General features: G+C 72.6%; 32 protein-coding genes, 1 tRNA gene and 2 pseudogenes (1 of these 35 cut by a window edge). 20 read left to right on the top strand and 15 right to left on the bottom strand.

Annotation, left to right across the window (positions count from 1 at the left end; translation table 11 throughout):
• Positions 1–452 precede the first annotated feature (452 nt).
• Positions 453–1,616, bottom strand: a complete 1,164-nt coding sequence (locus ACMA1D_RS16565; protein WP_414724739.1) for a hypothetical protein — start codon at positions 1,614–1,616, stop codon at positions 453–455.
• Between the two features lie 165 nt (positions 1,617–1,781).
• Here ACMA1D_RS16565 and ACMA1D_RS16560 point away from each other — a divergent pair, with 165 nt between their 5' ends.
• Together ACMA1D_RS16560 and ACMA1D_RS16555 are read left to right on the top strand one after the other, a co-directional pair.
• Positions 1,782–5,021, top strand: a complete 3,240-nt coding sequence (locus ACMA1D_RS16560) for a CRISPR-associated endonuclease Cas3'' (protein ID WP_414724738.1) — start codon at positions 1,782–1,784, stop codon at positions 5,019–5,021.
• Between the two features lie 1,345 nt (positions 5,022–6,366).
• The gene (locus ACMA1D_RS16555) at positions 6,367–7,509 is read left to right on the top strand and encodes a protein-L-isoaspartate O-methyltransferase family protein (protein ID WP_414724737.1); all 1,143 of its coding nucleotides are present in this window, start codon (positions 6,367–6,369) and stop codon (positions 7,507–7,509) included.
• A 723-nt stretch (positions 7,510–8,232) separates the two neighbouring features.
• Here ACMA1D_RS16555 and ACMA1D_RS16550 read toward each other — a convergent pair.
• Positions 8,233–9,576, bottom strand: a complete 1,344-nt coding sequence (locus ACMA1D_RS16550) for a tetratricopeptide repeat protein (RefSeq protein ID WP_414724736.1) — start codon at positions 9,574–9,576, stop codon at positions 8,233–8,235.
• 193 nt (positions 9,577–9,769) lie between these two features.
• Here ACMA1D_RS16550 and ACMA1D_RS16545 point away from each other — a divergent pair, with 193 nt between their 5' ends.
• Together ACMA1D_RS16545 and ACMA1D_RS16540 are read left to right on the top strand one after the other, a co-directional pair.
• A complete protein-coding gene (locus tag ACMA1D_RS16545; RefSeq protein ID WP_414724735.1) occupies positions 9,770–9,922 on the top strand; it encodes a DUF6879 family protein in 153 nt (50 codons plus the stop codon).
• 14 nt (positions 9,923–9,936) lie between these two features.
• Positions 9,937–10,470, top strand: coding sequence for a DUF6879 family protein (locus ACMA1D_RS16540; protein ID WP_414724734.1), 534 nt, complete (start codon positions 9,937–9,939; stop codon positions 10,468–10,470).
• Positions 10,471–10,767: 297 nt separating this feature from the next.
• Here the strand turns inward: ACMA1D_RS16540 and ACMA1D_RS16535 are convergent, their stop codons facing one another.
• Together ACMA1D_RS16535 and ACMA1D_RS16530 are read right to left on the bottom strand one after the other, a co-directional pair.
• Positions 10,768–11,343 (bottom strand): TerD family protein, encoded by a 576-nt coding sequence (locus tag ACMA1D_RS16535; RefSeq protein WP_414724733.1) that lies wholly within the window; start codon positions 11,341–11,343, stop codon positions 10,768–10,770.
• 492 nt (positions 11,344–11,835) lie between these two features.
• Positions 11,836–12,912, bottom strand: a complete 1,077-nt coding sequence (locus ACMA1D_RS16530; protein ID WP_414724732.1) for a PucR family transcriptional regulator — start codon at positions 12,910–12,912, stop codon at positions 11,836–11,838.
• A 310-nt stretch (positions 12,913–13,222) separates the two neighbouring features.
• On the opposite strand from ACMA1D_RS16530, the gene ACMA1D_RS16525 reads away from it, so the two are divergent.
• The 3 genes from ACMA1D_RS16525 (at position 13,223) to ACMA1D_RS16515 (ending at position 22,466) form a co-directional block, all read left to right on the top strand.
• Positions 13,223–13,828, top strand: a complete 606-nt coding sequence (locus ACMA1D_RS16525) for a hypothetical protein (RefSeq protein ID WP_414724731.1) — start codon at positions 13,223–13,225, stop codon at positions 13,826–13,828.
• A 350-nt stretch (positions 13,829–14,178) separates the two neighbouring features.
• Positions 14,179–16,287: an SPFH domain-containing protein gene (locus ACMA1D_RS16520; protein WP_414724730.1), complete on the top strand. Its 2,109-nt coding sequence runs from the start codon at positions 14,179–14,181 to the stop codon at positions 16,285–16,287.
• A 572-nt stretch (positions 16,288–16,859) separates the two neighbouring features.
• Positions 16,860–22,466: a DNA repair ATPase gene (locus tag ACMA1D_RS16515; protein ID WP_414724729.1), complete on the top strand. Its 5,607-nt coding sequence runs from the start codon at positions 16,860–16,862 to the stop codon at positions 22,464–22,466.
• Between the two features lie 176 nt (positions 22,467–22,642).
• On the opposite strand, the gene ACMA1D_RS16510 is transcribed toward ACMA1D_RS16515, so the two are convergent.
• The 3 genes from ACMA1D_RS16510 to ACMA1D_RS16500 form a co-directional block, all read right to left on the bottom strand.
• Complete coding sequence (locus ACMA1D_RS16510; RefSeq protein WP_414724728.1) at positions 22,643–23,437, bottom strand: phosphotransferase family protein; 795 nt, start codon at positions 23,435–23,437, stop codon at positions 22,643–22,645.
• Between the two features lie 1,020 nt (positions 23,438–24,457).
• On the bottom strand, positions 24,458–24,985 hold the full coding sequence (locus tag ACMA1D_RS16505) for a hypothetical protein (protein ID WP_414724727.1): 528 nt from the start codon (positions 24,983–24,985) through the stop codon (positions 24,458–24,460).
• Positions 24,982–25,377 (bottom strand): hypothetical protein, encoded by a 396-nt coding sequence (locus tag ACMA1D_RS16500; protein WP_414724726.1) that lies wholly within the window; start codon positions 25,375–25,377, stop codon positions 24,982–24,984. The genes ACMA1D_RS16505 and ACMA1D_RS16500 overlap by 4 nt, the downstream gene beginning before the upstream one ends.
• An 831-nt stretch (positions 25,378–26,208) precedes the next feature.
• Between ACMA1D_RS16500 and ACMA1D_RS16495 the strand changes: the two genes are divergently transcribed.
• The 5 genes from ACMA1D_RS16495 (at position 26,209) to ACMA1D_RS16475 (ending at position 30,664) form a co-directional block, all read left to right on the top strand.
• Positions 26,209–27,162: a hypothetical protein gene (locus tag ACMA1D_RS16495; RefSeq protein WP_414724725.1), complete on the top strand. Its 954-nt coding sequence runs from the start codon at positions 26,209–26,211 to the stop codon at positions 27,160–27,162.
• 29 nt (positions 27,163–27,191) lie between these two features.
• Entirely contained in the window at positions 27,192–27,797 is a 606-nt protein-coding gene (locus ACMA1D_RS16490) for a YdcF family protein (protein ID WP_414724724.1), read from the top strand.
• On the top strand, positions 27,794–28,471 hold the full coding sequence (locus tag ACMA1D_RS16485; RefSeq protein ID WP_414724723.1) for a hypothetical protein: 678 nt from the start codon (positions 27,794–27,796) through the stop codon (positions 28,469–28,471). Before ACMA1D_RS16490 ends, ACMA1D_RS16485 begins: the two co-directional genes overlap by 4 nt.
• Before the next feature lie 138 nt (positions 28,472–28,609).
• Positions 28,610–30,013, top strand: coding sequence for an MFS transporter (locus ACMA1D_RS16480; protein WP_414724722.1), 1,404 nt, complete (start codon positions 28,610–28,612; stop codon positions 30,011–30,013).
• Between the two features lie 138 nt (positions 30,014–30,151).
• Entirely contained in the window at positions 30,152–30,664 is a 513-nt protein-coding gene (locus ACMA1D_RS16475; protein WP_414724721.1) for a DUF2004 domain-containing protein, read from the top strand.
• A gap of 301 nt (positions 30,665–30,965) precedes the next feature.
• Here the strand turns inward: ACMA1D_RS16475 and ACMA1D_RS16470 are convergent, their stop codons facing one another.
• Positions 30,966–31,526 (bottom strand): PIN domain-containing protein, encoded by a 561-nt coding sequence (locus ACMA1D_RS16470; protein ID WP_414724720.1) that lies wholly within the window; start codon positions 31,524–31,526, stop codon positions 30,966–30,968.
• A gap of 3 nt (positions 31,527–31,529) precedes the next feature.
• Positions 31,530–31,991, bottom strand: coding sequence for a helix-turn-helix domain-containing protein (locus tag ACMA1D_RS16465; RefSeq protein ID WP_414724719.1), 462 nt, complete (start codon positions 31,989–31,991; stop codon positions 31,530–31,532).
• Between the two features lie 507 nt (positions 31,992–32,498).
• Here ACMA1D_RS16465 and ACMA1D_RS16460 point away from each other — a divergent pair.
• The gene (locus ACMA1D_RS16460; protein ID WP_414724718.1) at positions 32,499–33,119 is read left to right on the top strand and encodes a YdcF family protein; all 621 of its coding nucleotides are present in this window, start codon (positions 32,499–32,501) and stop codon (positions 33,117–33,119) included.
• Between the two features lie 118 nt (positions 33,120–33,237).
• Here ACMA1D_RS16460 and ACMA1D_RS16455 read toward each other — a convergent pair whose 3' ends face one another.
• Positions 33,238–33,792, bottom strand: coding sequence for a hypothetical protein (locus ACMA1D_RS16455; RefSeq protein WP_414724717.1), 555 nt, complete (start codon positions 33,790–33,792; stop codon positions 33,238–33,240).
• 475 nt (positions 33,793–34,267) lie between these two features.
• On the opposite strand from ACMA1D_RS16455, the pseudogene ACMA1D_RS16450 reads away from it, so the two are divergent.
• The 5 genes and pseudogenes from ACMA1D_RS16450 to ACMA1D_RS16430 form a co-directional block, all read left to right on the top strand.
• Positions 34,268–34,762, top strand: a pseudogene (locus tag ACMA1D_RS16450) (SigE family RNA polymerase sigma factor); the annotation flags it as partial.
• Positions 34,763–35,100: 338 nt separating this feature from the next.
• Positions 35,101–35,808 carry a hypothetical protein gene (locus ACMA1D_RS16445; RefSeq protein ID WP_414724716.1) on the top strand — a complete coding sequence of 236 codons (708 nt, stop codon included), beginning with the start codon at positions 35,101–35,103 and terminating at the stop codon, positions 35,806–35,808.
• Between the two features lie 184 nt (positions 35,809–35,992).
• Positions 35,993–39,484: an AAA family ATPase gene (locus ACMA1D_RS16440; RefSeq protein WP_414724715.1), complete on the top strand. Its 3,492-nt coding sequence runs from the start codon at positions 35,993–35,995 to the stop codon at positions 39,482–39,484.
• Between the two features lie 1,142 nt (positions 39,485–40,626).
• A complete protein-coding gene (locus ACMA1D_RS16435; protein WP_414724714.1) occupies positions 40,627–41,355 on the top strand; it encodes a papain-like cysteine protease family protein in 729 nt (242 codons plus the stop codon).
• Positions 41,356–41,360: 5 nt separating this feature from the next.
• On the top strand, positions 41,361–42,359 hold the full coding sequence (locus tag ACMA1D_RS16430; RefSeq protein ID WP_414724713.1) for a hypothetical protein: 999 nt from the start codon (positions 41,361–41,363) through the stop codon (positions 42,357–42,359).
• A gap of 364 nt (positions 42,360–42,723) precedes the next feature.
• Here the strand turns inward: ACMA1D_RS16430 and ACMA1D_RS16425 are convergent.
• The 3 genes from ACMA1D_RS16425 to ACMA1D_RS16415 all read right to left on the bottom strand — a co-directional run bounded on the left by ACMA1D_RS16425 (position 42,724) and on the right by ACMA1D_RS16415 (position 44,987).
• Positions 42,724–42,796, bottom strand: a tRNA-OTHER gene (locus ACMA1D_RS16425).
• 82 nt (positions 42,797–42,878) lie between these two features.
• Positions 42,879–44,264 carry a hypothetical protein gene (locus tag ACMA1D_RS16420; RefSeq protein WP_414724712.1) on the bottom strand — a complete coding sequence of 462 codons (1,386 nt, stop codon included), beginning with the start codon at positions 44,262–44,264 and terminating at the stop codon, positions 42,879–42,881.
• Positions 44,265–44,390: 126 nt separating this feature from the next.
• Positions 44,391–44,987 carry a helix-turn-helix domain-containing protein gene (locus ACMA1D_RS16415; RefSeq protein ID WP_414724711.1) on the bottom strand — a complete coding sequence of 199 codons (597 nt, stop codon included), beginning with the start codon at positions 44,985–44,987 and terminating at the stop codon, positions 44,391–44,393.
• 272 nt (positions 44,988–45,259) lie between these two features.
• On the opposite strand from ACMA1D_RS16415, the gene ACMA1D_RS16410 reads away from it, so the two are divergent.
• Positions 45,260–45,835, top strand: coding sequence for a hypothetical protein (locus ACMA1D_RS16410; RefSeq protein ID WP_414724710.1), 576 nt, complete (start codon positions 45,260–45,262; stop codon positions 45,833–45,835).
• Between the two features lie 250 nt (positions 45,836–46,085).
• Here ACMA1D_RS16410 and ACMA1D_RS16405 read toward each other — a convergent pair whose 3' ends face one another.
• Together ACMA1D_RS16405 and ACMA1D_RS16400 are read right to left on the bottom strand one after the other, a co-directional pair.
• The gene (locus ACMA1D_RS16405) at positions 46,086–47,108 is read right to left on the bottom strand and encodes a virginiamycin B lyase (protein ID WP_414724745.1); all 1,023 of its coding nucleotides are present in this window, start codon (positions 47,106–47,108) and stop codon (positions 46,086–46,088) included.
• A gap of 33 nt (positions 47,109–47,141) precedes the next feature.
• A pseudogene (locus ACMA1D_RS16400) lies at positions 47,142–47,849 on the bottom strand (alpha/beta hydrolase); the annotation flags it as partial.
• Between the two features lie 477 nt (positions 47,850–48,326).
• Here ACMA1D_RS16400 and ACMA1D_RS16395 point away from each other — a divergent pair.
• Positions 48,327–48,753: the 5' portion of a TetR/AcrR family transcriptional regulator gene (locus ACMA1D_RS16395; protein WP_414724709.1), read on the top strand. The gene runs 233 nt beyond the window's last position; only the first 427 of its 660 coding nucleotides appear in the window; the start codon lies at positions 48,327–48,329; its stop codon lies off the right edge, out of view.

Here is a 48,753-nt window from a genome sequence, read left to right as displayed (position 1 = left end):
GGCTCGACCTGCCGCGCGGCCCGACCGGGCGCGGGGCGCGGGGCGCCGGCCCGGCGGGGTGCCTGGCCCCGGCCGCGGTCGTCCGCCGTCACCCGTCCCACGTCGGTGCTGCGCACGGCGCCCCCTTCGTACGGTTCTGGCCCGCCCGGTTCGCATCGGTTCCGGCCCGGCCGGGCGACCTTCCGGTGCCCACCCCTGCGTACCGCGTACGCCTCCACCAGCGGTAGAAGCCGACAGGCAGCGCGAACTGCCCTTTCGGGGCAGCGGCCGGGGGCCCTGACCGGCGGGCTCGGGCTCGTCTGCAGGTCAGGGGGCGGGGGACGTACGTGCGGGGTACGAGGATGTACGCGCCGGATGCGGGCCCGTACGCGTGGGGCACGGTGACGCGCGCGCGGGGTACGGGGACGTACGAGTTACGCGCGGGGCACGGGCCTGATTACTCGGGCTGCCACTTACCCGGCCTGCCACTCCCACGCGGTGGGCGACCAGATGTGCCGTACGGGCGCGTCGTCGCCGTCTGCGCCGGACGCGCGAGCGGGCCCGTACGGCGCCGCGGCCCTCTCCGCCCCGTACGGCGCGGCCCCCTCCGCCTCGTACGGCGCCACCGGCGCCGCAAGCACCGGCCCCCAGAACCGCTCCACGCGCGCCACCGCCTCCGGCAGCCGGCCGAACGGCCAGCCGTGCTGGAAGGTGGCTGTGTCCCAGAAGTCCAGCCACTCCGCCGGCGGTGGGGGGAGTTCGGCCGGCCACGGGCGGTCCAGGGCGGCGCACTCGGCCGCGACGTCCTGGCGCAGCCGGACCAGTTCGAGGAGCGGGGCGCGCGGGCTGGCCGCGGCGATCAGGAAGTCCGCCACGTCTGACCAGCGCGTATTGATCTTCCCTCCGTCGCGCAGGCGCGCGTACCGCAGCAGTTTCTGCGCCAGGCAGCGGCCGAAGGTGGCCGCGGGTACGACGCAGGGGCCGGGCGCGCCGGGGAAGGCGAGGGGCGCGGTGCGGGCGTCCCGGGCCGCGATGTCGTCCGGGACGAGGACGATGTTCAGGAGGACGTCGGTCAGGGCGCCCACCTGCATCCCAGGCGCGGCACCGGCACCACCCATGCCATCCACCCTGCCCATGCCGCCGACTCCCCTTACGCCCCCCGCGGCCCGAACGTTACCCACCCCACTCATCACCCGTACCAACGCCCGGTGCACCGCCACCCGCCCCGGCCTGCTGAACACCACCGGCTCGGTGCGGAGCAGCCGCAGCCGTTCGCCGTCCGGGCCCGGCGGGAGTTCCGCGGTCCGTAGCAGCGCGCCGCCGGGCCCCGCCGGCAGGGCGAGGTCCACATCGGCCGGCGGGCGGGCGGTCGGGCCGATCCAGCCGAGCAGCGCGCTCGAACCCTTCAGGTGCCAGGGCGCGCCGGGCAACGCCCGGTCGATACCGGCCAACACCGCGGCCACAGCGGCTAGTTCATGCCGAAGGCCCGTATCGAGCCCGGTGAAGTCCGCCGCCCGCCAGGCCCCGCCCGCCGCGGTCGCCCGGCCGCCCCGGGCCACCGCTGCCGGCGCCCCCCGCCCCTCGTCCCGCGCCCCCGCCGTACCCGTCACGCACACCCCTCCGGTCCGGTCCGCCATGATGCCAGCGGACGCCGCCGGGGCGCCGCCGGGATGCCAGCGGTACGGGCCCCGGGGCCGGGCGCGGTCCTGCCCCGGCGCTGGCGCCGGGGCAGCGGTGGGCGTGCCGCGGGGAGACGTGACACACCTGGCGAACTGACGAACCTGCCGGACCTGGAGGGAAAGATGGCGGACGGCCCGTACGGCGAGAACGCGTGGGACGGGGATGCGTACGCGGCGCTGCGGGTGTGTGTCGGCAAGACACCCGAGTACGCGGGTGGCAACACGATGAGCCTGGTCATCACGCACCTGTTGGACACCGGGGCGGTCGCCGAGCGGCTGTGGGACGGGTTTCTCGCCCCCACCCTGCGGCGGCAGTTGGACGCGGCGGCCGGCGGGCCGGGACGCGGGCGCACGCTGCTCGCCTGGATCTGCGCGCTGCACGACATCGGCAAGGTCACACCCGCCTTCCAGTGCCGGTTCGCCGCGTACGAGCAGTCGCTGCGGGCGGCCGGGCTCGGCTGGTCGAAGATCGTGCCGAAGTTCCCCTGGCACCACGGCGCGGCCGGCGGCTACCTGCTGGGCTCGCTGCTGCGGAGGGAGGGTTGGCCGGCCGAACACATCGCCTGGGTGGTGCCGCTGGTCGCCGGCCACCACGGTTTCGTACACGCCGCCGACGTACTCGAACCGCCGAGCAAGGGGCTCGGCCAACTCCAGGGCGGCACGCGCTGGGACGAGGCGCGGCGGGCCCACGTCCGGTACGTCACCTCCGAACTCGGCCTGCCCTCCATCGCCGCCGCCGTACCCGCCGCCGTACCGTCGCGGCCCCTACAACTCCTGGTCAGCGGGCTGGTGGTGATGGCCGACTGGATCGCCAGCAGCAAGGCGCACTTCACCGGCATCGACGACTTTGCGCGGGTGAACATGGCGGGCGCGCGGCGGCGGGCCGCGGGCGCCTGGGAGCGGATCGGGTTGCGCGGCGGCTGGGGCGCGCTGCCGATGCCGCCCGCCGACGTGTTCCGGCGCCGCTTCGACCATCCGCCGCGCCCCGTACAGCAGGCGGCGCTGGACGCGGCCCGGGCGATGCCCGCCCCCGGACTGCTGCTCGTGGAGGCGCCCACCGGCGAGGGCAAGCTCTGGGCGGGCCTTGCCGCGGCCGAGGTGCTGGCCGCGAAGTTCGGGCAGGACGGGGTGTTCGTCGGCATGCCGCAGTGGTCGGCCAACGATCCGACGTTCGCCCGGGTACGGGAGTGGGTCGGGCGCATCGATCCTCAACTTGCTCCGCAGGTTGCTCTGTTGCACGGTCAGCGCAACCTGTCGCCCGTGTGGAGCGCGCTCCTCGCCGCCCCCGTCGAGGAACGCCGCGCCGCGGTCGGCACCTGCGACGAGGACGGCCCGCCCGAACCGCGCCCCGGGGAGCGGCTGACGCCCACGGAGTGGTTCTTCGGGTACGGGCGCGGGCTGCTGTGCCCGTTCGCGGTGGGCCCGACCAGCACGCTGTTGCAGGCGGTGACCCGTACGAAGTTCGCGGCGCTGCGGATGGCCGGGCTGCTCGGCAAGGTCGTCGTACTGGACGAGGTGCACGCCTCCGACGTACACGGCTCGCGCTTCCTCGCGGAGGGGCTGCGCTGGTTCGGCGAGGCGGGGGTGCCGGTGGTGCTGCTCTCGGCGACGCTGCCGGCCGCCGAACGGCAGACGCTGGCCGACGCGTACCTGTCCGGCGCGGCCCGCCGGGAGGAGTACGGCCACCCGGCGCTGGCCCATCCGCCGCGGCAGCCCGCGGTGACGGCCGTGTGGTGGACGCCGACCGGTCCGGCGAGCGCGACCCGGACGTGCGGGGCGCACCGGGGCTCGGTGCGGGTGGGGGTGGAGTTGTTGCCGGAGTGGGGGGTGGGGGTGGGGCCTGGGTCTGGGGTGGGGTCGGGGGTGGGTGTGGTTGCGGCCTGCGCGGCCGGGGCGGCGGGGACGGCCGACGCGCCCGCGCCCTCACCCGAGCACGTCACGGAACGGGCCGCGGCCGACGGGACCGGAATGGGCACGGCCGTGGACTCTGCGGTGCCTGTGGCGTCCGCGGCCGACGCAGCCACAGCCGCGGGGGATGCCGACGCAATCGCCGAGCCACCCCCCGACGACGCCGCAGCGCGGGCCGCGGCCGACGCGGCCGTCGCCGACCGGCTCGCCGCGGAACTGGTCGACGGCGGCTGCGCGCTGGTCATCCGTACCACGGCCGACCAGGCACAGACCCTCTCCGCCCAGGTCCGCAGCCGCATCCCCGGCACACGCGTCATCCTCCTGCACGAACAACTCACCGCCCGCGAACTCGCCACGCGGATGGGGGAGTGCCTGCGGTTGTTGCGCCCGGTGGGGCGCAGGGCGCAGGGCGCGGCGGGGGATGGGGCGGAGGGTGTGCCGGGCAGTCCGGCGGAAGGTGAGGCGGGGAGTGTGTCGGGCAGTCCGGCGGAGGGTGAAGTGGGCGGTGAGGTGGCGGAATCCCCGCCCCGCCCCCACCGCCTCATCGTCATCGCATCGACCGTCGCCGAACAGTCCTGCGACCTCGACGCGGACCTACTGATCACCGACCTGGCACCCCTGGACCACCTGCTGCAACGCATCGGCAGACTGCACCGCGGCACCGCCACGTACCGGCCCGCGCGGCTGCGGGCGCCGCGCGTGATCGTCACCGGGTACGCGGAAGGGCCCGGCGGGTCGCCGGCGGCCGGCCCGCTGGCGGTGCCGCCCCGCTTCCCCGCAGTGGCGGAGGAACGGTACGGGCGTCACGCGCTGCTGCTAGCCGCCCACGAGGTGGGCCGGGCCGCCACCGGCGCGCGGGTGTGGTCCTACCCGGCGGACGTGCCGGACCTGGTGGCGACCGGATATGCGGCCGGCGCCGCCGCGGTCCCCGCCGCCTGGCGTGCGGAGGTGGCCGCGGCCCGCGCGACGGCCGACGCCCAGCGCCGACAGCGCGCGGCCGACGCCGGCGACCGCCTCCTGACCCGGGCCGGCCAGCGGGTCTCCGCCACCCTGACGGGCCTGCACTACCTGGCCGAACGCCAGGACGCCGGCCCGGAGGCGCTCGACGCCCTGACCACCGACCACGTCACCGTGCGCGCCGCACTCCTCACCGAGGACGGCACCGGCGGCTACCACACGCTCTCCGGCACCCCCCTCCCGGCCGGCACCACCCCCGACACGGCCCAGTGCGAAGCGGTAACCGCGGACACGACGGCCCTGCCCCCGACGTGCTTCCTGGACGGCCCAACCGAACTGATGGTGATGCGCGGTTGGCGCTACACCCCCATCGAGTACACCCGCGTCCTCATCCTCACCGCCGCCGGCACGGCAACGCTGGGCGGGCGGCGGTTGCGGTACGAGCGGGGGGTGGGGTTGGTGGATGAGGGGGTGGTGGGGGAGGAGTCGGTGCGGTAGGCAGGGGTGAGGTGTCGGGTGGTTGGTTGCTAGCCCTTCAGGGGCTATAGGTGGCTCCAGCTCGGCGGACGTGGCACAGGCAAAACGTTGCGAACCCTCCAGGGCTGATGACGACCCTGAAGCAACGCATGGCGGGCCCGGGGATTTGGCTGTTGCGAACCTTCCAGGGCTAATGACGACCGGTGGTGAGCCGTCACTACTGGAGGCCCCTCGCCTGTTGCGAACCCTCCAGGGCTAATGACGACGGGCGATCTCGGCGCGGACCTCGGCGTGGGCGTCGGGTTGCGAACCCTCCAGGGCTGATGACGACCACGCGGACCAGGGCACGGGCGGCGTACGGCCACTGGTTGCGAACCATACAGGGCTCATGACGACCGGCGTTGACCTGCAACTTGTCGCTGTGGAGCGTCTGTTGCGAACCCTCCGGGGCTCATGACGACGGTGGATGGCGTGCTCGCGGTCTTCGCGGTGGCGGTGTTGCGAACCCTCCGGGGCTCATGACGACGCGCAGGCCGGGCACTTGGAGGAGCTGGGCGGCTCGTTGCGAACCCTCCAGGGCTCATGACGACACTGTTCCGCGTGCGGGCCCGCCCGCACCTCACCATGTTGCGAACCCTCCAGGGTTCATGACGACCGTGATGGTCATCGGGTACGCCGCCGCCTACCGCACGTTGCGAACCCTCCAGGGTTCATGACGACGCGGCAACTGGACCACGGAAGGCAGCGCCCCCACCGCGTTGCGAACCCTCCAGGGTTCATGACGACCCGGGTCCTGCCGCTGGTTGACCAGGTGAACCCTCTGTTGCGAACCCTCCAGGGTTCATGACGACCGCCCAAGCCCTGCAAGGCGGCGCGATGACGCCGGCGTTGCGAACCCTCCAGGGTTCATGACGACCCGAGGGTAAAATCCCAGGTCACACGCATATTGCCACCCCGTCCCGCAAGCATTTTTGCAGCGATCAGCCGGTAATGCATCACCCCAGGTCACAGCGTCAGCGACAGCCGGGGCGCCCAGGCTGTGCCGCATGCGCGGCGGGCCCGTCGAACGACGTTAGCCGACTCTCGCAGTCACGAAGCCACCCGCGTCAGCTCTCCACCGCAGCAAAAAGCCAGAATCCCCCACCAATCCAGCGACCACACCGCATCGCACCGCTCCTGCGCCCGGGCGGCTGCCACGCTGCGTACGAGACGTCGATGTTCGAGACGTCGATCGGAGTGGATGCGTGGGCGATCACCGCAAGCCGGACCCGACCCGAGCCAGGGCAAGCCGCCGCCAGGCAACGCGGACGGCAAGGTGCCCGATCCGCCGCCGCCCACGGGGAACCGGCGCAAGTAGCCGATGCACATGTCTCGACATACGCGACTGGCGACGGCCATGACGGACGCGGACCTATGGCCGGCGGACTCACCCTGGGTCCGCCCGGCCATGGTGGACGCGGCCCCGCGGCACCTCTTCGCTCCGGACCGCCTATGGACGTGGGACGGGCACGCGTACGTACCCGTCGACCGCGCCGCCGCCCCGGATCCCTGGACGGAACTCGTCTACGGCGGCCCGTACGACTCGACCGTTACCCAGGTGACGGACGGCCTCCCCACCTCCAGCCTGAGCTGTGAGGCAGTCGTCGCCGACATGCTCGACTCCGCGATGCTGGAGCCGGGGCACGCCGTGTTGGAACTCGGCGCGGCCACCGGGCGCAATGCTGCCCTCATGGCAGCCAGGACGGGGCCCGGGGGGCGGGTTGTCACGGTCGAAGTGGACCCGCAGTTGGCTGACGGTGCGCGCCAGAACCTGGCCGCGGCACATGCCGATGTGGTCGTCGTGACTGGCGACGGGGCGAGGGGCGCCGAGTCGTACGCACCCTTCGACCGGGTCATGGCCACGTACGCGGTGGACCTCATCCCGTGGAACTGGGTGCAGCAAACTCGGCCTGGTGGACGGATCGTCACCCCGTGGGGGCGGCTCGGCCACGTGGCACTCACGGTCGCCGCCGACGGGCGGTCGGCCCGCGGTTGGGTTCAGGGCCTCGCCACGTTCATGCCCGCAAAGGGCACCGTCGCAGGTCGCCTCTGGGAGGACGTACGAGGGGCGGGTGAGCCGGAGGAGGAAACGGTGATGGAACGAACGGACTTGCTCCGCCTCCACAAGGACGCGAACCTCCTCTTCGCCCTGCGGGCCGTCCTACCGGAGGTGCAGATCCGTACGGAGGCGGCCGAGGGCCGCATCGTTGCGTGGGTACACGACGACCGCGATTCCTGGACGACCCTGGTGGCGAACGACGACTGTCCCACCCTCGCCTACCAGGGCGGCCCACGCCGCCTGGCCGCCGAACTGCAAGCCGCCTGGCAGGACTGGGAACGCTCCGACGCCCCTTCGATCTACGACTTCGGCATGACGCGCACCGCGGATCACCAGGTGGTGTGGAGCGGCGACCCGAACACGGGGCGCAGGTGGAGTCAGACGTCGGTGCATGAGGTCTCGGGGGCGTAGGCGGGGGGTACGGGTGCCGGGGACGCGGGCGCGGGTGGGCGGGTCCGTTCTTGGCTTTGAGCGCTGGGTGACTTGTCCCGGGTGGGGTTGGCTTTGCCGGTGCCCGGATGAGTGCGGGAGCTTGCTCGCTCTCCGGGGTTGATGACGACCGCGGGAGGCTGCGCGCACCGCTGCGACGGCATCACGTTGCGAACCCTCCAGGGCTAATGACGACCCGTCGCGCACTGGGTGCCGATAACCGGGCAAGCTGCGTTGCGAGCCCTCTTCAGAGCTGATGACGACCCGCCGACCCAGATGTTGCCGTTGCCGATGGTCATGTTGCGAACCCTCCTCAGGGCCGATGACGACTGGAAGTCCTCGGGGAGTCCGAGTCCGGTGTGCGGGTATTGCGAACCCTCTTCAGGGCTGATGACGACCAGCCTGAAGACTGAGAGCTTCACGCAGGACCGTCGATTGCGAACCCTCTTCAGGGCTGATGACGACGACCGGATGACCTCCGCACCTTGCTCGGCCGACCGCTGACATTGCGAACCCTCTTCAGGGCCTATGACGACCCGAGGGTAAAGCCCCAGGTCACACACATGTTGCCACCCCGTCCCGCCAGCATTTTTGCAGCGATCCGCCGGTAATGCATCACCCCAGGTCACAGCATCAGCAACAACCCGCGATCGAATGTGCCGCCTCCCAGGTTAGAGACGGCGGAAGTGTCTCCCGCCTTGCGAGCTAGACGCCCCGCTGCGCAAGCAGCACCCGTGCTCGGTCGCGGGTGTGACGGGCCGTGTTGTTGGCTTGATAGGGGGCCAGGCATTTGACGGCGGAGCGGACTCGGTCGTCCACGCGGCCCGAATGCATCGCCGGGTAGTCATCGAGTACGCGATTCCACGTAGCGCACGCCGCGTCCAGGTGGTCCACTTCGAGCTGTCGCTCGGCCAGGAGGCTGCCGAACATCATGGCGCTTCGATTGCTGTCCGAACTGTTCCGCAGCTTGAAGTGTTCGTGGAGTGCAGACACGCTGCCCTTCACATCGCCCAGTTCGTAGCGAACCTGCGCAGTGTGGTACGCGAGTGTCGACGCGCTGTACCCGCCCGAAGCCTGACCGGACGGGCTCGTAACGCGCGACACCGCGCGCTCTGTTACGCGCAGGCTTTCCAACGCATCGGACTTCGCACCCGTAAGCGCGTACCCGTGCGCCTGCTGGCCTGCGAGGAACGCACGCATGCGGTGCGTGGAGACCGGAGCCGTATCAGCGGCAGCATTCGCGTAGCGGGCCGCGGGGCGCCCGTGGCCCAGATTGGCCGCTTGTACGCTGATGCCGCGGAGGATATGGCAATACGTCATGCGATCGTCAGCGGCGCCAGCCAACTCCAACCCTTTGTTGTAGTAGCGCTGGGCCAACCCGTTCAGCCCCTCATCCACGGCCATCCAACCCGTGAGATAGCAAGCCATCGCGCCCGCGGACAACATGGCTTTGCGAACGGACTCGGTGGCTGTCGCGCGGAGGTACGGCACAACAGTGTTGGTGAGGAAAGCGCTAGCCATTGGCCGTGCGTATTGACCGCCGAACTCGCCGTCGAGAACCTTCAGTCGATTGATCATTGCGCCCACCGAGTCCACCTCGGCCTGCCCGATCCGAGCGCGAGGATTGACCTGAACCGCGTGTGCTCGACCGGCGACCTCTGACCATCCCGGAATCGTGAGGGCGACCGAGAAGAGCCCTACTCCTAATGCGCGCCGTCGTGTTGCATCCACCTGCACCCTCCCCAGGTCAATCAACTCGTCCACCACATCAGTACCCGTACGCGCGTGCGAGCTATCCTCAGGCTCCGGGAAGCCGGCGTCCGTGCAGGTGAGGGAGCGGCCCAGACCTCGGGCCAGCGCTTCTACTACGAGTGATCGCGATGCTTGATCGCGCGGCACCACGCCTTTCTTCACCCACAGCCACGCCGCCTGCGAGCTGTAAGACCGCTTGGTCCCCCGCTCGGTGGCCACCTGGTTGACCTTTCGGGCCAGTTGCTCGTACGTCCACTCGGCCTGACGGACCAGCCGTTGCAGCTTCTCGTTAGGCACCCGATTACCCATGGATCTCCCCTGGAATTGACAGGAGTTGAGAGGGGTTGACGTCGACACGGTACCGCTGTCTGTAGCTGTGCGGTTGCCTAGAGCGAGAAGAGGGGGGGGGAACCTCATCGCGAGGAAGAGGGAGGCGGCGGAAGTCATCATGGCTCCCCTGGTCCCATCGAGAAGGCGATCGGTGATCGGCTTGGCCAAGGATCTGAGCACGCTCTTCGACGGTTTCGCCGCCGAGGCGTTCCGGCTGGAAACCCTGGACGGCTACGGCAAGTCGGGCAGCGTGGAGGCGTACGGCCTGTTTCGCGAAGGTCGGGAGAAGCCGGCTGACTACAACGCCGACTGATAAGGAGGCCGTACGTGCTCTTAGACGGTGAGGACTGGACCGCCAAGGTTCAGGGGTTCAAGCGGGAGGCGTGGCGGTTGGAGACGCTGCCCTGGTATCGGGTGCCGAGTGAGGATGGGGATATTCGGGAGTTCCTGGCCGGGCAGCGGCTGGATGCGCAGAATTACTCGTCCGGATATACCGAGAGCCTGAAGAGGATCAGGGCAGAGGGGCGTTCCAAAGGGCGCGTCCACATCGTCACGCGGCCCCTGACGGAGTACCTTCGGTTCGAGTTCATGTACTACGACGTGCATGAGGCCGCCGGCGACGCGATCCGCATCCTCGACGTAACGGACCGGCCCAACCCCCTGGAAGGCGTGCAGGACTTCTGGCTTTTTGATCAGTCCGAGGTGGTCCTCATGAATTACGCCGAGGACGGGACGCAGATCAGCCGGGAGCTGTACGAGGGGGACGTCGAACCGTACGTCGCGTATCAGCGCATTGCGCTCGCGGAATCGGTGCCGTTCAGGGAGTTCGTACGCCGTTGGCCAGCGAGTCTGGTGGGTTAGTTCGGCAGGCCGTGAGCGATGGTCATCGCCACGTCGTCATGCGACTGCGCCGGCGCGTCGGGCGCGGAGGGGCAGGCTTACCCGAGCCCCCATTTCCCCCAGCCCCCCGCCAGGGGGAAAGGGCTGCCCGGCCAGGGGGCGGGTCCGGGCAGCCCCGTATGGGGTGGGCTGGGTGCTCCGGGAGGGGAGGCGGCAGCCCGGGGCGGGGTGGTGGCCCGCCGGGGTTGAGGGCCTGGGGGTGTGGGGTGGGGAGCCGAAGTCCCCGTTCCGCCGGCCCCGGGGCCCCACCCGCTTCCGTCAGACGTTGACGCCGAAGTCCGCCGCGATGCCGGCCAGGCCCGACGCGTAACCCTGGCCCACCGCGCGGAACTTCCACTCCGCGCCGTTGCGGTACAGCTCGCCGAAGACCATGGCGGTCTCCGTGGAAGCGTCCTCGGAGAGGTCGTAGCGGGCGAGTTCGACGCCGTCGGCCTGGTTGACCACGCGGATGAACGCGTTGCGGACCTGGCCGAAGCTCTGGGCGCGGGCCTCGGCGTCGTGGATGGAGACCGGGAAGACGATCTTCGTGATGTCGGCGGGGACCGCGGCGAGGTTCACCTTGACCGCCTCGTCGTCGCCGTCGCCCTCACCGGTCAGGTTGTCGCCGGTGTGCTCGACCGAACCGTCGGGGCTGGTCAGGTTGTTGTAGAAGATGAAGTGCCGGTCGGAGGCGACCTTGCCGCTGTCGTTGCACAGCAGCGCGCTGGCGTCGAGGTCGTAGTCCGTCCCGGTGGTCGTCCGCACGTCCCAGCCGAGGCCCACCACCACGGCCGTCAGGCCCGGGGCCTCCTTGCTCAGCGAGACGTTGCCACCCTTGGCCAGCGAAACACCCACGACGTGTCCTTCCCCTGATGCCCTGCGTCGACTGTCGGGTTAAATCTACAGCAGTGTAGAAGTTTGGTGCGTGTCAGATTCGAACCTGGTCCCGGCTTCGGCCCTGGTCCCTCCCGGCCCCGGCCCCGGCCCTGGTCGTCGCGGCCTCGCTGCCGCCGCGCCCTGCCCCGGCACGTCGCTTCCCGCTCGACTCTCGACGCCCGCAGCCGTAACCCAGAACCGCAACCCACTCCCCGAACCACGAATCCCGAGCTCCCGAGCCCGTTCCCCGTACCCAACCCACCGCGTGCGCCGCACAGTACGGGAAAATCGGCCGCCCGCACCCCCTCCGGCGGGGAACCGGCGGACACACACCCAACCCGGCGCGCCGGCCACCCACCACCGGACCTCGACCCAACCCCAGCCCCACTCACCCCAACCCCACTCACCCCAACCCCAACCCCACTCACCCCAACCCCAACGCCACCCCATGCCCAGGCCGCGCGCCAGCGCCTACCCCGTCTCCCCCCACGCCTCCTCCTCCGGCCACCCCATCAACCGGGCGCCGATCACGGCCGTTTGGAGGGTGTAGCGGTGGACCGGGTCGCTGGGGTCGGCGCCGGTGAGTTTGTGGATGCGGTCCAGGCGGTACGTCATGGCGCGCACGCTCAGCGACAGGCGGCGCGCCGCTACCGCGGCCACGCACCCCGTGTCGAAGTAGGCGACCAGGGTTTCCAGGAGCGGTCCGGCGCCCCCGCGGGCGTGTTGGAGGGGGCCGAGCACGGTCCGTACGAGGTCGGTCATGGCCTGTCGGTCGCGGCTGAGGACCGGGTAGACGAGCAGGTCGGCGGCGTGCAGTACGGGGTCGTCGAGGTTGACCCGGGCGGCGAGGTCGAGCGCGTTCAGGGCCTCCTCGTAGGAGTGCACGACGCCGCCGACGCCGGGGTGGGCCCGGCCGATCGCCACCCGCCCGCCGTCGGTCGCCGCGTACGCCTGCTTCGCGAAGTACTTGAGCACGTCGGGCTCGTCGCTGGGCGCGATGCAGATCAGCCGGCCGTCCTTGGTGGTGAGCAGGATGCGCCGGTCGCCGAACCGCGCCAGCAGTGAGGATTCGATTCTGCGGGTCACCGGATAGCCGTCGTCGTACGGTTCCGGGCCCTGTGCCACGGCGACCGCGTGCGCGTGCGCGAGGAGCAGGCCGAAGCGTTCGGCGCGTTCGGCGAGCCGGCCGAGGTCGCTGCGTCCGTACAGCAGGTCGTCGATGAACTCCCGGCGCGCCGCCTCCTCGCGCCGTACCGCGAGCCGCTGGGCCCGCTCGTGGCCCTCGGCGAACGCGTCGACGGCCTGGGTGAGGGCGGCCAACAGGTGGCCGGCGTCCGCCTGCGGCACCTGCGGGTGGACGGCCTGCGCGGTGGTCAGATGGGCGTGGACCAGGGTCCGCAGTCCGATGCCCGCTTCCGCGGCGCGTTCGCCCCGCTCCCGCAGGGCCTCCAGCTCGTCCCTGACCAGCCGCCGGCCGGTCGTGCACGCGCTGGTCAGGATCTCCGCGCAGCCCGCCAGGTAGTCCTCGGGTATGTCGCGCTCGGCCATCGTTCCTCCGCTCCTCGCGCGGCCTCGTTCCCTGGTGGCGCGCGGAATCCAAGGGTGACACGGGGCAGGGCGGCGGCACGCGACCGGCATTAAGAACCCGTAAAGACTGCCGGTCGCCGGCAATGCGGCTTCGCGCGCGCGGCTGTCACGATGGGGTGGCCGGCGCGACCGAGATCAACGGATGCCGGCGTACGGAAAGGAACGCTCCGCGGCCCTTGGGTCGCGCTCCGACGTGGAGCGCGGCCCTGCGGCCCGCGGGGCACGACACTGCCGCGGGCGTCGGGGGGCGCCGCGACGGAGGGGGCTGACCATGGGCGAATTCCTGAGCGTGGCCGCCGGTCTGCCGACCGTGGTGTTCAGCGCGGCCCTGATGGTGGTCGTCGGCTTCTGGCTCTTGGTCCTGGTCGGCGGCGCCGAACACGACTCCTTCGACACGGACGTCAACGCCGACGCGCTCCACCTCGGCGGGGTGCCGGTGGCCGTCTCGTTCTCGTTGTTCGTCGTCTTCGGCTGGCTGTTCAGCTTCACCGGATCGGTGCTGCTCGCCGACTCGGGGATGCCCGGCGCGCCGCTGCTCTCGCTCGAAGCCACCCTGTTCGGCGCCTCGATCTTCTGCGCCTGGTGGCTCACGCGCCGCCTGGTCGGACCGCTGGCCCGCCTCTTCCCCGACGAACCCGGGCCGTCCCGGCAGGACTTCATCGGCCTGACCTGCACCATCCGCACCAGGCGGGTGGACGCGGGGTTCGGCCAGGCCGAGGTCACCGCCACGGACGGCTCCACGGCGCTGGTGCAGGTGCGGCAGCAGGACGGCGACCGGCTCGGGCTCGGCAGTACGGGGTTGTTGTACGCGTACGACGACCTGGGCGAGTTCTTCTGGGTCGCCCCGTTCGACGCGGCGCTCGATCCGCGCGGCTGACACGGGGGAGTCGCTGCCCGTTGCGGGATGGCTGCCTCTGTGAGGTGGCTGGCCCCGCGGGGTGGCTGGTCCCCGGCTCTTGGCCGCTGACTCTGACCCTGGCCCTGGTGCCTGGCCTCTGACCTGCGGATCTCTCCGGTCCGCGCGTCGCTGGCACACCGAGCAACCCACACCCAGGGCGCCGGAACACCCACAGCGCCGAATCGCCCACGGCGCCGGAACACCCACACCCCGCACCACCGAAACACCCACACCCACCCACGTACACCCACCCACACCCGCGTACGCACACCCACTGACACACCCCACACCCACACCCGCGTATGCACTTCTCTCCCGGGGGACTTCTCATGGATGCCATCACGGTAGGCATCGGCGTGTTCGTCGCCGTCGTCCTGCTCATCGCGTTGACCTTGCTGTTCGTGATCAGTCGGCTGTTCCGCAAGGTGGAGCAGGGCAAGGCGCTGATCGTGTCGAAGATGCGCAAGGTGGACGTCACCTTCACCGGGCAGGTCGTACTGCCGGTGCTGCACAAGGCCGAGGTGATGGACATCTCGGTGAAGACGATCGAGATCTCGCGCACCGGGCGGGACGGGCTGATCTGTCGGGACAACATCAGGGCCGACATCCGCATCTCCTTCTTCGTACGGGTCAACAAGACCGTCGAGGACGTCATCAAGGTCGCGCAGGCCATCGGCACCGCCCGGGCCAGCGACAAGGCGACCTTGCAGGAGCTGTTCAACGCCAAGTTCTCGGAGGCGCTGAAGACGGTCGGCAAGCAGCTCGACTTCACGGACCTGTACACCAAGCGTGAAGAGTTGCGGGATCGGATCATCGAGGTCATCGGCACCGATCTGAACGGCTACAGCCTGGAAGACGCGGCCATCGACCACCTGGAGCAGACGCCGCTGGCCCAACTGGACAGCCACAACATCCTGGACGCCCAGGGCATTCGCAAGATCACCGAGCTGACCGCGGTCGAGCACGTGCGCACCAACGAGTTCCAGCGCAACGAGGAGAAGGAGATCACCCGGCAGAACGTGGACGCCCGGGAGGCGATCCTGGAGCTGGAGCGGCGGCAGGCGGACGCCGAGATCAAGCAGAAGCGCGAGGTGGACACCGTACGGGCGCGCGAGGAGGCCGAGACGGCGCGGGTGATGGAGGAGGAGCGGCTGCGGGCGCAGGGCGCGTTCCTCAAGACCGAGGAGCAACTTGGCATCCAGCGCGAGAACCAGGCGCGCGAGGTGGCGGTGGCGCAGAAGAACCGGGAGCGGGTCATCGCCATCGAGAACGAGCGGATCGAGAAGGACCGGCTGCTTGAGGTCATCGCCAGGGACCGGGAGACCGAACTGACCCGGATCGCCGCCGAGAAGGAGGTGGAGTCCGAGCGCCGGGAGATCGCCGAGGTGGTGCGGGAGCGCATCGCGGTGGACCGTACGGTGGCCGAGCAGGAGGAGTCGATCAAGCGGCTGCGGGCGGTCGAGGAGGCCGAGCGGCAGCGGCAGGCCGTGGTCATCGCGGCCGAGGCCGAGGCGCAGGAGCAGTTGGTCAAGGACATCAAGGCGGCCGAGGCGGCCGAGCAGGCGGCGCAGCACCGGGCGGCCGAGGAACTGACGCTGGCCGAGGCCCGTACGAAGACCGCCGACCTGGACGCCCGGGCCAAGATGCGGCTCGCCGAGGGCATCCAGGCGGAGGCGGCGGCCGAGGGGCTGGCGGCCGTGCAGGTGCGGGACAAGGAGTCGGAGGTCATCGAGAAGGCCGGCCGCGCGGAGGCCGAGGCGATGGCGGCGCGGCTGAAGGCGGAGGCCGACGGGGTGCGCGAGAAGGCGCTCGCGGAGGCGGCGGCCATCGGCGAGAAGCTGAAGGCCGAGGCGGAGGGGCTGACCGAGAAGGCCGCGGCGATGGCCGCGCTGGACGAGGCGTCGCGGGCGCACGAGGAGTACCGGCTGCGGCTCGCCGCCGACAAGGACGTACGGCTCGCCGGCATCGAGGCGCAGCGGCAAGTTGCCGAGGCGCAGGCGGCGGTCATCGCGACCGGTCTGGAAGGCGCGGACATCAGCATCGTGGGCGGCGAGTCGGCCTTCTTCGACCGGCTGGTCGGGGCGATCTCGCTGGGCAAGAGCGTGGACGGGTTCATGCAGCACTCGCAGACGGCGCAGACGCTGGCCGGGCCCTGGCTGGACGGTTCGGCCTCGTTCACGGACGACCTGACGAAGATGCTCGGCTCGGTCTCGACGGCCGACGTGCAGAACCTGACGGTGTCGGCGCTACTGATGAAGTTGATGCCGAAGGGGTCCGGGCAGCTCGATCAACTGCTGGCATCTGCCCGGCAGTTGGGTCTTGCCGACCTGCCGGTTGCGGAGTTGGTCGGGCGGGCGGACGCGGGGGCCGCGCAGGCGGGACCGCAGTTGGTGAAGCAGCCGGCTGGCCCGGCCGGCGCCGCCGCGCCCGTCTCGTAGCCGGGGTTTCGGCCGGCGCCGGGCCTGTCTCGTAGCTGCTGCTTGGGCTGGCGCCGGGCCGCCTCGTGGCCGTGGGGTGGGCTCCCCTGGGTGGGCGGTTTCCTGTGCGGGGGCTCCCCCTCCGCGGGGCTTCCCCTCCGCGGGGCGGCCCCCGCGGGGTGGCTACCCGGGGGTGGCTTCCCCTCCGCGGGGCTGGCCCCCCGCTGGGTGACGGACCCGGGGCACTGTCGGACGGGGGTCGGCAGTGCCCCGGCTGCGGGCTGCGGCTTGCGGGCTGCGGTGGGGAGTGGGGCGTACGGGTCGGGGGTGCCCGGTGCGCAAGGGGGCGGCGGAGTGGTGGGGGCGGGGCATCCGGTGCGCAGCGGGGCAGCCGGCGGTCCGCCGGGCCCCGCCCGCCGGCCCCGCCCGCGGGCCCCCGCCGGCCCCGCCCGCGCCCGTCGACGCGCACCCCGCACGCACCGGCCGCCCCCACTCACCCAAGCCGCGCCCCACGCGCCCCACGCGCCCCACCCACCTACCGCGCGCCCCGCGCGCGCCCGCACACACCACGCGTACGAGGAGCTGAGGAACCGATGGAGACCGGGACCGGGACCGGGACGGGAAGCGGGCTGGACGCCGGCACGTACGAGGTGTTGCGGGAGCGGCTGGCGGGGCGGGCGGGGGAGTTGGCCCGGCGGGCCGATGCGCTCAACGCGTCGCGCGTCGCGGAGTTCGGCTCCACCGAGCTGACGCTGACCGGCACCGAGCCGGTGCGTACGGAGCGGCCGAGCACGGCCAGGGACGTGGTCGCCGTCGGGGAACTGCTGCTGTTCGGGACGACCGTCGCGGCCGGTCCCGAGGCCGGGGAAGCGGCCGTCGGCGAGGTGTTCACGCTCTACGACCGGGAGCTGAACCCGCTGCCGGCCGGCGCCGCGCCCGGGCTCATCGACGACCCGGCGTTCGTGCGCGAGTTCGCCGCGCTGCACCGCTACTACCGGGCGGCCAGGCTGCGCCGGCTGCGGATCGTGGACGGCACGCTGCTGGCCGTCTTCCAGACTGGCGAGCAGCCCACCGACATCCGGGTGCTGCGCTGGTCGCTGGCGGCGGACGGGCGGGCCAGGTTCCTGGACGCGCGCGGCGAGCGCGACCACGTCTTCCCCGACCCGCACGACGTGACCTGGGTGGACACCACCCGCGACGACCACGTGCCGGGCCGCTTCCCGCACATCGCGATCGACGGCGGCCGGGTCTACGTCGCCACCGGCGGCGGCGCCCTCACCCTCAAGACCGAGAACGACACCGAGACCGCCGACGGCGTCTACAGCGAGCCGGTCGCCGAACCGCTGCAAGCCCTCGCGGACGCGGACGTCGCGTACGCCACCGTCGGGCCGCTGGTGCTGCTGCGGGTGCGCCCGTACAAGGAGGAGGACTGGCGGTACCTGGTCTTCCACGCCGTCACCCACGACGTGCGGCGCATCGACGGCATCGGCCAGTCCTGCCAGCGGCTCCCAGCCGGCCAGGGCATCGTCTTCCCCGGCGGGTACTGCCTGGCCACCGGCGCCGTGAAGACCTTCGACGCGGACACCACCGGGCTCGTCTTCGAGCGTGCGGTGCGCTCCCCGAACGGCGAGGACGTGCTGTACGCGTTCCACGCCCGGGACACGGGCGCCACCGCACACCCCACCGGCGCCCCGTCGCCCCGTGGCACCACCGGGCCCCACGGCACCACCGCCCCGCACCCCGGTACCGCCCCGCCCGCCGGCCACACCCTGCTGCTCTCGTACAACTCCATCCGCGAGGAGGTCGCCACCCCGCTGGCCTGCCAGGGGTACGCGCTCTTCGACGACGGCACGCTGGTCGCGCTGCGGGCGCCGGCCGACGACGAGCCGGCGCGGGTGCACCCGGTGCAACTCTGGCGCACCCCGTACACCTCGGACACCTACGCCGCCGGCGCCGCGGCCGGCGCCGGGCCGCTGGCCCGGATCGGCAACGCCGACCTGGTGCGCGGAATCTCGGAGTGCCTGTCGCTGGCCCGGCAAGTTGCGGACACCGCGCCGACCGGCGAGATGTACCGGGCGCTGGTCGCCGCCTGCGGGCGGGCCGCCGACCGCTACCACTGGCTGGCCGACCCGGACGTGGGCGACCTGCGCACCCCGCTGGACGAGGTACGGGCCACGGCCGAACAGGTGCTGGCCGAGTTCGCCGCCGTGCAGGACCTGACCCGGCGGGCCGCCGAAGCGCTCGCCGAGTGCGCGGCGCACATCGCCCGACTGGTCCGCCGGGTACGCGGCGAGGCGCCGGCGACCGCCGCCGACTGGGTGGCCCGCATCGGCGAACTGCGCCAGGCACAGGGCAAGTTGGAGACGCTGAAGGAGATGCGGTACGCGGACGTCGAGCGGATCGACGCGCTCGCAGCCGACGTGGCGGGCGATATCGCCGGCACCGCGCGCCGCGCCGTCGCCTTCCTCCAGCGCGCCGACGCGTTCGCCGACTACCGGGAGCAGGCCGCCGGGCTCGCCGCGGACGCCGAGGCGATCGACACGGTCGCCGCGGCCGAGCCGATCGCCGACGAGGTGGCGCGGGAGACAGCCGGGCTGCGGCACGTCGCCGAGGTCATCGGCCGGCTCGACATCGACGACGCGACCGTGCGCACCGCGGTCCTGGAGCAGATCGCCGAGGTCACCGCGGGACTCAACCGGGCCAGAGCGACGCTGGACGCGCGCCGCAGGGAGCTGGCCGACCGGGAGGGGCGGGCGGAGTTCGCCGCCGAACTCGCCCTGCTCGGCCAGTCCGTCGCCGGCGCGCTCGCCGGCTGCACCACGGCCCGCGACTGCGATGACCAACTCGCCGCGCTACTGCTGCAACTTGCCGACCTGGAGGCCAGGTTCGCCGACCACGACGGGTTCCGTGAGGAGCTCGACGCGCGGCGCGCCGAGGTCAGCGACGCGTTCGCGGCGCGCCGGCAGACGCTGGAGGACGCCGCGGCCCGGCGCGCCGCCGCGCTCGCCGAATCCGCCGGCCGGGTCCTGGAGACCGTGGCCAGGCGGGCCCTCGCGCTGCCCGACCGGGAGTCGGTCGCCACCTTCTTCGCCTCGGACGCGCTGGTCACCAAGGTGCGCCGGAGCGCGGACGAGCTGCGGGCCGCCGGCGAGGGGCTGCGCGCCGAAGAGCTGGCGGGCCGGCTGAAGGCGGCGCGCGAGGACGCACTGCGCGCCCTCCGGGACCGTACGGAGCTGTACGCGGACGGCGGCGCGACCATCCAACTCGGCGCCCACCGGTTCGCGGTCGGCACCCAGACGCCGGAGCTGACCCTGGTCCCGGCCGCGGACGGCACCCTGGCCTTCGCGTTGACCGGCACCGACTACCGGGCCCCGGTCGCGGACCCGGCGTTCGCCGCGACCCGCCCGTACTGGCAGCAGACGCTGCCGTCGGAGTCGCCCGACGTCTACCGCGCCGAACACCTCGCGGCCCGGCTGCTCGCCGAACACGGCGCGGCGGCGCTGGCCGCGGCGAACCCCGACGAGCTGGCCGCGCTGGTCCGCGCGGCGGCGGACGCGGCGTACGACGAGGGGTACGAGCGCGGCGTCCACGACCGGGACGCCACCGCGATCCTCACCGCGCTCCTCCGCCTGCACCACGGCGCCGACCTGCTGCGCTACCCCGCGGCGGCCCGCGCAACGGCCGCCCTCTTCTGGACCCACGGCACGACGGAGAGCGCCCGCGCGGCGTGGACCCGCGAGGCGACCTCACTCAGCCGTGCCAGGGCGACGTTCGGGGCGGCGCCGGGCCTCACGCTGCTGACCCGGCAACTTGCGGATGCGGTGGGCGATTTCCTCCGGGAGGGGCCGCTTGCGGGGCTGAGCGAGCTGGGTGACTCGTTCGAGTTGGGTGGCTCGGCGGGCGTGGGCGGCGTGGGTGACTCGGCAGGGTTGGGTGAGTCGGGTGGCTCGGGCGGGCCAGATGGGCGGGGTGGGCTGGCCGGGCTGGCTGAGTTGGCAGCCAGCTACCTCGTGGAGGAGTTGGCGCGCGGCGGCGCATTCGTGACCGGCCCGGCGGCGCGGGCGCTGCTCGACGGGTTCGGGCGCGCAGTCGCCGGCCCGGACACCGCAGCACTCCCCTACTCCGCGGACGTACGTGAACAGTTGGCGACCGGCGACGCGGCCGGCGCACACCGTCTGGTGCACGGCTGGCTGACGGCGTACGCGGCGACGCAGCGGCCCGAGGCGGGGCGGGCCGGGGGCGCGGGCGGCGAAGGGGAGGCCCGCGGTGACGCTGACCGCGGGACCAGCAGCCAGCACAACAGCAAGAGCAGCAAGAGCAACAAGAACGGCAACGAGGACCCCGCCACCGCCACACCCATCACCTCCGCCACACCCACCCCCACCACCGGCGACCTCGCCGAAGCCGTGGCGATCGAGCTCTGCCCCGAGCTGCCGCGCCGCGACGTCCCGGACGCGGAGCTGTCGACGCAGGTCACCGGGTTGCTGGGCACCCACCCGCGGGTGGCAGGACGCGAACTCACCCTGCGGATCGACGAGTTCCACGCCCGCACGGCGGACTTCGCCACCCGCGTCGTGCCGGGCTTCCGCGCGTACCAGCGGCGCCGGGCCGAGCTCATCGCGGCCGAGCGCGACCGGCTGCGGCTGGCCGAGTACCGCCCGCAGGTGATGTCGTCCTTCGTGCGCAACCGGCTGGTGGACGACGTGTACCTGCCGCTGATCGGCGACAACCTGGCCCGCCAGATCGGCGCCACCGGCGAGGCCAAGCGGGTCGACAGCAACGGCCTGCTGCTGCTCATCTCGCCGCCCGGCTATGGCAAGACGACACTGGTCGAGTACGTGGCCGAGCGGCTCGGGCTGCTCCTGGTCAAGGTCAACGGGCCGGCGCTGGGCCACGGCGTCACCTCGCTCGACCCGGCCGAGGCGCCCAACGCGACGGCCCGGCGCGAGGTCGAAAAGGTCAACTTCGCGCTGGCGGCCGGCAACAATGTGCTGCTCTACCTGGACGACATCCAGCACACCTCGCCCGAGCTGCTCCAGAAGTTCATCCCGCTGTGCGACGCGACCCGCACGATGGAGGGCGTCTGGGACGGCGAGGCGCGCACGTACGACCTGCGCGGCAAGCGGTTCGCGGTGTGCATGGCGGGCAACCCGTACACCGAGTCGGGCCGCCGCTTCCGGGTGCCGGACATGCTCGCCAACCGGGCGGACGTGTGGAACCTGGGCGACGTGCTGACCGGCAAGGAGGAGGCGTTCGCGCTCAGCTTCGTGGAGAACGCGCTGACCTCGAACCCGGTCCTCGCGCCGCTGGCCGGCCGCGACCGCGCCGACCTGGAACTCCTGGTCCGCCTCGCGGCCGGCGACCCGACGGCCCGGCGCGACCGGCTGGCCCACCCGTACGCGCCGGCCGAACTCGATCGCGTGCTCGCCGTCCTCACTCATCTGCTCGCCGCGCGCGAGACGGTGCTCGCCGTCAACGCCGCGTACATCGCATCGGCGGCGCAGACGGACGACGCGCGCACCGAGCCCCCGTTCGGCCTGCAAGGCTCGTACCGCAACATGAACAAGATCGTCGCCCGCATCTCCCCGGCGATGAACCCCGCCGAGCGCGAAGCGCTCATCGACGACCACTACCGCAGCGAGGCCCAGACGCTCAGCACCGCGGCCGAGGCGAACCTGCTGAAACTGGCCGAGCTCAGGGGCGTGCAGACCGCCGAACAGGCAGCGCGCTGGGCGGAGTTGTGCGCGGCGTACGGCGGGGGAGCGCGGACGGGTTCGGCTGCGGGCGTGGGCGCTGACCCGGGCGGCGCTACGGGCGCGGGCGCGGGTGGGCCGGTGGGCCCGGCGCGTACGGGCGTGCGTACGGACGGGCCGGGCGCGGCAGTGGGGGCGGACGCCGGTACGGGCGCCCCCGGGCTGGGGGAAGCGGTGGCCGTGCTGGGCCTGCTGGCCGACCGGATCGCCGCCGTCGAATCGGCCATCACCCGCGCGACGGACCCCCGCCACCTCCTCTCCCGCCCCCCGGGCCGCCACGCCGCGATGCGCCCGTACGAGCCGGCTGGCCCGTACGGCAGCGCGGAAGCGGGCCCGTACGAGGGCGCGGGCGTGGGCCCGCACGGCAACGTACAGATGGGGGTGAACGGGCACCCGGGCGCCGCGGGGACTGCGGAGGCGCCGGGTGGTGTGGACGACGCCGGGTGACGCCGGCTGTTGACGGTTGACGCCGGCCGAAACGGGCCGTACGGGATCGGGGCGCGGCGGCGCTGCGGGCGGTGCGGGGCCGGGCCGTGCCGGCGCCCCGGTGCTCGTGCCCGGAAGGGACAGGTGGCGAACCGGGCCGGCCCAGCCGGGCACGAGCCACCCGGCCGAGCGCCAGCTCACCCCAGCAAGCTGCGGAAACGCGCGTTGCTCGGCTCCGCGTCGCGTTCGCCGACGGTGGCGACCCACTGCCGGCAGACTGCGTTCACGAAGGCGGTGACGGAGGCGGGTTCCGCGGCCCGCCAGGAGTCGAATCCGGCCAGCCACTGGCGTGCGGACCGCGGCGGATGGCCGCATTCCAGGAGCCGTACGGCCGTGTACGCGGCGTCGATCCAGGCGGGACCACGCGCCGGCATGGCCCAGTCCACGACGTAGGCCCGGCCGCTCCCCGCCTCGATCAGCAGGTTGTGCGGATTGGTGTCGGTGTGCAGCAGGTGCGGCCCGGAGAGCGCCCGCGCCTCGTCTGGCCGCAGATGGGCGGCGAACCGTTCGGCGAAGTGCGGCAGGGCCAGCCGCGGCAGCCGGCCGTCCGGTACCCGGCGCAGCGTGTCCGCCACGGCCGCCAGGTGCCGGGAGCCGGGCCCGAGGTCGGCGTGCCCGCCCCTGACGTACGCGAAGGCGAGGCAGTGCCAGCCCGCGGAGACGAAGCTGTGCCGGATCTCGGGGCCGACGCCCAGCGCGGCGACCACGGCGTTGACCTGCTGTTCGCACCGCAGACCGGCGGCCTCGGCGCGCGCGGACGCCCGTACGCCCTTCAGGAACACGGAGTCGCCGTGCTGCGTGTCGAGGGTGAGGGCGAGGGAACAGTTGAGCCCCTCGGCCACCTCGGCGGTGTGGACGACCCGGCCGGTCCGCGCCTCGACGGCGCGGCGCAGGACGGCGGGGAGGTCGGCCCACCGCACGCGTTCTGCCATCGTGTTCCGTTCACTCGCCGGGGCCGGGGCGCCGGACCGCCGGGTCCCGCGCCCCTGGCTCCCGTGGGGTGGATGGGTGTGCCTCGTGCCCGCCGCGGGGGCCGGGCCGCCGCCGCCCGCGGGGCCTCGTCCCGCCCGTCACCACACGCCGCACGGCTCCTGCGCGACCACGGCCCGCCCCGGCCGGATCACGGTCGCCTGCTCCCGCACGACGGGCTCAATACCGCATGGATCGGACCATACGGTACGGATCGGTCAGTTCTGCGTGGTGCCGCACTTGCGGCAACGGGTCTTGCCGCTCCAGCCGACCCAGTCGTGATCACATTCGCTCAGGGTGTGCCCCATGCTCAATTCCCTTTCCGTACCGCTACTTTACGGGCTTCGCAGCCCGTGCCGACCAGGGTTCCTGACCCCGTTGGTCGGTCGATGGCGTTCCGTTGGTGCCACATTTCTTACGACCGTCACCCGCCGTCTTTCGGTTCCGCCCGCCAGGTGTCTCGTGATGCACACTTTCCGCCCGAACTGCTTCCCTTTGGGGCCGGCCGGCCCGGTTGAGGCTGGCTGCTCCGGTCGGGCCGACGGGGCCGGTTGGGCCGGCGGGACCGGTTGGGGCGGTGGGGCCGGTCGGGATGGCCGGGCTGGTTGGTCCGGCCGGGTCGGCTGAGGTGGCCGGGTCCGGGCTGCCCCCGGCTTGCGCGGGCCGAGTGGGCCCTGGGTGTCCGGGGCGGGGCCCCGGGGTGCCTCCGTGGTGTGGCGGCGATCAGGACGGCGCGGGGGTCGGGGTGTCCGCCCGCCCTCGCCCACGACTGTGCCCAGCGGGCGCGCCCCGTACAACTCGACGCGCGGGAAGGCGGGTTGAACCTTCGACGTGCGGTGGGGGCGGCCGTTCACGGGTTGGGGGCGCGCCAGTGGAGCGCTGGCGCGCTGGGCCCCTCGTTGCGCGGGTGAGGGCGGGCTCTGGGCGGCCCGCCTGCCCGCTCTCCGGCGCCCCCGCGCCCCGCCGGCCCCCCTGCCACGGGCTCAGCCGACGGGGGCACCGGCGTCGCCCTGCCCCTCCTGCTCCTCCTGGCCCTCCTGCCCCTCCTGGCCGACGACGAACGCCGGGAACTTCCCCACGGCCGCGCCGATGGCGGCGACGAGCGTGCCGTCCGTCTCCACCTCGTCGACGCCGGCCCAGCGGCTGTGGTGCTGGCAGTCGTGCGGGCACAGGAACGCGGCGTGTTCCCCCACGGCGACCTCGGCCCCCGCGACCCAGCCGCCGTCCACGACCAGCGTCAACTGCTCTCCCCCGGTGGGTCCCGGCGGGTGCTGTTCGACGGCGAGGACCCGGTGCGCCTTCGGCAGTTCGAGCCCCAGCGCGTATGCGACCCGGCCGGCCGCCCCCATCACGGCCTCCGCCGGCCGCAGCACCACGGCGGGCAACTGCCAGGGCGAGCGGACGTCGCGCGTGAGCAGCATCCGCGGCCACCCGCGCGCCACGTCCCCGGGCGCCCCCGGGTCCACCGGCCGCCACACCAACAGGGCCACCCGCACCACGCGTTCGGTCATGCCGCGCCCCCGGCTCGCGCCAGGAACTCCGTCAGCCGCAGCCCGCAGTCCTGCGGCGTCTTCCCGTTGGTCGTCATGACGCCGGCCGAGCCACCGGCACCGCCGTCACCGGCACCCCCGTCGGACCAGAAGAACCCCCCGACGCCGACCACGGCGTCCAGAGGCACCTGCACCCGCCGCGCATTGGGCCGCAACTCCCCGACGGCGATCCCCGCGGGGTCGAACAGGGCCATCTCGTACGCGTACTGAAACTCCGCATCAGAAACGGCCCCCCATTCCCCCGCCCCACCGGCCTCGTCCCCCTGGGCAAGGAAGAACCGCAACACGGTCCCTTCGGCGAGCTGCACTGCGTGCTGGCCGGTCAGGACGTGGGGGCGGGTGGTGGGGGGCATATGGGCCTGCTTTCTGCTTGGCTGAACTGCGTCCCTGATTGAAGTTGAATCAGTCCGTCCCCTGACGACCCACGGGTGTCTGTAGCGACGCGGATACGGACATGGGCAGGTGCGCATATTCACTGCCTCTCGCTGAAGGGCTTCTAGCGGCAGCCGATCGCACTGCTGTAGGGCCTCGCCTATGACTACGAGGATGACTGCGGCTGATCGCGCCGTGCAGCGCGAACGGGGCACCCCACAAGGGACTTTGGGGTGCCCCGCATCGAATACGCGCAAGCTAGTCTGGCTCGATCACTCCCGTTGAGGCTTAGGTGGGTCATGGACGACCGTGCAGTAGCCAGGCGAACCGCATACGCCCTCACGCTTCCCGAGAGCCTGCTGCGCAGCAGAGACATGCGGCAGGCGTGTGCTACTCGCAACTTCAGTGAAGTCTTTCGACTAGTGAACAGGCGTACGGGGTCAAGCCATGCGGATATGGCAGCAGCCATTGGGAAGATGACGACTTCTCGCGTGGGTGATGTCATCAGAGGTGTCCGCAGAATCCGAGGTCGAGAGGTCATCGAAAGGATCTCCGACGGCTTTGGAATTCCAGGCGAGATGCTTGATTTGCCGCCCCGTCCTTGGGAGGAGCCAGGCGACGGTCAGGGCGATCCCGAGAAGTCGTTCGCTGCTTCACAGGCGGGTGTCTCTGGCGCCGGGTGGGACGGCGCTCACACGTCTGTAGAACCACGTGAAGGGGGTGCGCCTGTGGACCGGCGTGCCTTCGCTTCCACGGGTGCGGCATTAGCAGTGGGCACTGTGGCGGCTGCGCAAATCGGCCGAGGGCAGCGTGTGATCGAAGTATTGGACGTCATGGGGCAGGACAGCATGGGCGCTGTTGTAGATAGCCTCAACGATCTTGTGCAGCATTACGCCCAGACTATTTCAGCGACTCCATCGGGAGACGTATATGACGAGATTCTGGCCGTTCGGTCATACGCAAATGGGATTCTCAAACGTTGCGGAAGTGATCGGTGGAACCCTGACCTGAGCCATGTTATTGGATGGCTTTCATGCTTGCTCGCGATTGCCGCGTGCGATATGAAATCGCATGCGGCTTCTCATCTCTGGTGTGCAGACGCTGAGCGTAGGAGTGAGTCTGTGGGAAATCCGAAGTTGGCGGGCTGGTCTACGCTCACCAGGTCAATGATTGCGTTCTACCAGGGGCGGCCTCGTGAGTCGGCGGTCCTCGCCGCACGGGGGCGTGAAATCACATCCCGCGGGACTGTTGCTCACGCGAAGCTAGCTGCTCAGGAAATGCGTGCTACTGCGATGACGGGTGATTCTGAAGGAATGGAAGCGGCGCGACGCTATGCGGCGCAGGCAATCTCGGCTCTACCGGTTGAGGTAGAATCTTCAGGAGCTTTTTCAATTGCATTGGCCGAAGATCCGCCGTACACCGCAACTTCACTCATGCTGCTCGGCCGGCCACTGGAGGCAGTGGCGGCAACAAAGCGTGTCATCCAGAGTTGCTACCCGGCAGAAATGGGGCGGTTCGGGCAGGGTTGTGCGCGGTATTCTCGGACGCTCCTCATCCTTGCGTTGGCGCAGGCCGGGGCAGGCGACCTCGACGAGGCGGTTTCGGCCGGCTGTGCAGCCCTGGTTGACAATCATCCGGCGTGGCCAACCATGGTGCTTGCCGGGAAGCTCGATAAGACCCTGATGCGTAACTTCCCGAGTGCTCAAGTCCACGAGTATCGTGACAGGTATTTGGCAACTATGAGTCATGCAAGGAACTTCGTTTAATCGGTCAGGTTACGTAAATGGGAGCCCTCATGGCAGAAGAAATCCTCACCGCAGGCGAGGTACGGGACATCGCAGCCGCCGTCGACATCGATGCACCGCCTCCCGCTGAACCCGGTGCGCTCTTCGTCTTCGGGACCAATCAGCTTCGGCCCGCCGAGATCGCGGCCGATCGCTATCGGGAGGGTTTGGCTCCGCTCATCATCCTCACCGGGGGAGTCAATCGGCACAACGGTGTGGTCGAGGCACAGGAGTTTCGGAAACTCCTGCTGGAGCGGGGTGTTCCCGATGCGGTCATTCGCTGTGAGGACCGGTCGGCCAACACGTGGCAGAACGTCGAATTCGCGCTGCCTTTTCTCCGCGAGGCGCAAGAAGCGGGCCTGCCGGTGACCGCGATCGGAAAGTGGTACCACCGGCGCACCCTGCACTGCCTGGCCACGCTCGCGCCCGACATCGCGCGGTTCCATGTGCTGTCCTGGGAACCGGTGTACGCGGGGCAGGTGGTCACGCGGGAGAACTGGGCACACGTCCGCGACGGGAAGCGGCGCGTGTTCCGGGAGTGGGAGGAGTCGGCTCGCCGCGTACGGGACGGCAGTTTTCGCGACGTACGGCGGGTCGATGGGGCCTGGCATTCATGAGCGGTCAGGCGCGGCCCGACGATGCGCGCGAGGCGCTCGCCGAGCAGCAGGCGGACATCGTGCGCCTGCTGCTCCACCACATCCACGCGCCCTTGACCGACGGGCAGTTCATCCGCGGCGTCCTGCCGGCGCCGGCCTCCGCCGCGGAGGTCAGGGTCGTCACGGGACCGCAACATGCAGCCCGGGATGGAGAGGTGATGGCCTGGGCCATCCCGCTGCGCGGCTGCGGCGCACCGGATGAGCTGGCCGGCCCCTATGACGTGCTCGGTGTCGTGCGGGGTCTGGCGACCGGTACGCACGTCTTCTCCAGCAGCCGGGTCGACACCGTGCTGGGGATGACACTCATCCATGTGGACCCGGAACAGATCGTTGCCCCAAGCCCGGACGAGTGTGACCACGCCTTCACCGTGCTGCGCACCCTTACCTACCCCTGGACCGAAGAGCAGCCCGATCCGCGGCTGCGCGGGTTTCTGCGCCGGGAGCCGGACCGGATGCGCTTGTACGTGGACCGCCCGGGCGACATCGACGTGGTCGCCGTTGACGTACGGCTCTCCGGAGCGCTGACCGCCCTCCTCGCCGCCCTTCCCTCGCTGATCGAGGAGGAGGAGCGGGTGGTGTCGGGTGATCTGGATGACCCGCACTGTTCCCGGCTGGTCAGTCTTATTGACTGGTGATCGCCGGCGAGGCCACCTACCGTGTCCCCCGTAAGGTGCAGTGGCCCGCGCAGCGCGCAGCCATGTCGGGGTTTCCGGCCAGCACGACGAGTCCGGTGCGGCTCGTCTGAATCTCTCGGACAGAGAGTGTGCTCTGGCATGCCCGACAACTCCTCCTCCCATCCCGCTCCGGCCGTGCGATGGTGGATCTTCGCGACCATCCTGGTCGCGGACGTCCTCGACCTCCTCAGTACGACCGTCACCAACATCGCAGCGCCCTCGATCGTCGATGACCTGCACGGATCGTCGTCCCTGACGCCCTGGCTCGGGTCGAGTTACGCGCTCGCGCTGGGCTCGATGCTCGTGCTCGGGGCCCGGTTGGGTGACAAGTTCGGCACCCGCCGCATGTTCCTCATCGGCTTGGCCGGCTTCACCATCGGGTCCGCCGGCTGCTCGTTCGCCGGCGAGCCCTTCGGCATCGTCGTGGCCCGCATCGTGCAGGGCGGGTTCGGCGCCCTGCTCATCCCGCAGGGGTTCAGCATCCTGCTGCGGGCCTTCCCGCGCGACCAACTCGGCAAGGTCTTCGGCCTGTTCGGGCCGCTGATGGGGATGAGCGCAATCAGCGGGCCCGTCCTCGCCGGCGTCCTCATCCATATCGACCCCTTCGGGCTCGGCTGGCGGTCGGTGTTCCTGATCAACGTCGTCCTCGGGGTCGGACTCTTCATCGTCGCTGCCAGGTTGCTGCCCGACCATCCGGGGGACAGCAGCGTGGTGCTCGACCCGGCTGCCGCGCTCGTCCTGATCTGTGGGTTGCTCGGCGTGCTCTGGGGGTTGGTCGACGGGGGGAGCGGGGACTGGCAGGCGCGTTCGGTCGCGGCGATGGCCATCGGGGTCGTGCTGTTGCTGATGTTCGCCGCGTACCAGGTGCGCAGTGCCGACCCGTTCCTGACCCCGGCCCTGTTCCGTAACCGCGGCTTCGTCGCCGGGCTGCTCGTCGGCTCGGTCTTCTTCGCCGCCGTCGCCGGCCTGCTGTACGTGACCTCGCTCTATCTGCAACAGGGCCACCACCTGGGCCCGCTGGCCGCCGCCGGGATCATGGCGCCGATGTCGCTGGGCATCATCGTCGCCGCCTTCGCCGCGCGGGGTGTGGCCGCCGAGTCGGGGCGCCGGCTGGTCGCCGCCGGGCTCGCGCTGGTCGCGGCCGGGATCGTGGGGTACCTGGCGGTGGTGCGGCTCGTCCCGGACACCCTGTGGGCGCTGGCCCTTCCGCTGTTGGTGTGCGGTCTCGGGATGGGGAGTTGCTTCGGCTCGGTGTTCGCCGTCGCGCTCGGTGACGTCACCGAGGAACAGGCCGGCAGCGCCAGCGGCACCCTCAACGCCGTTCAGCAACTTGCCAACGCCATCGGCGCTGCCCTCATCTCCACCGCGTACCTGGCCGGCGCTGACGCTCACGGCTCCCCGCACGCCGTGACCACCAGCCTGCTCCTCGTCCTGGGGATCGTGCTGGCCTGCGCCCTGTGCCTGCCGTTGCTCCCGCGGAAGGCGGCTGCGGAGCGGCATTGATGTGTGTACGGGGTGGGTGGTTACGGGGTGGCTGGGGTCGGTTCCCGGGCTCGGTCCGCCCCGGCCCGCCTCACCCCGGCCCCGCCCCCGGCCCCAGCCCACCCGGGGCCGGATTTTGCCTCGTGACACCATGGCGCCATGCAGACCACCATCACGTCCACGCTCGTCGGGACGCTCGAATTCGACGCCGCGAGTGGGTTCGCCGGGCAGGTCGTGGTGAGTGGGGCCGGTGGGGATTCCTGCTGGCTGTACATCGCCGAAGAAGTGAGCGCCGAACCCCGGCTCCTGGCCACGGTCGCGCCGACCGTCGACGCCTTCCACGAACTGGTTGACCAGGCACGATCCGCCCTCCGCGGGGAGCTCGCCAAGGTGGATTCGAGTGCCGTGGAGTTCGTCCGCTTCCATGTCGAGGAGCTCGGCGACCTGGAGGGCGACTTCCCGGCGGCGGCGCACGCGTTCCTCTCCGGTACGGGCTCGCCGGCGGCCCTGGCGGACTTCTTCCGCGCCACGGGCCTCGCCTTCCACCAGGCCGCCGACGGCGACCTGTCCTTCTGGCTGGACTTCGGCCTCGTACCGGAGCATTCGGACGAGGTGCTGTGCGTACGGTTCGACGCCGATCGTGGGGTCAGTTCGATTGGGTGGGAGAGCTAGGGGGAAGAAGGGGCGGCGGGGCCATTTCTGTGGTGGGGCCTTGCCCAGCCGCGCGGCCAGATTCCCGGCCGTGGCCGGTTTCGCCAGGCGCGGCCGGGCCACGGAGGTGGTGGACCTGGTCCTGCTTCGAGATCGATAGATCGAGCGAGTTGCAGCCTCACTTGTTGTCGGTGCTGTCGGCGACCAACTGCGTCGACAGCGAACAGCCGCACCGCGTCGGCAGGGTGGAGCTTCGTCGCCGACGCGGTGCGGCTGTCGCGGGTTGACGGTGCTGCGGTGGCCCGGTTGGGGTTTACGGCCCTCAGGGCACGTCCCGTAGGGCCGCCGCCGTAGCGACGAGTCCGTCCTTTTCTAGCGACGCGATCACGTCCCTGACCGTCGCGTTCGGAGGGGTCCTCCAGGCGGCTGCGATCTGCGCCAGCGCCGTGTGGATCAACTGCGGCGACAGCCGCACCTGGGCTTCGAGGAAGGCGTCGGGGTGGACGGCCTGGATGCCCCAAGTGGATAACCGGGCCGTCGGGAAGTCCTTGAGGTTGAACGTGATGATGGACTGAGCTCGTGCGTGGATGGCGGCTGCCAGGACATGGCGGTCACCCGCGTCCGGCAGATCGAGGTCTTCGAGTAGCGGCTCGTAACCCTTGACCAGTACGTCGCGGATGGAGCCAGCCATCAGCTCGCGTGTCCTCGCCAACTTGCGCGGGTCTAGGTCCGGCCGGTTTTGCTGGATGCTGCGGAAGGTCTCGTCGAGTATCTGGTCCGTCCACTTCGCTTGCACCACACGTGCTTGTGCCACACGGATGAGAAGATCGCGCAGCGTGCTGGGGTACAGAACGTTGGCGTCGTAGACGGCGACGAAAGCCATGACCTAGTACATTCCCATCTCCTGGCCGAGCTGTGTGAGCTCATCGGCCATCTGTTGGCGGCGGTGGTCGTCCTTGCGCTGATAGTCCAGGAGGGACGACGCGGTGATCCTGCGGTGCGTGCCGACCGTGCGATAGGCGATCTCGCCGGCTTCCAGGAGGCCGATCAGGAAGGGGCGGGACACGTTGAGCAGGTCGGCGGCCTGTTGCGTGGTGAGTTCGGCATCGGACGGGACGAGGGCGACGCCGCGGCCGGCCCTGAGGTGATCGAGTGCGGTCGCGAGGAGTTCTACGACCTCGCGGGGGAGCGCCAGGGGCTCGTCGGCGCCGTCGTCCGCCATGTTGAAGGAGACCTGGGTGACGGTCTGGTGCTCCGCCAGATAGGTCCGGACCCTGGTGAGGGCGTCGTTCGCGGTCTTCTGCTGGTCGTGCGGCAGCTTTACGGGACGGAAGTCGGTCTTGGTCACGTGGTTCGCCCCTTCAATGCGACTTGGGCGGGCGCCAGGGGGGCCACCGCTGGTCAGCGGCGGATTGGGGATGGCGCGGAGGCTAGGAGGTTCAGGGTCGTCCGCCGTGTGGGGACGCGCGGCGGACGGGCTGAGGAAGTGGAGCCCTCCGGGGTTTTTTAGCCGTTGGAGGGCTCGATGCGTCACGGTGATGTCGTCTTAGTGGGTAGTCACTAAGACGAGTATCCGCAATAAACGCAATAAGCGCAATCCGTGATGGGGTGCTGAAGAGGTGGAAGCCCCCCGCCCTCGGGTGCGGGGCTGTCTGATGGCGTGCGGAGCGGGGCACCGCGTGCCTGTCGGTACGCGGTGCCGGCGGCGCGTAGCCGCGGGTGGTCAGTCCCACTCCCACCCCACGGGGCCCCGGCCACCGCACTTCCCCCCTACGTGAAGGGCCGCAACTGGTCCCGGGCTGTCTAGATTTGGGGCATCCCCAGGCACCCGTACGAGAACGTCGAGGAACGGCCCATGGACACGCAGAGCCTTCATCCCGAGCAGGTGGACGAGATCACGTCGTACGTCGACATCGAGGCGCCGCCGCCGGTGGGGGTGGCGGGGGCGTTGTTCGTGTTCGGGAGCAGTCAGGTGCAGCCTGCGGAGATCGCCACCGAGTGGTACCGGCGGGGGGCGGCGCGGCTGATCATCGTGACCGGTGGGGTGAGCCGGCACAGTGGGTTCGTGGCGGCGCCCGAGTTCCGGCGGCTGTTGATCGAGCGGGGGGTGCCCGACGCGGTGATTCGGTGTGAGGCGATGGCCGCCAACACCTGGCAGAACGTGGAGTTCTCGCTGCCGTACCTGCGGGAGGCGAAGGCCGCCGGGCTGCCCGTGACGGTGGTCGGCAAGTGGTTCCACCGGAGTGCGGTGCACTGCCTGGCCACGCTGGCGCCGGAGGTCGGGCCGTTCCACGCCGTGACCTGGGAGCCGGTGTACGGGGGCCGGGCGGTGACCCGGGCCGACTGGTCGTTCATACCGGAGGGGGAGCGGCGGGTGGTGCGGGAGCGGGAGGAGGTGTCGCGGCGGGTGGCCGACGGGAGCCTGCGGCCGGTGCGGCTGGTGGGGGGTGCGTGGCGCGGGGAGGGCGTGGCGTGAGTGAGGGGTGGGGCGTGGTGCGGGCACGGGTGTCGCTCCCGCGGGCCCTGGTCGAGGCGGCCCGCGGGAGCGACGGGTGGTGCGGTCTTCCCCCCTGGGTGGTGCGTGGTGCGGTCGGTCAGCCGCGCGGGGCCGGGGTCACCGACGGGTGGGAGGACGAGGGGTGGGACGACGGCGGTACGGGGGCCGGCGCGGCCGGCTGGCCGGGCGCCCGGTCGGACGTGGGCGGGACCGGCGCGGGGACGGCCGACTGGCCCGGCGTGTAGTGCACGTCCGGGATCGGGCGGGGCTCGGTGGGCCGGCCGGGGACCTCGACCTCGGGCGCCGGCGCCGGCGCGGGCTTGCTCGTGGGCGGTACGGGGGCGGGCGCGGGCTTGTCCTTCGGCGGCGCGGGGACGGGCGCCGGCTTGTCCTTCGGCGGGACCGGCGCGGGGGCCGGCTTGTCCTTCGGCGGGGCGGGGACGGGGGCCGGCTTGTCCTTCGGCGGGACCGGCCGCGCGACCTCCGCGGGTTCCGCGTCCGGCTCGGAGACGGCCGGCCGGGTGGACGGCTTGGCGCCGCCGCCGGCGTCCGCGCTGGCGACGGTGGCCCAGCCGGCCAGGGCCAGGGCACCGCCGGCCGTCACACCGAGGATCAGCCGACGGGCTCGGCCTGCGATGAGGCGCTTGGTCACGTTCTCTCCTTGCGAGATGGGCAAATGCGTAGCGGGCTAGCTAGCTGACTAGCTGGCCAGGGAGCCAGTGGACTAGCGCCAGCGAGCCAGTGGGCTGGGGCGGGCGCGGGCCGGTGGACCGGCCGCAGCGCACGCGGGGGCACGCAGGGCGTGCGGCGCACGTCGGGTGCGCGGCGGACGGCTCCGCCGGGCGGGCCGCGGTCCCGCCCGGCGGGCCGAAGCCCTGTGTGAGGGGTTTACGGGGCCGCCGCCGAACGGGTTGCACGCCGCCGCGAAAAATCCCGTCGCCGTCTTTTTCGGCCGGGCGTGCAACCCGGCCGCCCCCGCTCCCGTACCTAAGAGGACGGGAGCACGAGGACGAGGGCACGAGCCCGGGTGCCCGGGGCCGGGCGTAAGGGACGAGTGCCCGGGGCCGGGCGTACGGGTCAGGCGGCGCCCGAGGTCATGCGTACGGGGTCGGTGGGAGGTCGGGCGGGTGCGGGAAGCAGTCCGGGAGCGCGAGTTCCGGGAGTTCGCGGAGGCACGGCAGGCGCAGTTGCGGCGCAACGCGTACCTGCTCTGCGGCGACTGGCACCACGCCCAGGACCTGACCCAGGCCACCTTGATGAAGCTGTACGCGGCGTGGGGCCGGGTGCGCAAGGACGGCAACGTGGACGCGTACGCGCGCACCATCCTCACTCGCACCTTCATCGACCAGTACCGCAAGGGCCAGTGGCGCGAGGAACCGGTGGACGAGGTGCCGGGCGTGCGCGGGGCGCCCGAGGTGGCGGCCGACGCGCCGGAGCTGCGGCTGGTGATGCAGTCGGCGCTGATGGAACTGCCGCCGCGGTACCGGGCCGTGCTGGTGCTGCGCTTCTGGGAGGACTGGAGCGTCGAACAGACCGCGGAGGCGCTGCGGGTCACCCCGGGTACGGTCAAGAGCCAGTGCGCGCGGGGGCTGAAACGGTTGCGCGGGCTGGTGGAAGGCATGGTGGAGGGAGAGGGGGCGGGGGAGGGGGCTTCCGGGGGCGGGGCTTCCGGGGCGGGTGGTACGACCCGTGTGCTGCGTACGGCTCGTACGGCGAATACGGGCGGTACGGGCAGTACGGGCGGTACGGGCAGTACGGGCAACACGACCGGTACGGCGAGCGCTGCCAGCACGGCCGGCGCGGCCCGTACGGACAGTGCCGCAAGGACGCAGCACGCGCACGGCGAGCCCAGCAGGCCCAGGAAGACCAGCAAGAACAGCAGGGCCGCCGGGACGAGTCGCTTGGGTGGGGCCCGTGGTGTGGGCGGAGCGAACGGGGTGAGTGGGAGGTGAGGGACGGGATGTCGCCGGAGTCGGAGCGCGAGTACGCGCGGGGGCCGGAGCGGGAGCGGGAGTACGCGCCGCAGCCGGGGCGGGAGTACGCGCGGGAGCCGAAGCAGGTGCGGGGGCCGGAGCAGGAGCAGGGCGAGGGCGCCGAGGTGCGTTTCGCCTTCGCGGAGATCCTCGACGGTGCGGCGGAGCCGCCGCTGTCGAGCATGACCGATGCGGCCGTCACGGGCGGGCGGCGGTTGCGCCGGCGCCGCCTGGTGGCCTCGGTGGGCAGCGCGGGCGCGGTGGTCGTGCTGGCGGTGGTGGCGGCGCTCGTGCTGCCGGGTTCGGGGCCCGAGGGGAAGGTGGAGCCGCTGGCTCCGACGGGCACCCCGCGCCCCGTGCCGACCGCGCCCGCGCCGGAGTCGGCCACCCCGACGGAAGCCGCGCCGCAACCCACGGTCGACCCGACCCCGACCGACGACCCGACGCGGGGCGGCGCCGCCAGCGAGCAGCCGCGCGACCCGTCGCCCGGTGTCCCCGGTACCCCCGACGTACCGACGGGCCCCACCCCGCACACGCCGACCCCGCAGAACCCGGGCGGGGGCGGGCAGGGCCCCGCTGACCAGCCCGTACCTCCGACCATCGAGCCACGGCCCGGCACGCCATCGACCCTGCCGTCGGGCGGTGCGGGGACGTCACCGAGCGCCGCCACGCCGTCGGGCTCGCCGTCCGCGTAGCGCTTCCGCGCCGATCCCCGTGGCGCCCCCACGGGACGCCCCCCGGCGCGTACCCGTGAAGCACTCCCACCGAACGGCGGCCCGTGCGGGGCGTTGACGGGGGATCGACGTGGCATGACCATGTAACGAAATTCCGGGCCCGCGGGGCGGGGCGGCGCGGGCCGTGCTTCGTGAGGAAACCGTCGTGGACTGTGAACCCGTCACGCGGCACGATGTCGTGCTCGCGGCCCGGCGCCACCTCGCCGACGGCGGCAGCGTGGTGCTGTTCGGGCCGCGCGGCGTCGGCAAGTCGTACGTACTGCGCGGGTTGGTCGAAGGCGCCCGCGACCACGCCGGCACGGTGCTGTGGTCCGAACCGGGCGCCGCGGAGCGCCCGTTGCCGTACGCGACCCTCGCCGACCTGCTCGACCCGCTGGCCGATGACGCGCTCGGCGCGCTGCCGCCGCCGCAGCGGTCCGCGCTGCGCGCCGTGCTGCGCCGCGAGGAACCCGCGGCCGGCGGGCCCGACCCGGTGGGCGTGCGGCTCGGGCTGCTGGCGCTGCTGCGCGGGCTGACCGCGCGCGGCCCGGTGCTGCTCGCGGTCGACGGGGCGCAGTGCGTGGACGAGCAGAGCGCGCAGACGCTGGCGTTCGCGGCGCGCCGGCTCGGTCCGGTGCGGGTACGGGCGGTCGTGACGGAGACGGCGCGCGCCGGGGCGGGCCCGCAGACCGGCGCGGCGCTGTGCCCGGGGCCCGCGCTGATCCGCGAACTCCCGGCGCCCGCCGCACCCGAACTGCGCGAACTACTCGACCGCCACGTCGCCAAGAAGCTGCCGTACTGGCTGGTCAGACGGGTGCACGAGGCGTGTGACGGGGACCTCCTGGACGCCCTGGAGATCGTCCGCACCCTTGACCGGTTGCCCGAACTCCCCACCCGCGACCAGCCGTTGCCCCTCCCCGAACACATCCGCGCGGACCTCGCGGAACGGCTCACCGGCATCTCGCCGGCCGGCCGCGGGCTGCTGCTGATGGCGGCGGCGGTACGGAAGGGGCCGGTGGAGTTGGGGTTGCTGGACGCGGCGGCCCGTACGGCGGTCACGGACCGTGGCGCGGTGCTGGACCGTGGCGCGGTGCTGGGTTGCAGCGCCGTGCCGGACTGTGGTGCGGCGCCGGGCCGGCGGGCTGCCGGCGCGCGGCCGTCGCCCGTACGGGAGGTCGCCGCGGGGCCCGAGGCTTGCGCGGGCGACGGTCCGGCCGGCCGGGCGGGTGCGGGGCTGCGCTTCCTCGCGGGGCTCGGCTCGGGTGGTCAGGGCGTGCCAACTAGCTTAAATGCGAGGGTAGTTGAAGGTGATTTCGGCGCCGTGGTCGAGCCGCGTACGAGCTCCGCGCCGCGCGCCACCACCCCCACCCCGTACACCCACCCCACAGCCGAACCCGTAACCCACCCCGTAACCCACCCCACCTCGCACGCTCCAACCCACCCCGCGGCCAACCCCGCGACCCAGCCGGCAGCCCAAGCCACTCCGCACGCCGCTCCAACCCACCCCGCGGCCGAGCCGATAGCCGCCCACCCCGCAGCCCACCTCACCCCGCACGCTCCAACCCACCCCCTCGCCCCCGCCCTGGCCGCCGGTCTGTTGGTCATGTCGGACGACGGGACCGCCGTGCGGTTCGCGCGACCGTTGGACGCCGTCGCCGTGTACGCCGCGGCGTCCGCCGCCGAGCGGCGCACCGCGCACGCCCGGCTGGCCGCCGCCACGCTCGACCCGGCCGAACACGCCCGCCACCTCGCGCTGGCCGCGCCCGGGCCGGACGCGGGGGTGGCGGCGGTGCTCGCGGGCGCGGCCGAGCAGGCGCGGCGGCGCGGTTCCGCGGACGACGCCGCCGCGCTGGCCAGGCTCGCCGCCCTGCGCACCCCGGCCAGCGCGCCCGAACTGCGCTGCGAGCGGCTGCTGAGCGGGGCGTCCCACGCGTACGCGGCGGCCGACTACGAGCTCTGCCGCGAACTGGCCGAACGGGTCACCGACCGGGCCCCTGACCCGGCCCAGCACGTGCGCGCGTGCGTGCTGATCATCAACGCGGCCAACCAGGCGATGCACGACCTGGACGAGGTGTTCGCCGCGGCGTTCGCGCACGCGGGTGACGACCCGGGCGCCCGGGCCAGGCTGCACTACCTGCGCGGCGTCAAGGCCCACATCAGTGCCGGTGACACCCCGCTGGCCTGGGCGGAGGCGGCCCGCGCCGCGGCGCTCGCGCAGCGCGCCGGGGACCGTACGACGGAGCTGATGGCGCTCTCGCTCCAGGCGTTCACCGGCACCCTCCAGGGCCGCGGCGACGCCCGCGACGTCCTGGCGAGGGCGCTGGCCAGGCCGCAGGACGCGGGCCCGACCGGCGGGCACAACGGGCCGCGCGCCATCAAGGCCAGGATCGATTTCTTCGCGGACCGGCTCACCGACGCCGGCACCGAGATCGACCGCCTCCTGCGCCGCGCCAGACGGTCGGACGACGTGGAGGAGATGCTGTTCCTGGTGGGTTCGTCGGTGGACGTCGACGTGCGCGCCGGGCGCTGCGGCCGGGCCCTGCACGCCGCGCACGAGGCGCTCGGCCTGGCCCGCGCGCTCGGCGCGATCATCGGCCAGGTCTGCTACTCGGCCGCGGTCGCCGAGGCCGCCGGCGGCGACCTGGAGCGGGCCGAGGCGCTGGCCCGGGAGTGCGTACGGGTCGCGCGGGACGAACGGGACATGGTCTACCTGCCGTTGGCGCTCTGCGTGTTGGGGCAGATCCAGCTGCGGACCCGGGCGCCGGTCGCCGCCGTCGAGTGTCTGACGCAGGCCCGTACGATCGCCCACCGCCGCTCGATCGTGGACCCGGCGGCCGTGCCCTGGGCCGCCGACCTGGCGGAGGCGCTGGTCGCGGTGGGCGACCACGAGCGGGCCGGCGCGGTGGTGCGCGAGGTGCGCGCGGCGGCCGACCGACTCGGCAGGGCCGGCGTGGACCTGTCGCTGCTGCGCGCGGAGGCGCTGTTACGGGCCGAGTCGGCGGACCTGGCCGGGGCCGCGGACCGGCTGCGGGAGGCCGCCGCCGGCCACCGGGCGCTGGGGCTGCCCCTGGAGCGCGGCCGTGACCTGCTGGTGCTGGGCGCGGTGGAGCGCCGGCGGCGGCACGAGTCGGCGGCGCTCGCCGCGTGGCGGGAGGCGGCGGGCGTCTTCCGCGCCGCGGACGCCAGGCCCTGGTTCGACCAGGCGCAGGCCGAACTCCACCGGGTGAGCTGCGGCCGGGGCCCGGCCGGCGGGGCGGCGGGCGCTCCGCGGGGGCGGGGGGCTGAGGTGGCCGAAGTGATGGGCGGACAGGGGGAGTTCGCGGTGGGTGGGTTGGGTGTGGGGGTGGGGGCGGACGTGGGCGGGGGTGCGGGGACGGGCGCGGACGTGGGCGTGGGTGTGGGTGCCGGGGCGCCGGCCGCGCTGCCCGCCGGTCGGCGCCGGGCGCTGACCCCGGCCGAACACCGGGTCGCGGAACTCGTCGCCGGCGGCGCGACCAACCGCGAGATCGCCGGCCACCTCTTCCTCTCCGCCAAGACGGTCGAAGCCACCCTCACCCGCGTCTACCGCAAGCTGGGCATCCGCTCCCGCGCCGACCTCATCCGTCTCCACCACGCGGGGGACCGGTGGGCGGGGGACGGCGTTGGTGGGGTGGGGTGAGGGGTCGGCCGGGACTGCGGGGTGGCCGACGCTGCCGGGGCCGTTGCCGCTGCCGGGGCGGCTGGGGCCGGCTGGTCCGGGCGGCCTCGCTCACCAAGTCCGGCTGTTCCCGTATGACTTGAGGCTGTAGGCCCGTCCGTACGGCACGGGTGATCGGCGGACCCGGCGGGGGCGGCCCGTCGGCGCGGCGGGGTGACCCGTAGGCGCGGAGAGGTGGGCCGCCCGATCGTTGGGGCGTCCGACTGCTGGGGCCGCTCGACCGCTGGGGCCGCCCGCCAGCCGGGGCCGTCCGCCAACCGGGCCGCCCGCCGGTCGGGGCAAGTGCTTCCGCCGCGGGGGGCCGAGGGGGGTACGGGGAAACCCCCTGCATTCCCGCCGGGGGGTTCCGGGGCGCGGGGTGGTGGGCCCAGCCTTGCCTCCAGCCGGCGGATGAGGCCGCACCCACCTCGTCCGACGGGGGCACCACCCCCGCCCCCGAAGCCGGGCCCCGGCACGACGCCGCACCCCACGCGGCGCGTCCGGGGGCACCACGAGCGACACCCCGCGCCGCACCCCATGCGGCGCACCCGTACCGCAGGCCCCACCGTTGCGCCGCGCCCCCACGTGACGCGTACGGACGCGCTCCACGGGCCGGACACCGTGCCTGCCCCACCCGCGCCGTGCCCCACGCGGCGCACCCGCACCACGGCGACACCCCACGCCGTTCCACCGCCGCCCCTACCCAGCACCTCACCCCACGCCCACCCACACCCCCCAACTCCCCACCCCCACCCACGTATCCAGGCAGCGCACCGTGCGCGCCCGCCGCGCTGGCCGTACCCACGGCCGTAACCCTCTGCCGCCCCCACCCGCCCACCGCCGCTCCTGCACAACCGGGCGACCCGGCGGGGGCGGTACGGCGGCGGGCCCGACCCGGGTCGACCCCGGTCCGGCCGGCCGTTCCCCGACGCGGCCGGCCGGCCCGACCCGGGCGAGCGCACCACACCCCGTACCTGCACCGCACCCCGTACGCGCGCACCACATCGCGTACGCGATCCAGTACGCGCACCACCCCCGTACCGCACCACCCCGTACCACCCGCTCACCTCCCCTCCCCCGAGATCGCCCGGCGCCCCCGCGCGGCGGGCGAGAAGGAGAACACGATGGTTCTGCGGAAACACCGGGCGCCCGTGGGCGCCGCAGCCGCGGCGGAGCAGGACGCCGCCGCTCCGATGAGAAGCAGGCGGCTTGCCGTGGCCGTCAGCGGCGTGGCCGCTGCCGCCTGTCTGGCGGCGCCGCTCGCCGGTACGGCCACCGCGGCGCCGGCCCCCGCGCACGCCGCCAGCAGCACGAGCGCCAGCAGCACCCAGGCCGCCGGCGTCAACTCCACCGCCGCCACCAGCGGCGTCACGGCATCGGCCCAGCTCTCCTTCAACGAGCTGGTGCAGAGCCAGGACCAGTGGTGCTGGGTCGCCACCGGTCTGTCCATCGCGCGTTACCTCGGGCGCGGCCAGGACACCTCGCAGAACACGTTCTGCACCTACGCCCGCGGCCTCCCCACCACATCGCCGTGCCCGAACCGGCCCGGCTACCTCTCCGACGTGCAGCGTTCCTGGTCCCGGCTCGGCATGGACCCGGGCCGCACCACCGGCACCCTGCCGTTCCAGACGGTCCAGCAGACCATCGACGCCAACTCGCCCGTCGAGGTCGGCATCTACTGGACCTCGGGCGGCGGCCACGCCCGCGTGCTGTACGGGTACGACGCGAGCCGCCGGACGCTGATGTACGCCGACCCGTGGCCGAGCAGCGCCCGGTACGGCGAGATGAACTACCAGAGCTTTGTCAGCAATGGCCAGTTCCGCTGGGCCGAGTCGCTGTACGGGGAGAAGTGAGCGCCATGACGGACCTGACCCGTTCCCACCCGACCCGTTCCCAGACACCCGCCGCCGGCGGCCCCCGGCAGCCCGGCGCGGCGCGCCGGCTCAGCGGGCTCGGCGGCGCCTCGCTCGCCGCGGGCGTCGGCGCCCTTGTCCTGCTTGCGCCCGCGGCGTCCGCCGCCGACCAGGGCCCGCGTCCGGCGGCCCCGGTCACCGTATCCAGCAATGACCAGGCAGCCGCTGCCAAGACGCTGACCAGCCAGGACACCACGGACCGCATCGCGTCCTTCTTCGTCAGGCTGGAGCAGCGGCAGCAGGCCAAGGGCAAGGACACGCTGAACGCGCAGGTCACCCGCGACGAAGCGGCCCGGCAGGCGCCGAAGCTGGTCGGCTCCACCGTCCCGGTCTACTCGCTCAACCCGGACTTCGTCCGCGGCACGGGCAAGGCGTCCACGCCGGTCGCCGAGTTCGCCTACCTGGCGTCCGAGGCCCGCTCGTCCTCCGGCGCCGCCGCCACCGTGTGGACCGTACGGGACGCGAAGACGCAGCAGTGGACGGTGGCCAACGTCATCTCCGGCACCGACGAGGTCAGCTTCGGCCGCAAGACCGCGGGCGACCTGGTCTTCACCGAACCGCAGATAGCCGCCTGGTACGCGCTGGACGGCGACCGGGTGCTGCCGCTGAACAAGGCGGCCCGGGACGCCGTCGGCACCCGCGGCACCACCGTCGCCGCCTACCAGGACCGGGTGCACAAGGCGTACGGCGACAAGCTGCCCGGCTCGGCCTACCAGCGCAACGGCCAGTTCGGCGGCTACGGCAACGCCGCCGAACAGTCCGCCCCGATGGCCGAACAGGCGGCCCCGGCAGCCCCGGCGAAGGCGCGCACCACCGCCTCCGACGCCCCGTCCTCCTCCGGCCTCGGCGGCGCCGCCCTCGTCGCGACCGTCGCCGGCGGCGGCGCCCTGCTCATCGGCGCGGGCGCCGCGGCAACCCGGCTGCGCCGCCGCACGGCGGGTTAGCAACCGCGGATACGGCGCTGGCGCGCAGCACCGGCTGTGCGGCGGCCACGGCCCGCCCGGAAGCGGCGGCGCCGTGACCGCCGCGCCGCAACCGTCGTCCAAGGGCCACTGCGCAACACCGGTTGTGCAGCAACCGCCGCGCAACACCCGCGCCCCGCAGACCACCGGCCGACTCCCAGCCCCGCCCCGGCCGGTGCTCCCCGCCACCGCCCCCGCCGCCCATGCGCCGGGGGCGGTGGCTCGTGGGCGTTGGTTGGGGGAGCTGCTCAGCGGGTCGTGAGTTGGTCGCTGTGGGGGGGCTTGGCCCGGCGGTGGGGTGGGGCGCGGGTGGGGCCGTCGATCCGCCGCGGCGGCACGTAAAAAGCGACGAGGGCAGGATTCGAACCTACGTCCACCCGGAAGCCGAGCCGGGTGCTCCACCGCAGAGCTTCCTCGTCGCCCTCAGATCATGGCCCGGACCGCGGCGCGGTGGCAACCGGTTTCCGGGCCCGGTCCGGTGCCCTTCGCCCCCGGTCGTTCCTACTCCTGGGCGGCGGCCCGCATGCCCTTGCCCGAGTAGACCCCGGCCGACCGGAGCACGCTGGCCAGGAGCGGATCGGCCACCGCAACTCCATGCACCAGCTCGGGAGTTCGCCGGAAGGCAACGGCCTTGGCCGTCGGCCTGGGGCCGGTCCAGGCCCGGGCCACCGGGTCCACCCGATGCCGGAGACAGACCGCTTCGACGAGCGACCGCGGGCACTCCTCCTCACCTCGGAGAACCTTCCAGGGCAGCGGGAGTTCCGCCCACACGTGGGTGTCGGGATGCAGTCCGTCCCCGCTCCCGTCCTCGCCCCCGCTCATGCTGTGCCAGCCCACGACGTCGGCGGCCATGAGACGGGGCACCTTGCCGGGGCAGAAGCGGTCCAGGATCTCGTACTGGCCCAACTCTTCGAGCAGCGCCAGCCAATGGGCCCGGGCCGTGTTCCACGACTGTGCGGCCTGGTTCCAGGTCGTCGAGTCGTCGCCGCGGCGCACGATCATCGTGTTGCGCTCCAGCGGCCGGCGGTTCCAGATGCCTTCCAGCAGGTCGGCGACCTGTCGCAGGACCTGGTTCCACCGCACCAGCAACCGCGTGAGGTCCTGGTCGGACACCCGAGCCAGCACCTCGGTCGTCGGGTACGCATGCGCGACCGCGTACCAGCAGGCCCGCTCGGGAGCGGCCCGCAGGCGGTTGAACAACGCCTCCGCGACCTCGTCGTAGACCTGACGCTGCCGGCCGTTGGTGAAGACGCTGCGCATGTAGCCGCGGGCCGTGAGGTACGCGATGAAGGCCGCCGAGTCCGCGTCGGCGGCGAACAGTTCGTACGACAGGGTGTGTGCGAGGGCGCCCTTGCCGGTCATCGTCACCTCGCGGCAGTGGTGCTGGTGGATGAGCCGGGCCAGCTTGGCCTCCATCCGGCGCAACAGTCGGAAACGCTTGTTGTACTGGCGCTTCGACATCTCCCCGAGGCCCGCCGCCGTACGCGCGGCCCGGTTGAGCCGATCCGCGGCAAAGTGGTTCTGCCCGTACGCCCTGCCGATCTCCTCGCCCGCGCGCCGGATCACCGCCTCGATCTGGTCGGGGTCGTCACCGGCACTGACCGGAAGTTCCGAAACGCTCGCAAACAGGCTTGTCGCGCGTGCGAGTTGGCGCTGGGCGCCGACTGGGCGAGCGAAGTCCTCCAGCATGGAGGTGTAGCCGTGCCAGAGGTTGCTGAGCGAGTGCTCGGCCGCCGCAGCGAGCGCCGCCCCGGTCGCCACGTCGAGGGTGGTGCCCCGTGCGGCATGCAGCTCTTGAATGAGCCGGGCCACGTCCTCGGGACGCTTGCGCTGGGTGAGCGAGGCGTGGAGTTCACGGAGTAGTTGTTCGGCTACGGACGATGACATGGGAGTCACCCTGCCATCAGCTTGGGCGGTGCTCCACTGGTTATCTGTGGGGTGTGGGCGGGCCGGCCGTGGGTTGGGCCGAGCGAGATGGGTTGGCCGCGGGTGGGTTGGTCGCCGTGGGGTGGGTCACCGCTCCGCGGGGCGCTGCTGCGGTCGGGCCCGTACGTGCATCCGCTCGCCCTGTGCGCCGAACAGGCTGAGCACTTCGACGGGGGCCCCGCCGGCGGCGCCGAACCAGTGCGGGAGGCGGGTGTCGAACTCGGCCACCTCGCCCGCCCCGAGCACCAGATCGTGGTCGGCCAGCACCAGCCGCAACCGGCCGGCCAGCACGTAGATCCACTCGTACCCCTCGTGCGTGCACGGCTGCGGGGTGTCGCGGCTGGCCGGCAGCACCATCTTGAACGCCTGGAGCGGTCCGGGCTGCCGGGTCAGCGGCACCACCGTCTTGCCGTGCGCGGTGCGGGGCGTGAGCCGCACCCGCGGGTCACCCACCTCGGGGGCGCCGACCAACTCGTCGAGCGGCACCTGATGCGCCTGCGCGATCGGCAGCAGCAGCTCAAGGCTGGGTCGCCGCTGACCCGACTCAAGCCGGGACAGGGTGCTCTTGGAGATCCCGGTGGCCGCGGAGAGCCCGGCCAGGGTGATGCCGCGCTCGGCGCGCAGCCGCTTCAGCCGCGGCCCGACCTCGGCCAGGGCGTGCGCGATGGCGGGTGTCCTGTCCACACACCCATTGCACCGCGCCCGTCCTGGGAGGGGCAACGTGTGTTGCTGAAAGTGGGACAGGGCGGGTGGGAGGCGCCTCTGCCCGGGGTGCGGCGGGCCTCAGGCCGTGCGGGCCCGGAACACACCCCGCCTTGTACGGACGTACGGCACACCCCCGGCCTGTACGGGCGCACGGCACACGCCTGGCCCGTACGGCCGCACGGCGTGCCCCCACCCCGCGCGCCCCGCCGCTCGGTGGAACAATTCCCTCCCGTTCCCCGAGGAGGGCATTCGTGGTGGCCACCCTGCGCATCGAGGCGTTCGTTCCCGCCGAAAGTCCCATCACCGCCCCGGTCACGAAATTCGGCGGCCAACCGGTATGGCTCGGCGAGCCGCAGTGGCCGGTGAATGAGGCGTGGGGCGAGCCGATGCGGTTCGTCTGTCAGATCGAACTCGGTGCGGTGCTCGGTGAAGCGGGGCGGGGGAAACTGGCGTACGTCTTCGTCACGCACGCCGAATTCGGTGACGTGACGTTCTTCGACCCGGACGTCATCTTCCCCGACGAGGGGGCGAACGCGGTGATCGTACAGCCGGACGGCGACTCCACCGGGGCGACGCTTCCGCTGGTCAGCGGCCCGAGCCTGTACCACGCCGCGGACGGCTCGGATGCGGAGTACACCGTCGTCCTCCGCCCCGATTCCGACCTCGAACCGGAAAGGGCGAACGCCCCCGAGTGTGAAGGGGAAAGCGGATCGGAACCCGGCCGAAAACCAGAACCGATCGGCGACGACAAACTGGGCGGCACCCCGCCTTCTTCCAGGGCGATGGCTGGCCGCCCGGCGGCCCGTGGAAACTCCTGCTCCAACTGAGCCCGAATTTCCTGCCCTTCCACCTCGACCTCGGCTCGGCCCCGCTCGCCTTCGCCTTCGTATCACCGGACGCCAGCCGGGGCCGCTTCCTCGTCCAGGACTCCTGACTTCGGTCTCCTGGCCCCGGAGCCCCTGACCCCACCGATACGGGCGTACGCGGCGAGGGAGCGACTGCGGGGTGGGCGTACGCGGCGGGGGTGTGCACACCCACCCCCGCGGCGGAGTGTGCACACCCACCCCACCCCCTACCTCACTCCGGCACCGCAACCCGCGCCAACGCCCCCACCTCCAGCGCGCACCACACCGCCCCGTCGTACGCGGCGATGCCGTGCGGTTCGCTGCTCGCATCCGGCAGGTCGTAGTGGGTGAGGTCGCCGGTGGTGGTGATGCGGCCGATACGGCCCGTGCCCCACTCGGTGAACCACAGGGCGCCGTCCGGGCCCGGCGCGATCGCGTGCGGCCGGGCCGCGCGGTCCGGCAGCGGGAACTCGGTGATCGTGCCGTCCACCGTGATGCGCCCGATCTGGCCGGCGCCGATCTCGGTGAACCACAGGGCGCCGTCAGGGCCGGCCGCGATGCCCACCGGCGCCGCGTCGGCGGTCGGCAGCGGATAGGCGGTGCCGTGCCCTTCGACGTCGATGCGGCCGATGGCATGGCTCTGGTTGAGCGTGCACCACAGCGCCCCGTCCGCGCCCGTGACCAGCGACGACGGGAAGGACCCGGGCGCCGGGTACTCCGTGACCCGGCCGTCTGGGGCGATCCGCGCAATGCGGTCGGCGGCCGACAGCGTGCACCACATGGCTCCGTCGGGCCCGGCCGCGATCCCGAACGGGCCGCCCTCGGCCGTCGGCAGTGCCACCGACTCGTACCGACCGAGCGGCCCGTCCTGCACACCGTCCGCCGCGTCGCCGGCACCCGTCCCCCGACCGCCCGCCGTGCCACCCCCCGCAGCGTGCGGCAGCTCACCGGCCGCGCCCCCGCCCGTACCGACAGCCGCACCCGGGGGCACGATCCGGCCGACCCGATGCGCCCCGTACTCGGTGAACCACAGCGCGCCGTCCGGGCCGGGCGCGATCAACGTCGGTCGGGCGCCCACCGGTTGCCGGGTGACGCGGCCCGACCGGTCGCGGCGGGCGATCGCGTTCTCGTGCACCAGGGTGTGCCAGAGCGCCCCGTCGGGCCCCTCGGCCAGCGCGTACGGGCCGGCCTCCGGCTCGCTGACCCGATGCGTACGGACCGGGTCGGCCAGCCAGGCGGCGAGTCGTTCGAGCAGCACTTCGCCCTGGTCAGAGAGGTGGAAGGCATGTGGCATACCCGCGTGCACATCGAGCCGCACGCTCACCCCGGCCGCGTCCGCCGCCGCAGCGAACCGGCGCGCGTCATCCAGCAGCACCTCATCCGCACCGACGGCCAACAGCAGCGGCGGCAGCCCGGACAACGACCCGTACAGCGGCGACTGCGGGGCCTGCCGCGGGTCGGCGCCGGCCAGGTAGTCGGCCGTGATGGCGGCCAGCACGGTCCGACTGATGACGTCCGCCCCACGGGCCTCCGGCGTACCGGCCTCCGGCGTACCGGCCTCCGGCGTACCGGCCTCCGGCGTACCGGCCTCCGCGCGACCCGCCTCCGCCGCACCGGCGCCGGCCCCGCCCGGCGAAGCGCCGTCCACCGAAGCGCCGTCCACCGAAGCCCCGGACAGCGTGAAGTCGGTGATCGGGGAGACGGCCACCGCGGCGCCGGGCAACGGCCCCCCCGTACGGGCCAGTTCGAGCAGTGCCGACAGCACCAGCGTCGCCCCGGCGGACTCGCCGAAGAACACCACGTCGGCCGCCGGCACGCCCGCGGCGAGCACGTCCCGCCAGACGTCCAACACGTCGTGCAGCGCCGCCGGGTACGGGTGGGCGGGCGCGAGCCGGTAGTCGACGCGGACCGCGGGACGGCCGGTGGCCTGCGACAACCGGTACGCCATGAGGCGTTCGGCGGCGGGCATGGTGTGCGCGAAGCCGCCGCCGTGCACGTAGATCACCGCCCCGCCGCCGGCGCCGGGCGCCCGTACCCACTCGCCCCGCTCGCCGACCGGCCGTACCTCCGCATCGGCCGGCAGCGGCCCGCTGACCAGTACGCCGATCCGCGCCCGGACGGCAGCGGCGGCGGCAGCGGTGGACGCGGGATCGGAGACAGGCGACGCGGACGCGGACGCAGCGCCGTCGACGTCGGCGGGGTTCGCGGGGCGGACGGGAACAGCAACGGTCTGGAGCAACAGTCCTCCGTGGAGTGGACGGGACGAACGGTGAGGTGCGGAGTGGTGCGGGGGGTGCGTACGTACCGGGTACCGGGGTTACGCGCCGGACGTCGGCCGGCCGCCCATGACGCATCGGTGACGCATAGGGGAGGCCAGCCACGCCCGACGGGCGCAAGTTTGCAACGGCCGTAAAGTTACGCACCGCCTCGCCGGGGTGTCAACGTATAAATACAACGGGGGTAAGGTTTGCCCATGGGTATCGAGGAGAACTCCACGCCGCACGTCGCAGCGACCGGCCTGCGCGAGACCAAGAAGCGTGAGACGCGCCAGCTCATCTCCGACCGGGCGACCGAACTCTTCATCGCGCAGGGCTTCGAACGCACCACCATCGCCGACATCGCGGACGCGGCCCGGGTCGCCAAGAAGACGGTGACCAACTACTTCCCGCGCAAGGAAGACCTGGCCCTCGACCACCAGGACGCGTTCACGGGTGCGCTGGCCGCGACCATCGCGGACCGCGCGCCGGGCGAATCCGCGCTCGCCGCGCTGCGCCGCGCCTTCCTCGCCGCGGTCGACGCGCAGGACCCGGTGGCCGGGTTCGCAGGCCTGGGCTTCACCCGCATGATCGCCGACAGCCCGACCCTGACGACCTGCCTGCGCGGCCTGCACGACCAGCGCG

This window comes from Streptomyces sp. 796.1 (genome assembly GCF_047525675.1).
GTDB lineage: Bacteria > Actinomycetota > Actinomycetes > Streptomycetales > Streptomycetaceae > Streptomyces.
Note: the sequence above shows the minus strand (reverse complement) of the source record. Positions and strands in the feature narration are given on the sequence as shown.

Bases quoted from the DNA above. Each gene is read 5' to 3' on its own strand.
- ACMA1D_RS16565 (WP_414724739.1), bottom strand. From the start codon at position 1,616: ATGGCGGACCGGACCGGAGGGGTGTGCGTGACGGGTACGGCGGGGGCG.
- ACMA1D_RS16560 (WP_414724738.1), top strand. From the start codon at position 1,782: ATGGCGGACGGCCCGTACGGCGAGAACGCGTGGGACGGGGATGCGTAC.
- ACMA1D_RS16555 (WP_414724737.1), top strand. From the start codon at position 6,367: ATGTCTCGACATACGCGACTGGCGACGGCCATGACGGACGCGGACCTA.
- ACMA1D_RS16530 (WP_414724732.1), bottom strand. From the start codon at position 12,912: ATGGCCGAGCGCGACATACCCGAGGACTACCTGGCGGGCTGCGCGGAG.
- ACMA1D_RS16525 (WP_414724731.1), top strand. From the start codon at position 13,223: ATGGGCGAATTCCTGAGCGTGGCCGCCGGTCTGCCGACCGTGGTGTTC.
- ACMA1D_RS16520 (WP_414724730.1), top strand. From the start codon at position 14,179: ATGGATGCCATCACGGTAGGCATCGGCGTGTTCGTCGCCGTCGTCCTG.
- ACMA1D_RS16515 (WP_414724729.1), top strand. From the start codon at position 16,860: ATGGAGACCGGGACCGGGACCGGGACGGGAAGCGGGCTGGACGCCGGC.
- ACMA1D_RS16510 (WP_414724728.1), bottom strand. From the start codon at position 23,437: ATGGCAGAACGCGTGCGGTGGGCCGACCTCCCCGCCGTCCTGCGCCGC.
- ACMA1D_RS16505 (WP_414724727.1), bottom strand. From the start codon at position 24,985: ATGACCGAACGCGTGGTGCGGGTGGCCCTGTTGGTGTGGCGGCCGGTG.
- ACMA1D_RS16500 (WP_414724726.1), bottom strand. From the start codon at position 25,377: ATGCCCCCCACCACCCGCCCCCACGTCCTGACCGGCCAGCACGCAGTG.
- ACMA1D_RS16490 (WP_414724724.1), top strand. From the start codon at position 27,192: ATGGCAGAAGAAATCCTCACCGCAGGCGAGGTACGGGACATCGCAGCC.
- ACMA1D_RS16485 (WP_414724723.1), top strand. From the start codon at position 27,794: ATGAGCGGTCAGGCGCGGCCCGACGATGCGCGCGAGGCGCTCGCCGAG.
- ACMA1D_RS16480 (WP_414724722.1), top strand. From the start codon at position 28,610: ATGCCCGACAACTCCTCCTCCCATCCCGCTCCGGCCGTGCGATGGTGG.
- ACMA1D_RS16475 (WP_414724721.1), top strand. From the start codon at position 30,152: ATGCAGACCACCATCACGTCCACGCTCGTCGGGACGCTCGAATTCGAC.
- ACMA1D_RS16470 (WP_414724720.1), bottom strand. From the start codon at position 31,526: ATGGCTTTCGTCGCCGTCTACGACGCCAACGTTCTGTACCCCAGCACG.
- ACMA1D_RS16460 (WP_414724718.1), top strand. From the start codon at position 32,499: ATGGACACGCAGAGCCTTCATCCCGAGCAGGTGGACGAGATCACGTCG.
- ACMA1D_RS16445 (WP_414724716.1), top strand. From the start codon at position 35,101: ATGTCGCCGGAGTCGGAGCGCGAGTACGCGCGGGGGCCGGAGCGGGAG.
- ACMA1D_RS16435 (WP_414724714.1), top strand. From the start codon at position 40,627: ATGGTTCTGCGGAAACACCGGGCGCCCGTGGGCGCCGCAGCCGCGGCG.
- ACMA1D_RS16430 (WP_414724713.1), top strand. From the start codon at position 41,361: ATGACGGACCTGACCCGTTCCCACCCGACCCGTTCCCAGACACCCGCC.
- ACMA1D_RS16420 (WP_414724712.1), bottom strand. From the start codon at position 44,264: ATGTCATCGTCCGTAGCCGAACAACTACTCCGTGAACTCCACGCCTCG.